Origin of the sequence: Luteibacter sp. UNCMF366Tsu5.1 (assembly GCF_900119235.1) — a bacterium.
Lineage (GTDB): Bacteria > Pseudomonadota > Gammaproteobacteria > Xanthomonadales > Rhodanobacteraceae > Luteibacter > Luteibacter flocculans.
The window spans coordinates 456,915-514,585 of the sequence record NZ_FPIS01000001.1 but is presented as its reverse complement, the minus strand read 5'-3'; the positions used below and the strand labels follow the sequence as shown (position 1 = coordinate 514,585).

Here is a 57,671-nt window from a genome sequence, read left to right as displayed (position 1 = left end):
ATGGCGCCGCAGTCTCTGGCGTCCATCCACGCTCTCTTCCCCGCTGCGGAGAAAAACCGCGCGCTGAGTCTGTACGGCGCCACGTTTGGTCTGGCGTCGGTGGGCGGGCAATTGCTGGGTGGTGTTCTGGTGTCGGCCAATGTCCTTGGCCTGGGCTGGCGCAGCGTGTTCCTGATCAATCTGCCTATCATCGTGTTGGCCGTGCCGGCAGCGTTGATCCTGCTTCGCGAAAGCCGAGGCGAACGATCCGCCAAACTCGATGTACCGGGCGCGTTGCTGCTGGCGACTGGGCTGCTGGCCCTGGTGATCCCCCTCATCGAGGGACGAGAGCAGCATTGGCCGTGGTGGTGTGTGGCGTTGCTGATGATGAGCGCGCCGCTGCTCGTGTTGTTCTGGCGCTTCGAGAGGCGACAGGAACAGCGGGGCAATACACCGCTGGTGTATCCCTCGCTGTTGAGAGCTCCCGGGCTGCAGCGAAGCCTGACAGCAACGTTTTTCTTTTACTGGCTCGCCCCGTTCTTTCTGATTTTCGCCGTCTACGAGCAGATTGGCTTGGGGCACGACGCGCTGGCTACCGGTTTCGCCATCCTGCCGCTGGGTGTGGGTTTCCTGCTGGGGCCACTTTGCAGCCCGCGACTGGCCATGCGCGTGGGCACACGCACGGCCGCGCTCGGCATGCTGTGTGAGGTACTGGGCGCGCTTATCGCGTGCATCCTTGCACTGACGCACGCGCCCGCGTGGCTTCCCGCACCGCTCTTCCTGATCGGACTAGGGCAAGGTATCGCCCTGCCGGCCCTGGTCCGCTTGAACGTGGATCAGGTCGATCCACGCTGGGCCGGCCTCGCCGCCGGCTTGGTCAGCGCCACGCTGCAGATCAGCGCCGCCGTGTCGACTGCACTGGTCGGTGGTCTGTTCTTCACGCTGGCGCCCGACGGGAGTGGTGCAAGGCTCGCCCAGTCGGGTTTCGCCCTTGCCACGTTGGTGATTGGCGCAGCGCTGGCCCTTGCCGCGGCACTCAGTTGGCGACAAGCACAAAGTCACGCCTGACCCGCGGCTGTTTCCCTCCCCAGAAGGTTCCCCACTCTTGAAGACACGTTCTCTCCAGCATGTGCTTGTCATGCTCGCTTGTGCAGGCATGCCATGCGCCATGGCAAGCCAGACCGATACCGTGACGCGGACCGAGACGGCATTCGACGCGTGGCGCATGGATGAAGTGAGCGCACTCCTACCAACGCTTCCGGATACGGCAGAAGGTGATTACGTGCGGGGTCTCGTCGCTAACCGCATGAACGACGTCGAAGCGTCGAAGCGCTTTCTTAGCCGTGCGCTTCCCGCATTGGAGCGACAGCATTCGCCGCGAGCGGTCAATGCCTTGTTGACCCTTTCCGACGATTACCAGAAGACCTCGTCGTATGCGGATCAGTCTGCGGTGCTACGCGAAGCAGCGAAGCATCATGCGAAAGACATAGGGCCCGATGCCATGCGGGGTGTGGAGGATGTCATTGCCCTTTCGAGCGCCCTCAGCGGTTCACCGCCCCAAACCGTAAGTTTTTCGGGGGCATCGCGCCTGCCCATCCGGCGCAATCCTCTCGGCACGCTGGATGTCGACGCGGTGGCGAATGGCATCGGCGGATCGTGGATGTTGGACTCCGGTGCCAATTACTCGGTCGTCAGCGAGAGTTTTGCCAAACGCCTGGGACTCTCGGTCAAGGGAACAGCCGGTGGCATCGGCTCCAGCACCGGGGCATCGGTCCAGAGCAAGGTCGCGATCGTCAAGGAAATTCATCTGGGTAGTGCCACACTCCACAACGTCGCTGTGCTGGTGGTCGCCGACGACCAGTTGCATATCAAACTGCCGAACAAGGAACACCAGATCACGGCAGCATTCGGTTTCCCCGTCTTCCAGGCACTCGGCCGAATCCGTTTTCATGGGGATACCGCCATCTCGATCGGGCCCGCGCCCATCCCTCTCGACGGTGGCGTCCCCATCTACATGGACGGTCTGACGCCGGTTGTCTTGGGTTTCACTGTGGGAGAGAGAGTGCCCCTCGTACTGGACACGGGTGCCAGCTCCACCAGCCTGTCCTCGGCATATTGGATGAAGGTCAAGGATGGCGCGAACAGCTGGCCACGGTCGCAGCAGCCTTCGGCAGGCCTGGGCGGCGCGCAGCGTTTCGACGTGGTCACCCAACCCGAGTGGAAACTCATCCTCGGCACGGACGAAACGACGCTCAAGAACGTGCGTATCGAAACGGTGAGCCGATCAGGCCCAGGCGGGCCGCCCATGTTCGGCACGGTCGGTCAGGACGCCTGGGCGAATGCGGCGGGGTTCACTGTGGATTTCCAATCCATGCGCTTCCGCATCGATCGGAATTGAGTCGATATCGACACCGGCCAGAAAGCTCGGAATCTCGCTAAAGTCGTTGCGACTCGGTCACATGTGTGTGCCTTCTTGTCTGGTCCTGGTGAGAACCCTACGATCGCTGTACGGCAAGGCCAAGCTCGGTATGACGCGCTCGCGAGACAACCTGACCAGGTTCCTGGTCTACTTGATCGATGACGCCAGCTTCATTCGAGCCGCTCCAGGCATTGCAGATCACTAAGTAAGGAACGTCGTCCATGCTTCAGATCGACCTCTATACGGACATCTCCTGTCCGTGGTGTTTCGTCGGCATCCATCGGCTCGATAAGGTGCTGCATGAGCACTTCAGCGGTGTTCCCGTGAATATCCGCCATCATCCGGTCCTGTTGGTGCCGGATGCACCCGCTGCGGGGGTCTACATCCCTGACCTGCTTCGTGCGCGCTATGGTGTGACCGATCCCAAGACAGCCTTTGCGCGCCCCGAGGGCGAGGCACGTGCCTCCGGTTTCGAACTCGATCTCAGCCGACAACTGTGGATGTTCCCAACCCAGCCGGCTCACGCACTCATCCACGCTGCGGGTGAGCGCGGAACCCAGCACTCACTCGCTGTCGCGATTACCGACACCTATTTCCTCGATGCGCGCAACACCGGAGATGCCGATGTTCTCGCGGACGTCGCGGTTCACCACGGCTTCGATCGGGAGGAAGCCCGTGCCATCGCGCTCGACCCGGCGGCGCATAGGAAGGTCGAAGCGGAAGTTGCCCGGGCATCGGCTGCGGGCATCCGTTCTGTACCTCACTTCGACTTTGGAGGTGGTGTCGCGATCACAGGGGGTCGAAGCGAGGTCGAGTTGGCAGCGGCCATTCGCGAGGCCATGCATCGAGTCGGCGAAGACTGACGCACACCAGCTGCGCTAATGCTGCGCTTCGCCCAAGGCCACCTCCATCGCCCTGTCGCGTTGCGCAGCGATATCGTCGATCGTGACCGGCACGGGTACGTCGGGTTCAAGGCCTGCGTCGGGCTGGGGTTCAAGCGGAAACTGGCCTACCAGCGGTACGTCCAGCTCGACCCCCGAATGCGGCAGCGTCAGAAAGAAGAACGCCCCGCCGTTGATGCCGCGTAGATTGCCGCCCGTGGTCTGACCGACCAGCGTAGCCAGACGAGAGTGGCGTACTCGCACGGCAAATTCGAACGTGGCCGAACTGTTGGTGGGCCCCACGAGCACCTTTACCTCGCCACCAAAAAACGGAGCGCGAGGCGTCTCGGCTGTCTCGGTATCGTTCGTGGCGGCGCGCCGATAGAACCGCGCGTCGAACGGCTGCGCGCGATCGCCCCAATCGAAAAACGCGTTGTCCCACGTGTCGAGATAGGGCCGAAGGGCCTGAGGCACACTGCGATAGCGCAGAAGGTCTCGATAGCCGGGAAAGCTGCGCGGGTCGCGCGTCAGGTGCGCGAGAATGTCGTCGCCCACATCTGAACCGCCACCATTGTCGCGAAGGTCGATCACCAAAAGACGGACGTGCCGGTCATTGAGCGAGCGGAATATCTCGTCCAGCCAGGCGTGCCAATCGCGTTTGCTCTTGTACATCACCCAACTCGGCATCGTCAGCACGGCTTTGCCCTCATCGAGGAAACGAACCGTCCACGCGGGATCGTCCGCTGCCTGTGTGGGCAGCGATGCCGCGCGCTGCGCGTCGGTGGCCGCTGCAAGCTGGACCGTAGCGACAGTCGCTTCACCAGGCCTCCGTATCCGCAGGCGGAACTGCCCGTCGCGGACGGGAAACACCAACGGGTAGAGCACGTCGAACGCCTCGTAGCGGTCACGTCCCAGAACGTTGAGCAGGTCGACGCGCTTGGCGTCGTTATGACCATCGGCAGACACGAGGGGCAAAAGGGCCTGCAGAACGCGTGCGCTGGATTGACCGTCGATCGTGAGCACCTCGGTTCCCCTGGGCAGACTCTCTAACGCCGATGCGGTCACGATCATCCTCCGGTCCACCCAACGGAACTGAAAAGGAACCCGGTTGGCCCCGGAGAACAACACTTCCGTCGTGGCCTTTGGCTGGTTCCAGTAATTGGGATAGGTATGGCCGCATCGAATGCTCGCCGCCAGTCGCGCGAAGGCGACGTAAGCGGTTGGAAGCGACGGATCAGCCGCCAGTTCGCGCCTTAGCTGCGCGAAGCGCTCGCGCATCTGGGCGGGCGTGTTGTATCGGTAAAGGCCCGGGTGCAGCGCCTCGTAGGTCTGTTCCAGCAGCCTGGCGTCAGCTTGTAAGCCCGCAATGTCCAGAGCGGGCGAAGTAGCCCTGACGGGAGCCCAACCGACCAACGACACCATGGCGAGAACGAAGGTCAGGGCGCGACGTAGAACAGGCGATGCCATGGCGGTTCCTCAGCAAGAGATGCCACAACATCGCCTCGACGGCGCATTCAGATCGTCTCAATTTCACCGTTCGCGGCGTATTTTTCGCCTTTGAGTCGTGCTCGGGCGTCCTCCCTCCATGTGGACGGCGTCGTGCCAAGGCATTGGCGGAACACTCGGTTGAACGTGGCCTTCGAGCCAAATCCCACGTCGAGAGCGATGGCCAGGACCGACCCGCCCTCTTCCAGCGCACGGCAGGCCGCGGCGACCCGAAGCCGATTCACGACCATGGTGAAGCTCTCGCCAAGCCCGTCGTTGAAAGCGCGCGAGAGGTAGGCCGTGTTGGTGCCCAGGCGACGTGCCAGCGTGGAGAGCGTCAGATCGGGCTCGCGGAACCATCCGGCAGCCTCCATCTGCTCAGCCCACTGGCGCCCGCGCGCGCGCCAATCGTCGGGCGGCGAGGATGTCCGCGGCCGCTGCTCGCGCCGGCTTTCAGTGACTCGCTTCCCCGTTCGACCGTGGGTCTGCCGCCAGCCCGCGATGCCCAAGGCGTAGGCCAATCCGGCAAACGCCAGATAGAGCCCGAAGGCATCGAAGTAGCTCAGCGGCCGGATCCAGAGATGCCACAGTCCGAAGCCCACGCCGCATGCGATCACTACGCCGATCAGTACGAGGATGGCCCTCACCCAACGCAACGCATCGGCGCGATCAGGTTCCTGGGCGACGGCCGTGCCATCTCGCCCCACCGCCACTCCCCAAGCCGGCAGCCAGTATGCGGTGACAGACAGGCACACCGCCGCCCAAAGCAGAGGCGAAACAATCCGGGCATGCCCGCCCAGGTACCAGGCGAACTTGACGTCCGTTGGCTGCAGAAACATGACCGTGTAATACGCGCCCTGCATGGCAGCCGGAACGAGGTGCCAGCGCCATCCCTTCGGCGGACCGCCGATGACGATCTGATGCACATAGATCCACAGCAGCGGCCCCAGCGCGAGTTGCCACGAGAACGGAGCGAACGTCAGCCAGGGCCATGCGTCGTAGCAGCCGGCATAGCCCAACGTATACGGCGTGATCGTCAGCACCACCACCACCAGCAACGCGGCCATGGCCCGGTTGGCGCCGCGACTCTCAGGCGCGCGCCACATCAGCACCGCCATGAGTAGTGCATGAAGGCTCGCCAGGCCCAACACCGTACTCCAAGCACCAACGTGCATGATGTCGCCTGCCTGTCATCGCCGCCCCGACCCAAGCGTAACGCTTTAGAGGATGGGGCGCGCCTCGACCCAGTGCCCGGTACGTGCGCCAGATAGGCAGGTACATCGTTATCGTTCACTGCTGCGGCCGCCGGTCATGGCGACCGCAGCGCGGAGGGGTCCTGGCTGTGCCGCTCAGCGAGTAACGGTCAACCGCGACTCCCCCAGCACCTGCGCCTGCACGAGCGGCAGGAAACGATGCGGGAACGGCGACGGGATGTCGCTTGCCTGATCGAGTCGGGCGATCTGCTCAGGCGACAGCGCTACCGACAGCGCGTCCAGGTTTTCCTCGAACTGGGCTGCGGTACGTGCACCGAGGATGGGAATCACGGACGGTGCGGACTTCGCAAGCAACCACGCCAGCGAAACCTGTGCCGGCGAGTGTCCCAGGTCGGATGCGATGGCCTTGACCACGTCCACGATGTCGAGATTGCGCTCGCTCAACGAGCCGACGCCAGCCGCCACGGCAGCACGACCACCGGTAAACATGTCGGCGCCCTTGTGCGCCTCGATGTCCGCACGCGTGTACTTGCCGGAAAGCACGCCATTCGCCAACGGCGACCACGCCACCACGCCCAGGCCCAGCTCATGGGCCATGGGAATCAGATCGTGCTCGACCGTGCGCTCCACCAGGCTGTGCTCGATCTGCAACGCAACGAAGGGCGACCAGCCACGCAGGTCCGCAAGCATCTGCATGCGCGACACCTGCCACGCAGGCGTATCGGAAATGCCTGCGTAGACGATCTTGCCCGAGCTGACCAGGTCGTCGAAGGCATGCATGATCTCTTCGACCGGGGTCGTGGCATCCCATACGTGCAGGTAATAGAGGTCGATGTAGTCGGTGCCGAGGCGCTTCAGGCTTTCTTCCACAGCGCGCACCATGTTGCGCCGATGGTTGCCGCCTGCATTGATGTTGGAGGGATCCACATTGAGCGAATACTTGGTCGCGACGACGACGCGGTCGCGGCGACCGCGGAGGAACTCGCCCAGCAGGCGCTCCGAAGTGCCGCCGGTGTAGAAGTTGGCGGTATCGATAAAGTTGCCCCCACGCTCCATGTAGATGTCGAGCATGCGCCGGGCGTCCTCTTCGGTGGCGCCCCAGCCCCAGTCCTTGCCGAAGGTCATCGTGCCTATGGATACGGGACTCACGCGCAAGCCCGAGCGGCCCAGGGTCACGTAGTCGTTGAGTTGCTTGCTCATGGCGTAGCTCCAGAAAGGGTTTCATGAATCTAGGAATCCCGGTCATCTGGATAAAGGTGATAAACGTGCATACGCTTTGAAGCTGAACTTCATAATGGCCTGACATATGTCGCCCGACCTTTTCCCCGCCATTGCCGCTTTTGCCTGCGTCGCCCGGCATGCCAGCTTTACGCGGGCAGCCGCGGAACTCGGGGTTTCCCCCTCGGCGCTGTCACAGACGGTGCGAACGCTGGAATCGCGCCTCGGGGCGCGGCTGCTGGACCGGTCCACACGGCGCGTGGGCCTTACGGAGGTCGGTCAGCGGTTCCTCGACGAAGCGCAGCCGGCGCTGAGCGGACTCACCGCGGCCATGGCCGCCGTCACGGAAACGCGCGATATGCCCTCCGGGCTGCTGCGCATCAACCTGCCTCGGGCCATTGCCGACATTCTGATCCTGCCTCACCTGGCCGACTTCCAGGCGCGGTACCCCGACGTCGTGGTCGAATTGCACTGCGACAACCGTTTCGTGGATCTGGTCGCGGCAGGCTTCGATGCCGGCTTCCGCATCGGCGAATCGTTGGGCAAGGACGTGGTGGCGCACCCGATCGGAAGCTCGCAACGTATCGCCACGTTCGTCGCACCCGCTTACGCGCGAGCCCATGGCATACCCGCCACGCCTACCGACCTGTTGCACCATCGCTGCGTGGGCATACGCCTGGAGCACGACCGCAGTCCCATGCGCTGGGACTACATGCTGGACGGCAGGCTCGTGGAAGTGGACACCCGTGGCTGCACGATCAGCAACGACGACAGCGTGCTCCTTGCTGCCGCACTCGCAGGCGTCGGCGTGTCATGCCATTTCGAAAGCATGGTGTCTCATCACCTGGCGTCCGGCGCACTGATTCCGGTATTGCAGGACTACTGGCCGACCTTCAGCCCCTTCCATGTGTATTACCCCAGTCGCATGCACATGCCGCGCAAGCTGCGGGTATTCATCGACTTCCTGCGTGAGAAGCACGCACCGCTCAGCCGCTGAGGGTCATCGCAACGAGCCGCCGCCCGTCTTCACGCCACCATGACGAAGCACAACATGCGACTGAATCGCTGCGCGTCGCGGACCTGTCCAAGCTATGTAACAGCCGTTTACGTCGATAGACTCGCTCGCACTCAAGCCACAGAGACCTACACATGAAGCAGTCTTTCGCTGTCTCCGCCCTCGCTCTCTCGTTGGTCGCACTACCCGCCTTCGCGCAATCCGATCGCGAAGTGGTGGAACAAATGGTCACGCGTTCCGCCAACGTCTGCCCAGGCCACAGCGCAGACCGCACCACGGCCACCGTTCGCGCAACGCCGGTTGGCGCACTTCGCGTCATGCTCGAGCGCGGTCTCGTCATGTGCCCCGATCGCCGCCTCGACGCCGATGCGCCGGCTGTCTTCTACGGGCGCGTCGGCGTGTTCGAATGGAACCCCGAAGTGAAGGGTAGCTCGGAGGCGATCGTTAAGAAAATCGACGCGATGACGCGCAAGGACGAATTCCCGCCGGACACCCTGGTGTGGAATGTCCAGGGCGAAGCGCTGAAGCAGCGCACGGTGCCAGCCTTCGAGCCCAAGCCTGGTGCGGCCGTGCTCTATCACGTGGAGTGAGGCGGTAATCGCTCCGGTCCCGTTGTGCTTTTGATTCGCTGCGTCGGCGCCGTATGGCGGGCGCAGCGAATCATTACCGTCAGATCAAGCGAGAACTGCTGAGGGCTGCCGGCGCATAGGCGTCGAAGCACATGGCGATGTTCCTCAGCAGCAGGCGTCCTTTGGCACAGACGTCGATGCGGTGCTCGGTCAGCGTCACCAGTCCATCGTCCGCAAGAGCTTGCATGTGCGTCAGCGCATCGCGGAAGTAACTGGCGAAATGGATGTGGTGGCGTTCCGCGAACGCGTCCATGTCCAGCGTGCCGTGGCACATCAGCTCACCAATGGCTTCGCGCCGCAGTTGATCGTCCGGGCTCAGGCGCAAGCCACGCGCCACCGGCAGTCGGCCTTCGTTGACCGTCGCCGCATACGTCACCAGATCCCGCTGGTTCTGACTGTAGGTATCGCCGATGCGGCTGATGGCGCTCGGGCCAAGGCCGATGATGTCGCAGTCGCCGCAGGTGGAATAACCCTGGAAATTGCGCTGCAAGCTCCCTGCCCTCTGCGCACGGACCAGGTCGTCGTCGGGTAGCGCAAAGTGATCCATGCCGACATAGACATACCCGGCCTCGGTCAGCCGGCGCAGGGCCATGCCAAACAGTTCCAGGCGCTCCGACGGTGATGGCAGCGCTTCGGCATCCAGACGCCGCTGCGCCTTGAACATCTTCGGCAGATGCGCGTAGCCGTAAACCGCGATGCGGTCAGGCTTGAGCTCGATCACCTTGTCCAAGGTACGACTGAAGCCGTCCATGGTCTGGCGAGGCAGCCCGTAGATGAGGTCCACGCTGATCGAGCGATACCCGGCGCGCTTTGCCGTGTCGATAACCACGCGCGTCTGTTCGACGGACTGTACGCGGTTCACCGCCTCCTGCACGGCCGGGTCGAAATCCTGGATGCCGATGGAGACGCGATTGAAGCCGAGCCTTGCGAGTCCGCGCACGTAGATCTCGTTGGCGTGGCGCGGATCGATCTCGATGCCCCATTCGCGCTGATCCACGGGTGCCGGCGTGAAATGCTGATGGATCGACGCGTTGAGCTGGCTCATCGCGTTGAGGCTCAGATAGTTCGGCGTGCCGCCACCGAGATGCAGTTGGCGCACGACGCGATCGGCGTCGACCAGCGCCCCCATCATCGCGATTTCATGGTCCAGCACGCGCAGGTAGTCGTCCGCTCGGCTGGTGTCGCGTGTGATCACGCGATTGCAGCCGCAGTAGAAGCACGGGCTCTCGCAGAACGGTACGTGGACGTAAAGCGAGAGTGGTGTCGGCACCAGGTCGTGGTTGGACGCTGTGATCGCTTCGCGTAGATCGGCTTCGCCGAACCGGTCGTGGAACTGGAGCGCGCTGGGGTAGCTCGTATAGCGCGGACCGTGGCCGTCGTAGCGGGCAATCAGGTCGGCGTCGAACTCGGGCATCGTGTGTGCGTTTTGCATGGGGATACTATCCCGTAGCTCCTTGCCTTCGTTCTTGATGCCGGTCAATTGGCATGCAAAAGATGTGGGAGCCGCCATGGCGGCTTCTATGGCGAGATGGCCGCGCCCGCGGGAAGCTTGGTGGGATCCGCTGCAGGGGCGTGGAGGTCATGACGCGCCACGATACGTCCGTGCTCCATCACGGCCACTTCGTCGACCAGTGCGGCGATGCCGCCCAGACGGTGAGTGATCAGCAAGACGCTGCGCCCGCGCGTTTCGTCGGCTAGCGCCTTGTACAACGCAGCCGCGGTGAGCGCGTCGAGGCCTTCGCTGGGCTCGTCCAGCACCAGCAGTGGCGCATCGACCAGAAGCGCCCGGGCGATCGCCAACCGTCGCATTTCGCCGCCCGAAAGGGTCACGCCGTTGGCGCCCACCCAGGTATCCAGGCCATGCGGAAGGTTGTGCAGGAACCCTTCCAGTTGCGCGACGGCGAGCACGCGCGCCAGTGCGGCGTCGTCTGCGTCAGGGGCGGCGATACGCAGGTTGTCGCGCAGGCTCGCGTCGAACAGATAAGGCGACTGTTCCACGATGGCGATGCGCGCTCGCACGTCGTCGGCGCACATGCGATCCAGATCCACGCCGCCCATCGTCACACTGCCCTGGTAGGGATAGAGCCGGCCCAGAAGATGCGCAAGCGTGCTCTTGCCGGCGCCCGATGGGCCGACCAGGGCGAGGCGCGTGCCGGCGGCGAGGTCCAGGTTGACCCCGCGCAATGCCCATTCGCCGTGCTCGGCATGGCGCATCCACACCTCGCGCAGGCGCAGATCGTTTTGCTTCGGCAGCGCCGCCGGCACCACGGGATCGGACACGGCCGGCGTACGATCGGCCAGCTCGAACACCCGCAATGCGGCCGCCTTGATCGCCGCCAGCCGCGACCACGCCAACGGCAACGGCAACAGCGGCTCGAACGCAGCGAGGGCGAGCATCGCCAGCATGGCGAGCCCCGGACCGTCGAGGGTACGTTGCTGCATGCCGAGCACGCCGATCAGCAAGGCGAGGCTCAAGGCGATGCCGCTGCACGCCGTCAATAGGGCATCGGCCCGCGCGAGACCGCGCTGCGCTCGCGCACGCGCGGCTTCACGCTGCGCGCTGAGTGTCTCCATCCGTGCGTCGAACGCGTCTTCCATCCCCCAGACCATCAACTCGGCGCGGCCCGCCAGCGCATCCGCCCAGGTGGCGCGCAGGTTTTCGGCATCGCGGTCGATCTGCGCCGCGTCGTCCGCATGACGAGCCTGCAGGCGCCACGGCAGCCATGCCCCCGCAAACAGCAGCACCGGCAGCAGAAGCAACGCAAACCAGCCGGACCAGAACAGGGACACGATCACCACGACGACGGTACTGCATGCCGCGACCGCGCTCGGCAGCAGAAGGCCCAGATACGCCTGTTCCAGCGTGTCGATGTCGGCCCGCAGGCGCGACAGCAACTGTGCGCCGCGCTGTTCCGCGAGTGCCGCCGGAGCGAGCGGTATCAAACGGCCGAAAAGCCAGCCGCGCAGTCGGGCGAGAATCGACAGCGTGGCATTGTGTCCAAAGAGCCGTTCCGCATAGCGGCCGCCCGTACGCAGGATCGCGAACAGGCGCACCAGCGCGGCTGGCGTGTAGTAATTGATCGCTGCTGCCCCCGCACCGACCAGCGCCATGCTGGCGATGAAGTGGCCGGATACCGCCATCAGGCCGATACCCGCCAAACTCGCGAGGAGACTCAAACCGAACGCCGCCAGCATGCGTCCGCGCTGCGGCTGTACCAGGTCGAACAGACGACGCTGCCAGTTCATGCGCGGAGATCCTCATTCAGCAGCGCCGAGAAAGCGGTGCCCGGTTGGCGCAACTGCGCCACCGTGCCCTGCTCCACGATCTTTCCATCGACCAGCACAGCCACCGTTTCCAGCGGCCCCAGATCCCGTACACGATGCGCTACCCGCAACACGGTGCGGCCACGCGCAAACTGATCCAGTTGCTGTTCGACTTGGGCGGCGGTGGCTGCATCCAGATGTTGGGTGGGTTCGTCCCAGAGCAGGACCGCTGCGTCGCGCAAGCACATGCGTGCGATCGCCAGCCGTTGCAGCTCGCCACCCGAGAGGCCCAGGCCGCGCTCGCCCAGCGGCGTGTCCAGCCCTTGCGGCAACTTCGCCACGACCTGGTCCAGCCCGGCCATGCGCAGTACGCGCGCCAGGCTCACCTCGTCCGCCTCGGGACGTGCGAGCAACAGGTTGTCGCGCAGGCTGCCATTGAACACGTGAGGCCGCTGCGGCAACCAGCCGACCTGCGTACGCCAGGCGTCCCAGTCGGGCGCCGTCAAGGTAAGACCATCGATCTCGATGCTGCCGCTTTCCAATGGAAGCAGGCCCATCACCGCGGCGAGCAGGCTGGATTTACCGCCACCGCTCGGGCCGACCAGCGTGAGACGGGTGCCTGCGGGCACCACCAGATCGATACCGCGCAACACGTCCGCGTGGTCGCCCTGGTTAGCGTGGACGTTGCGCAAAGTCACGCTCGGCGCCGACGTCTCGAAGGCAACGCACACCGGCCCGCTGACCGTTGGCGCGACCGGCACGGCCAGCACCTCGACCAGGCCTTCCGCTGCCGCCGCCGCTTCCATGCGGGCATGCCGCTGCGTGCCCATGGCCCGCAAAGGCAGGAAGAACTCGGGTGCCAGCAGCAGCGCGAACATGCCAGGCGCAAAAGCGAGGTGCCCGGACATGAGCCGAAAACCAACCACGACGGCCACGATCGCAATGCTGCACGTGGCAAAGAATTCCATCACCAGGGCGGACAGAAACGCGACCCGCAACACCGCCATGGTGTCCTGCCGATAAGCCTCGCCAGCGGCCAGCACGCGCTCATGCTCACGCTCGGCGGCGCGATAAAGACGCAGGGTGCTCAAGCCGGCCACCGCATCCATGAAACGCGCGCCCAGTCGGCGCAAGCGCAGCCAGCGCCGCGTACTCGCATCGGCAGCAGCGCGCCCGGCCAGAATCAGGAACACCGGCAACAGCGGTGCACACAACAGCAGGACCAGGGCCGACCACGGCTCGCGCAGGCCCACAGCCAGCAGCACTACCATCGGGATCAAGCCGGCCAGCGCGGCCTGCGGCAGATAGCCCGCGTAGTACGGCGCCAGGGTGTCCACCCCATCGACCAGCCGCGTCACCAGGTCGCCTGCCGACTGCCGTGCAGACCAGGCCGGCCCCAACTCGCGGAGTCGCTGCCGCAAGGCCCGCTGCACGTTCTGCGTCACCGCGCGGCCGGCGGCGTCGCTGCACATCCGCTGCCGATAGAGCAACACGGCGCGGAGTATGGCGATCGCGGCAATCGCCAGGATCGACCAGCGCAGGTCGGCCAAACCAACGTGCTCGAAGATAGCCAGCGCCAGTACCTGCGCTACCAGCCATGCCATCGCGCACAACAATAGGGACTGCGTCGCACCATACCCGATGGCGGCGCGCAGCAAGCCGCGGACTGGCTGCGCCTGTTGGCGCAGCCAGTCGTTGGCAACAGCATGCTCAGTGCTGGCCATGTTCCCGCTCGGTGGCCGACGCCATGGCGCGTTCGTCCTGCGCATCGAGCAAGGCACCGCCGGCCGCAGCGATGAGGACGATCATCACCGTGCCGATGAGCCAGGCGAAGTACCACGCACCGCGATCGCCGAGGATCACTGCCAGCACGATGGCCAACGTGGCAATCAACATGAAGATCGAGAACTGGATAAAGGTTTTCATTGCCAAGCCTCCCTTTAGTAGGCGTGTTCGTCAGTGGCAACCTGATCGGGATCGACCTTGCCACGCATCACATAGAAGGCCCAACTCGTGTACCACAGGATCAGAGGCACGAAGACCGCGGCGAAGCCAAGCATCCAGCCCAGGGTCACGCGGCTCGAGCTCGAGTTCCACACCGTGAGGCTCTGCTGAGGATCGCTGACCGAAGGCAGCAGGAACGGGAACAGCGCGCAACCCACCGTACCGATCACACCGATCCAGGCCGCCGCACCCATCCACCAGGCCAGCAGCGGACGGTTGCTGCTTGCGCTGAACAGGCTGCCCAGCATGCCGACGAAACCCAGGGCCGGCACCAACCACAGGATGTTGTGCGCGTGGAAGTTGTTCAACCATGCGCCATCCGCACGCGTCACCACCTGCTGCAGCGGGGTCTGCGCGACGCCTGCACCCGGGAACTGCGCGAGGACGTAGCCCTGCAGATGCGATACCCAAAGACCACCGACCGCGAAGAGCACGATCGCCAGCGTCCATGCCACACGCGTGACCGTACGGCTACGTTGCGCAATGGCACCGTGCGCGCCGCCCATCACCGTCACGCCACCCATGGCTGCCGACATGCACGCCGACAGTACGCCACAGAGGATCGCGAACGGGTTGAGCAAGGCAAGGAAACTGCCGGTGTAGAACGACGTCAGGGTCCAGTCGAAGTGGAACGGCACGCCCTGGAACAGGTTGCCGATCGCCGCGCCGAACACCACCATCGGCACGAAGCCGCTGACAAACAGCGCCCAGTCCCAGGCACTGCGCCACGTCGCCGACGGCATCTTGCTGCGGTATTCGAAACCGACCGGACGAATGATCATCGTCCACAGCAGCAACAGCATCACCACGTAGAAGCCGGAGAACGCGGTGGCGTAGATCAGCGGAAACGCCGCGAAGATCGCGCCGCCACCGAGGATGAACCACACCTGGTTACCGTCCCAGTGAGGGCCGATGACGTTCAATGCCACACGGCGTTCCAGGTCGGTACGCCCGATGTAGCGCAGGATCGCTCCCACGCCCATGTCCATGCCGACCATCACGGCCAGACCGATCAGCAGTATGCCGAGCAGCAGCCACCAGACCACTTGCAGGCTTGCGTAGATATCCATGATTAAGCCTCTACCAACGTCTTGTGGGAAACCGGCAGCGAGAGTTCGTCGTCGCCGCCGTCGCTGGGGCCAGTGCGGATCGCACGCACCATCAGGTACATCTCGATCACGATGAACACGGTATAGACCGCCACGAAGCCGATCAGCGAGAACACCATGTAGCCGACGCTATGCGTGGATGCGGACATCCAGGTCGGCAACAGGCCGTACACAGTCCAGGGCTGGCGCCCCAGTTCGGCCACCATCCAGCCCGCCTCGCAGGCAAGGAACGGTGCGGGGATCATCCACACGGCGAACTTCAGGAACCCACGCTGGTGCTGCACCGTGTTGCGCAGCGTGTAGAGCAGGCCGAGCACGAAGAAGGCCAGCATGCCCAGACCCAGCAGCACCATCACACGGAACGACCAGAACATGGTGGCCACGTGCGGGATCGAGTCCTTGGCCGCCTGGGCGATCTGTGCGTCGGTCGCCGTGTTCACGTCGTCGGCATAGCGCTTCACCAGGAAGCCATAGCCAAGATCCTTCTCGTGCGCCTTGAACTGATCCAGCGCGCTGGCATCGCCCGGGTTGGCCGAGAGCATCTTGAGTGAGGCAACCGCCGGAATACCGGCACGGATGCGGTCCTGCGCACGCTGCTCCAGCACGTCCACGCCCGGCACCGTGCCCGTCAGCGAATGCGTGACCAGGATCGACAGCACGTACGGCACCTTCACCTCACCGTAGTTGGTCTGCTTCTCCTGCGACGGGAACGCCATCAGGTTGAACGGCATGGGTGCGCTCTCGGTCTTCCACAGACCTTCCATCGCCGCCAGCTTGGTCGGCTGTGCTTCCGCACCGACAAAGCCCAGCGCGTCGCCCAGCGTGATCACCCCGGCCGTGGACAGCACACCGAACAGCACCGACATGCGGAACGAGCGACGGGCCAGTTCCATGTGACGGTTCTTCAGCATGTACCAGGCGCTGATGCCGGCCACGAAGACGGCCGCCGTGACATAGCCGGCGATCGACGTATGCACGAACTTGGCCTGCGCATCCGGGCTGAAGATCAACGCGGCGAAGTCGTTCAACTCCATGCGCATCGTGGTCGGGTTGAAGTGCGCACCGACCGGGTCCTGCATGAAGGCGTTGGCCACCAGGATCCACAGGGCCGACAGGTTCGAGCCCAGTGCCACCAGGTAGGTCACCGCCAGATGCTGGCCGGGCTTGAGCCGATGCCAGCCAAACACCATCAGGCCGACAAAGGTCGATTCAAGAAAGAACGCCATCAGGCCTTCGATGGCCAGTGGCGCGCCGAAAATATCTCCGACGAAACTTGAGTAGAAAGACCAGTTCGTGCCGAACTGGAACTCCATGGTGAGGCCGGTGGCCACACCAAGCGCAAAGTTGATGAGAAAGAGCTTGCCCCAGAACTGGGTGATTTGTTTGTAGATCACCTTACCGGTGACCACGTAGACAGTCTCCATCGCCGCCAGCATGAAGGTCATGCCCAGCGTAAGTGGTACGAACAGGAAGTGATAAAGCGCCGTGGCCGCGAATTGCAGCCGCGACAGGTCTACGACGGTGATGTCATGCATGGCGTGACGTCCCTAGGTGGAGTGGCACGCGCCGTCACGCGGCGCGCTTCGGTGCCTCGCCACCAGGCGGTGCACCGTGAGGGCAAGTTTCGTTGCTGCGATGCACCGCCTTTTTGACTTCGATCAACCCGCAGGCATATCGGCTGCGCAGGCCCGCCCATGGCGCTGCGGCAGGACGTCGCAGGCGTCCAAAACGTAGACCTGTAACTGATCTGGATCAATCCGGCGGCGTGCGTGATTTCGAGAATGAGCCTGCACTCCAAACAAAGCTCGCATTCCACACAAAGGACGTCACCATGAAATCCCTGCTTCCTTGGCTCGCACTCAGCGCCGCCGCCCTGACCACCCTGCCCGCCGTCGCTGCCGACACCGTGAATGGCAACGACCAGTGGGTGCTGCGTTTCGGCGCCGCCACGGTGCATCCGGATAGCGATACGGGTCACCTCGCCGGAATGAAGGCGAAGGTCGACAGCAGCACCCGTCCCAGCATCGACCTCGAATACCTGCTGACCCCGAACTGGGGCATCGACGTGCTCGGCGCGCTGCCGTTCCGCCACGAAGTGCGCCTGAACGGCACCAAGGCCGCCACCACCAAGCAGTTGCCGCCGACCGTCGGCATCAACTACCACTTCATGCCCAACGAGCAGGTCTCCCCGTTCGTCGGTGCAGGCATCAACTTCACCCACTTCTACGACAGCCGCGGCGAAGGCCTGCTTAAGGGCGCCCACGTGACCATCGACGACAGCTGGGGTGTGGCCGCACGCGCCGGTGTGGACTTCAAGCTCAACGACAGCTGGCTGATCACGGCCGACCTGCGCTGGATCCGCATCCGCTCGGATGTGAAGGTCGGCGGTACCAAGGTGGGCGAAGCGCGTATCGATCCGATCGTCTACGGGTTCAGCGTGGGCTACCGGTTCTAAGGACGCAGACGACGTCTGATCGATCCGGCCCACTGCCTGTCCTGGCGGCCCCTTCTCCCCGCGGGAGAGGGGGCCGCTGCATTTGGGCGTCTTGCACTCGCTTGATGGGTGTCAGTTTCCTGCCCGACAGGTGCCGGGGAAACGCCACGGCCTCGGCTTATCGTCCGGAAACCTCCTTCTGGACGGACGCAGACCATGAACCTTGCTCGATGGATCGGCATCGCCGCCATGCTCGTCTCCACCCTGGCCTCCGCCACGACAGGCAGCGAGCCATTGCAGAACGTGCAGCACCGCCCATGGCGACCCAATGCCCCCGGCGTCGAAGTACCCCTGTGGCCGAAGGACCTGGCGATCGCCCAACCGCCGTATCCGGCTCCTGAGGTCTTCGGAGCCGCCAACGGCACCATCGCAGGAAAACCGATCCAGATCGTGGAGCACGTCACGCGGCCCACGATGGCGATCTATCCCGCAAAGGGCGTAAACACGGGCGCCGCCTTGCTCGTGTTCCCAGGAGGCGGCTATCGCATACTCGCCATAGACCTTGAAGGGACGGAGATCTGCGACTGGGCGACGTCGAAAGGCATCACTTGCGCCGTGCTGAAGTACCGCGTCCCAGGCTCGGGACCGTATTGGAACGAGGAGTGCAACTGCCGCCGCGCTCCCAAGGAACCCATGGCGTTGCAGGATGCCCAGCGCGCGATGGGGCTCCTGCGCCAACGCGCCGCGGAGTTCCACTTCGATTCCCATAAGGTCGGCGTGGTCGGCTTCTCCGCGGGCGGCCGCATGGTCGCCGACATCAGCAATCACTCCGCACGCGCCTATAAGCCCATTGACGAAGCCGACCGCCTGCCCAGTCGGCCTGACTTCGCCATGGCGCTCTACCCCGGGCACTTGTGGAGCGGCAAAGGCGCGGCAATCCCCCTCACCAAAGAGGTCACCATCGATCCCCATGGCCCGCCCACGTTCATCGCCCAGGCCGGCAACGACGGCACGGACGACACCCGCGAGTCACTTACCTATTACCTCGCCTTGCAGCAGGCCAAGGTACCCGCAGAGCTACACCTCTATGCCGAGGGCGGCCATGCATTCGGCGTACGCGAGACCGATAAGCCGATCACCCACTGGACGACACTCGCCGAGGCGTGGATGTGTGGGCTTGGCGTGCTTCCCAGTGAGTCGGCCAGCTGTAAGGGCGGACTCTACGCAGGTCACCAGTCTTCTTAGCGTTGTTCGGTGCTTCTGCCGCGACGAGCGATCGCCCTACTTGCGCATTCGCAGCATCACAACCAAGCCCTTTACCGTGATGTCGTGGCCTTCATCACATCACCCTGTCCAATGGACTCGGCTTGTCTTGACCTTTTGAAGAAGATGGAACGTCCATGACTTTGAGCACGGCTTCGGCAACCGTCCAACCACGTACATCAAACTCAGCTCTCCAACCCCGAGCCTCGACCACAAGCAAAGCTTTCCTCCTGACCGCATTGCGTAATGTAGAAAGGGCGGCAAAATTGCGTGGTGTGAAAACACGTGCATCGCCGACGCAAGCGGAATCGAAGACCAGCCACGATCCGCTTACCCGAAAACGTTGCGTCAAATGGCTCCGTTGGCAAGGCGTGAAGAGTTCTCCGTCGGTGAATCCATAGACAGGCTCCGCCGGGTTGCGCGCCGTAGACCATGCCGCAAGACGCAGCTGACCACGGTTACGCGCGGCCAATGAAACGATTTGACCGACAGTCGTCCAACGCGACGATTCCGGATCATTGCCGTGATAGGTCGTGACTTGGTCGAGATGAGCGAAAGCATCGGCTCGTCAGATGCAATGACTGGGGAAGTTGCCAAGGTCAACATGGCGATCGGAAACACCCATCTTCTTATCATCGTCTGACTTTGCCACTTAACGTGGCTAAGAGTATCGCCCATCCACAGTTCAGCCGGTTTCTCTGAGCGGGTGTGTGCCTCCAACCGAATGCCCGAGAAGGACCGGACATTCAAAGCCAAGCTTTTAACGAGCAGAGTGGCACCGACCAGGTTTCCACCTCGCCTTGTCAAGGTAGCCGATCGCCTCCCGGCCGTGGCCTTGACGGTGGGAGCCAGCCTGCTGGCGATCCAGGTCTGGCGGAGTCGGATGGATGGCGCCCGGCTCGGTGGGCGCCGTCGTACCGGCCGGACAGGTTTCGAAGACGCGCTGCTTCTCTCGCCGCTGCGGCAGCTCCTACCTCCGTCTCGGTCGCTATTATCCCCATCGCCAGCAGGCTGGCTCCCACCGCAAACACCGCCTACACATGCGCCGGGGCCTGAGCGATCGTGGCTTCCACGATCGCCGCGGCCGCGGCGATCACGTGCTCGAAGGCATTACTCATGTGCTGCGCGGTTCCGCCATCGAGCACCTCTTCCAGAAATGCGATGGACGCCACGGCAAGCGACATCTGGCCCGTATCGCGCGCGTAGGTGAGCAGCATGGTGGCTCGGAATGTCATTTCCTCCATATCGCGAGCGGCGAATGCCTCGACGAGTGCCAGGGCCTCCTCGGCAATCATCGACGGGGAAATCGGCGCACCCGCGCAGGTAGAAGGCATAGCCGACGGGCGCGTCATGTCAGAACTCCTTCCACACGGCACCATCGCCTGCCGTCGCCATGGCGGGAGCGGACCGGAACGACGAAGCCATGGTCGGCACCGGTGCCTCTTGCCGCGTTACGGTCCGAGCAGGCTTGGCAACGACATCCTGTTCCTTGCCTTCCACCGAGAAGAAGGCCACCTTGCGCAGAAGCTCCTGCGACAGATCGGAAGCATTCTTGCTCGCCGCACTGGCCTCTTCGACCAAGGCAGCGTTCTGCTGTGTGACGTCGTCCAGCGTCACGACCGCATTGTTGACCTGTTCGATACCGGCCGCCTGCTCCTGCGACGCCGCAGCGATTTCGTCGACGATCGAGCTGACGGTACGCACGCCCTTTGCAATCTCCTCGAGCGCCGAGCCGGTACGTGCCACCAGCGACGCGCCCGCGTCGACGCGCTCGACCGTCGAATTCACTAGGCTCTTGATGTCCTTGGCCGCGGCGGCGCTGCGCTGAGCCAGGTTGCGGACCTCGGATGCCACGACGGCAAAGCCCCTGCCCTGGTCGCCGGCACGCGCTGCCTCTACGGCTGCGTTAAGGGCCAGCAGGTTCGTCTGGAAAGCGATTTCATCGATGAGCGTGACGATGGCACCGATCTGCTTGCTGGCCTGCGTGATCTGGCCCATGGCTTCGGCTGCCTCGGCCGAGACCTGACTGCCGGACTCGGCATCGCCACGCACGCGCATGGCGAGCTGACGAGCCTGTTCGGCGCCATCTGCGTTCTGCTTCACCGCAGCCGCCAATTGTTCCATCGACGCTGCGGTCTCTTCGAGCGAGCTCGCCTGCTCCTGAGTGCGCTGGGAGAGATCGTCATTGCCCTGAGCGATGTCACCGGCCGACGACGACACCTGCTGAGAGATGTAGCGAACGTCGGTCACGATGTCCGCCAGCCGCTTGTCCATCGTATCCAGAGCCCGGAGCGTGTCGGTGAACTCGTCGTTGCCCGTCACCTGCGTCGCATTGTTGAGGTGCCCACCTTCGATAGCCTGCGCCAGGGTGCGCGCCTTGTTCAACGGAACCAGAACCATGCGTGCAAGAAGGACAGCGACCGCCAGGAGTGAGATCACGCTGACCACGAGGGCGCCGATGGATAGATAACGCGTATCGGCGTAGCGTTCCTCCGCCTGTTTCGCAGCGTCATTGGCCTGCTCAGTGTTTACACGCACCAGTTCATCGGCATAGCTGGACAGTCGACCGATCGCAGGTCCGACCACATCGACCTGCATCCTCTGGATCTCTTCCGTCGGCCGCCCCTCTTCGAGCATGGCCAGTTCCTTGTCGATCAGCGGATAGGTCTTGGCGCGCTCGGCAATATAAGCCTCGGCAAGCTTGCGCTCCTCGTCCGAGCTGATATTCGCGGAATGAAAACGTGTCCATGCGGCAGACTCGTTGGCAAAATCGTCTTTCAGCCGTTTACCTGTTTCCTTGAGGTTGGGATCCAGAATACGACGCAATAGCGCGACACGCAGATCCACAACGGACTTCTGCGCCGTCGTGAGGTCCAATATCGCGAGAACGTTGGACTTATAAATCTCCTCGACGAGGGAGTAGGTCTTCTTGACGCCTACTACTCCGCTCACTCCGAGGAAACAAATCAATGCCAGGGCAACTGCCATGGCCGAAAAGATCTTTGCGCGTACTGTGAACCTCATACATTGTCCCCTTGGCAGCCGGGCACCCGCCCGCATCAATGGATGAAATAGGAATGATTCAATGAGACGGTGCCGACCGGCACGGAATCGTGTTTATGAGACGCCGCTCGATCATGTCCCCGATAAGGTCTGCGCACGCGTGCTTTACCTGCATGGCGTCGCAGCATTCGTAAGTGACGGGCGCGTTTTCGAGCGCCTCGGCAGCATCGCGCGTGGTGCGAAGTTCCCGGTCTTGCGCCAGGTCCGCCAGCCTCGATGCATGCGCCAAGGCAGCGTCGACGTCGTTCGATCCGATGGCGGAGAAAAGCCTCATGGCTTGATGCGACATTGCGTAATGGCTTCCCGACGCAGCGATCTCGCCGAGCCGGCCTATCCAATCGGTGCCCGCACCCTCGGGGTCGAACCGACTGATGTCGTATTCGAATGAGTCCAGCGGTGTATTCGGCTTCATGGCATGACTTCTCCCAAGATCGTCGTGCCATGTATTGCATTGTCCGTGCCATCGTGGAACGGTCGTTTGACTCGATCGAAATGCTCATTTCGTCAATTCGTGACAATTTTATGAATTGAGCCCGACGGCATGACGGCCAATTTTTGTCAGTGACTAAGGAAATCCGAAGGAGCGTCTAGTTACACATCGGAAAAATGGCGATGGACAAAGCTGTTTCGACTATCAGTTCATGTGAATGCGTCGCTTTGTATTAACTGGCGTCCCACTGCCAACTCATAATCGGCAACGATTAATGAATTAATGCGCCCGGCCGATAAGGGTGGCGAGATATTTCTTGTAGCCGCGAGGCACCGTCCCCTCGCCGCCATGGCGGCTCCCACAACACGGCGGGAGAGACCGCAGCGCTGTGGGAATCAACCATAGCCGCGAGGGAAGCCGCAGCGTTTTGGGAGCCGCTAAAGCGGCGAGTGCCCGACGAAGCGGTGTAGCCCTGAGGCACATTTCCCAGGTGATTCGCAAAAAAGAAAAGCGCCCATAACGGGCGCTTCCCTCCCCCAAAACCTGACCGCACCTGATCAACCTCTGGTGCGACTTGCTCTATGAGCTATGGGAATACCCGCTACCAGCGGGTATTCCCACGCTCGGCCGCGTGGGCAGCCGGACAACCTTACGCCGCGAAATCGAGCACCACGCGGCCTTCGATCTTGCCCTCATGCATGCGCTTGAACACGTCGTTGATGTTGTCCAGGCGATCGGTGGTGACAGTGGCGGCCACCTTGCCGTCCTTCGCCATGTCCAGCGATTCCTGCAGATCCAGGCGGGTACCGACGATCGAGCCGCGAACCGTGATGCCGTTGAGCACCATGTCGAAGATCGACAGGTCGAAGGTGCCGGGAGGCAGGCCGTTGAGCGAAACGGTGCCGCCACGGCGCACCATGTTGAGCGCCTGGCTGAAGGCGCCCGGCGATACGGCCGTGACCAGCGCACCATGGGCACCGCCGATCTCCTTCTTCAGGAAAGCCGCCGGGTCGACGTGCTTCGCGTTGATCGTGAGCTCGGCACCAAGCCGGCGTGCGAGATCGAGCTTCGCATCGTCGATGTCGATTGCCGCCACCTTGAGCCCCATCGCCTTGGCGTATTGCACTGCCATGTGGCCCAGGCCGCCAATGCCGGAAATGGCGACCCACTGACCCGGTCGGGTATCGGTGACCTTCAGGCCCTTATAAACAGTGACGCCTGCGCACAGCACGGGCGCGATCTCGACGAAGCCCACGTTGTCCGGCAAATGACCCACATAGTCGGCAGCCGCAAGGGCGTATTCCGCAAAGCCGCCGTTGACCGAATAACCCGTGTTCTTCTGCGTCTCGCACAAGGTTTCCCAGCCACCGAGGCAGTGCTCGCAATGGCCGCAGGCCGAATACAGCCAGGGCACGCCCACACGATCGCCCTCTTTCAGATGCGTAACGCCCGGGCCGATCGCGACGACGTAACCGACGCCTTCGTGGCCTGGAATGAACGGCGGTGCCGGCTTCACCGGCCAGTCGCCGTCCACCGCATGCAGGTCGGTGTGGCATACGCCGCACGCCTCGATCTTTACCAGCACCTCACCCAGTCCCGGTGTCGGCACCGGCACTTCTTCGATCCTGAGCGGCGCGCCGAATTCACGGACGACCGCGGCTTTCATGGTCTTGTTCATGAGTACATTCCTCGTATCGATCTGTGGGGGTCAGTCAGTCGTTCAGAACGCGCCGTCGATGTCGGTCACGGCGATCAGTTTGTGGTTCACGAACTCCTTGATGCCGAAGCCCACCAGTTCGCGGCCATAACCGGAACGGCGCACGCCGCCAAACGGCAGGTCGGCCGCGACGCCCGTGGGATGGTTGATGTAGACCATGCCGGTGGAGATCTTCTGCGCGACCTCGACGCCGTGCTTGATGTTGGTGGTGAATACCGAACCGCCGAGCCCGAATGGCGAGTCGTTGGCGATTCGGATGGCGTCGGCCTCATCCTTGGCGCGAATCACCTGCGACACGGGACCGAAGAACTCCCAATAGCGCGCCGGGTTGTCCTCGGCGACGTTGCTGAGCAGCACCGGGCGGAAGAACGAGCCCTTGGTGGGCACATCCGCACCGATCGCCTCGACCTTGGCACCGTGCGCCACGGCTTTTTCGACCTGGGCCTTCAAATCGTCCACCGCGCCCTGCGACGACAGCGGTGCCAGCGTAGTGGTCGGGTCCATCGGATCGCCCGCCTTCAAGGTGGCGACACCCGCCTTGTACTTCGCCAGGAACGCGTCATAGATCGCGTCGAGCACGATGATGCGCTTGGACGAGCAGCACACCTGGCCGGCGTTCCAATGACGGCCGGTGACCGCCCATTGCACTGCCTTGTCCAGATCGGCGTCGGCCAGCACGACGAACGCGTCGGCGCCGCCAAGTTCCATCGTCGACTTCTTCAGTGCCTGGCCGGCCTGCGAGGCAACCACAGCGCCGGCACCTTCGGAACCGGTCAACGCCACGCCCTGCACGCGTGGGTCTTCGATGATCGTCTTGAGTTGATCGCGGGTGGCGTACACGTTGGTGAAGCCGCCCTCCGGAAGGCCCGCTTCACGGAACAGGCGCTCGAACGCAGCCGCGCACTGCGGCACGTTGGAGGCATGCTTGAGGATGATCACATTACCGGCCGCCAGCTGCGGCGCAGCGATGCGCACGATCTGGTAGTACGGAAAATTCCACGGCTCGACCGCAAGCAGAATGCCCTGCGGCACGAACTCGACCCACGAATCGGTATAGGAAGGGTGCTTGCTGGGCAGCTTTTCCGGCGCCAGAAGCTTCTCGGCGTTCTCGACGTAGTACTCGAGAATCTGCGCGGACAGATCGACTTCGCCTTCCGCCTCGCCGATCACCTTGCCCATTTCGAGCGTCAGAATCTTTGCGTACTCGGTGTGGTTCTTGCGCAGCAGATCCGCCGCCTTCTGCAGGACTTTCACACGATCGGCAACGCTGACGTCCTTCCAGGCGTCGAACATGGCGTGAGCCTTGTCCAGGGTCTGCGCGACCTCAGTGTCGGTGGCATTGGCGAACGTCTTGATGGTTTCGCCGGTGTAGGGGTTGGTGGTTGCGTAAGACATGTTTGGCCTCTTCTGAGTGCGTCCGTGTCATCGATCGCCCGACGGGCGGACAGGTGGTTGGGGGGACGGGGTGGCCTGCGTCGGGCTCAGCCGGCAGGAAGCTCCTTGACCGCTTGGACCATGCCCGTGAGCACCGCCAGCGCGTCGCCGTAGACCATGTTGCAGTTGTCGCCGTAGAACAGAAGGTTCTCCACGCCGGCATAGCCTTTGCCCTGCCCGCGCTTGATGACGTAGATCTGATGCGCCTTGTCGGCATTGAGGATGGGCATGCCGTAGATCGGTGAACTCTTGTCGGTACGCGCGGCGGGGTTCACCACGTCGTTGGCACCGATCACCAGCACCACGTCGGTGTTGGCAAAGCTGTCGTTGATGTCTTCCATGTCGTAGATGAGGTCATAGGGCACGCCGGCTTCGGCCAGCAGCACGTTCATGTGACCCGGCATGCGTCCGGCCACGGGGTGGATCGCGAACTTCACATCCACGCCACCGCTCTGCAGCAGTTTCACGAACTCGTAGAGCTTGGCCTGTGCCTGCGCCACCGCCAGTCCATAGCCGGGGATCACGATCACACTGCCGGCGTAACGCATGGTCACCGCTGCATCCGACGCATCGGTGGGCTTGAGCCGGCCGGCGACGTCGCCTTGCGCTTCCGCTGCTACCTCGCCGAAGCGGCTGAACAACACGTTCGCCAAGGAGCGGTTCATGGCCTTGGCCATCAGCAGGGTCAACAGCGTGCCGGCCGAACCGACCACCATGCCGGCGATCATCAATGCCGGATTCTGCAGCGCGTAGCCTTCCAGGCCGACTGCCAGACCGGTGAAAGCGTTGTACAGCGAGATCACCACCGGCATGTCGGCGCCGCCGATGGGCAACGTCATCAGTACGCCGAGGGCCAATGCGCCAAGGAAGAACAAGGCCAGCCAGGTCATCGGTGCGCCGATGCCGGCGAGGATCAGCCCGCCACAGACCAGGGTTGCCACCAGCACCAAGGCATTGAAGGCGCCCTGCCCCTTGAACCGCCATGCACTGCTCATGCGCCCGTCGAGCTTGGCCCACGCAATCAGCGAGCCGGTCAGGGACACCGAACCGATGAGCGCACCCACCGTGGTCACGCTCACCGAGAGCAGGCTGCCGTCATGCGGCCTCGTCAATTCCACCGCAGCCACCGCTGCCGCGGCGCCACCACCCATGCCGTTGTACAGCGCCACCATCTGCGGCATGGCCGTGATCTCGACCCGCTTGCCGCGATACCAGGCCCAACCCACGCCGATGCCAAGCGCGAGCAGCGCGAGTGCCACGTTGACCAAACGATGCTCTCGCGCCGGACCTTCCACGTCGGCCAGATAGCCGAAACTGGCGACCACCGCGACGAGCATGCCTACACCGGCCAGCACGATGCCATGCAACGCGGTCGTCGGCGAGGACATCCGCTTCAGGCCCAGAATGAACAACAGCGCGGCTGCAAACCCGCTGACTTCGACCAGCAACTGCCACATGGGCCTACTCCTTTCCGGCCGGTGCGGGGGCGCTCGGCTTGAACATCGCGAGCATGCGATCGGTCACCACATAACCACCGGCCGCGTTACCCGCGCCAAGCAGCACGCCGGCGAAGCCGATGATCTGACCGGTCACGGTGCTGGCATTGAACAGAGCGTGCAACGCACCGACCACGACGATGCCGTGAACGAAGTTGGACCCGGACATCAACGGCGTATGCAGGATGGATGGCACCCGGCTTATCACTTCGTAGCCGGTAAAGGCGGCCAGCATGAACACGTAGAGCGCGATCAGCCAGCTCATCGACAAGTCGATGCTCATGGTTGGATTCCTTGAATGGGATGTCAGGGCGTAACGTTTTCGACGAGGCGCCGGGCCGCCGGCTGGCGAATCTCACCGGCGTGGGTCAGCAGCGTGCCCGCCACCACTTCATCGCCAAGATCCAGCGACAGCGCACCGTCCTTGACGATCAGGTCGAGCAGGCTCAGCAGGTTCTTTGCATAAAGCTCGCTGGCATGCTGAGCAAGCAGCGACGGTACGTTGAGCGGCGCGAGGATGGTGGCCCGTCCGACGGTCGTGGTCTCGCCAGGTACCGTGCCCTCGCAGTTGCCACCGCTCTCCGCTGCCAGGTCGACGATGACCGAACCGGGCTTCATGCCCTCGATCTGCGCACGCGATATCAAGCGCGGCGCGGTGCGCCCCGGCACATTGGCCGTGGTAATCACCAGGTCGGCCTGCTGAATGTGCAGCGTCAATGCTTCCTGGGTGCGAGCCTGCTCTTCGGCCGTGAGTTCGCGCGCGTAACCCCCTTCGCCACGTCCATCCACACCCGTGTCGACGAACTTGGCGCCTACCGATTGCGCCTGCTCCTTCGTTTCGGGTCGCACGTCGTAGCCCTCGGTGATCGCACCCAGGCGGTGCGCGGTCGCCAACGCCTGCAACCCGGCCACGCCCAAGCCCATCACCAGCACGCGGGCAGCGCGCAGCGATCCGACGGCCGTGGTCATCATCGGCAGAATGCGTGGGAGGTGTACCGCGCCCAGCAGCGGTGCGTAATAGCCGGCCAAGGTCGCCTGGCTGGACAGCGCATCGAGCGCCTGGGCACGGCTGATGCGCGGTACGGTTTCCAGTGCGAAAGCGCTGACCTGGCGTTCGCACAGCGGTTCCAGCAGATCGGCGTGCTTCTGCGGATAGACGAAGCTGGCAAGTGCGGCACCGGGCTTCATCGCCGCGAGCACGGCTGCCGACGGCGCCTGTACCGCGAGGACGATGTCGGCATCGGCCACCACGCGCAGTGGATCGTCCACTGTCGTGGCGCCCACATAGTCCGCGTCGGCGAACCCAGCGGCGACGCCAGCTCCCGTCTGCAGGGCGAGGCTCGCCCCCAGCTTGGTGAGACGTTTGACCAGTACGGGCACCATCGCAACGCGACGTTCGTTGGAGCCCACTTCCTTCAGTACGGCAATCTTGAGCGACATCCGGCAGTCCTGTGTCTACTTCGTTGAAAGTCTGTCAGTTGCACGGATGAGACAGTTGATCTCAGTCAACTGAGGCGCTTTATACGAGCATGACGTTGCGTCCTATCGGCGCGTATCTGAGCATCGGTGGACCCAAGGCCCGTGTTCTGGCTACCATCCCCCCCATGACACGTCTCGTGCCCACGTTGCTTCAGCGCCTGCGCCGCCATAAGGGTGGCTGGGTGCTGTTGTTCGCGGCACTGATGATCAAGATCGCGGCGAGCACCGTCTGTGTGCTCGATGGTCCTGCGCTGGTCTCGGTTTCGCCGTCCAGCGGCCACACGCTTGCCGTGGCTGCCGTGCAGGCCGATGTCGCTTCATCCGGCGACACAGAGATCTGTCTCCTCGATGAAGGCAACGGCTGCCATTGCGCCTGTGCACACGGTGCGGCGTTGCCGATGGCGTGCCATGCGGTGGCGACCCTCATCCGTTTGCCTGAGGTCGTGAGCCACCTCCCCGAGGCGCCGCCTTACCCGGCCGCGTCTTCGCTGCTGCGCCCTCCGATCGCCTGAAACCCCTCGTGTCCGACGCATGACCGGCCTTGCCGGCGCGTCGATCGTTGATGGTTTCAGGAGATTCTTCTTATGTCGTTTTGGCGTACAGCGCCCTGGGGCGCCGTGTGCGTGTTGTTTGTCGCCACCGTTTCTGCCGTGCCCTATCAGGACGATGCCGCGGTCCTGCCGTCCCCGGCGGTCGAGACAGCGGTTCGCAACGTGTGGTCGAAAAGTCCGCGGTTGCAGGTGGCCGAAGCCGAGCTGCGTGCCGCGCAGGCACGTGCGCGTGCGGCCGACCAACCGATCTACAACCCTTCGGTGCAACTGGAGGGCGAAAACGCGGACGTCGATCGGCGGACCGCCGGTGCAAGCCTGGCGCTGGATCTATCCGGAAAGCGTCGGGCCCGCGTCGCGGAGAGCGATGCCGAGGTAAGAGCCAAGCAAGCTGCCCTGGCACTCGAACGCCGTGACATTGCCGCGGACTGGCTCAAGGCGTGGGTCGGTGCGACGCTCGCCCACAAGCAAAGCGAGCTGGGCCAACGCCGAGTCGCCTTGATGGCACGCTTCGACGAACTGGCGGCGCAGCGGCTGAAGGTGGGAGACATCAGCACCACCGAGCGCGATCTCGCCGGGTTGGCCCTGGGCGAGGCGCAGGTCCAGCAGGCATCGCTTGCGGGGCAGGAAGCGAGTTCCCTCGCTGTGCTCGCCGCCATCGACGGCGATAACCAGCGCAGCTTGCCGGCCATGCCGCAGGCCCTTCCACCGGAGGCCGATGCGATCGTGCCTGTGGCTGCGGCTGATCGGATTGAACGGATTCAGGCACAGGCCGAGCAGGATCGTGCCGAAGCCGGCGTCGTCGTGGCCGAGCGTGCCCGACGCCCCGATCCCACCCTGAGCGTGACGGGTGGCCGCGTTCGCAGCGGCACGCGCTCCGATGCCGTCATTGGTGTGAGCATTTCCATGCCGATCCCCGTGCGCGACACGGGGCGAGCCGCGATATCGGCGGCGCAGGCCGATGCGGATGCGGCGTTCGCGTCACGTCGTGCCGTCAGCTTGCGTACCGATGCGGCGCTCACGCAGGCACGGGCCAGCTATGTCGCGCTGCGAGCTGCCGCGGTGTCGTTTCGCCAGAGTCGTGCCAGCGCCTTCGACGAACGCGCAACGACACTCGAAAAACTGTGGCAGGCCGGTGAAATCGGCACCTCGGATTACCTCGTGCAACTCAAGCAAAGCCTCGACACCGCGCTATCCGGTATCACGCTGGAAAGCCAGACGTGGCAGGCCTGGTTCGACTATCTCGCCGCCGCCGGTCGTCTGACCGATGGGATCGATGGCACCTCCAAGGAATTCTCCCGATGATCGACCGTTTGCTCCGCTTCAATCGCCCATCTTTTTTTGCGCTCGCCTTGATGAGCGCATTGCCACTTGCCGTGAGCGCGGAAGAGACCAAGGCACCCGGCGCAGACAACCCGCTCGTGCTCGATGCCGCTGCGATCAAGACGGCCGGCATCGTCGTGGACACGGCGGCCGTGCGCACGGTCTCCGACCAGATCAAGGCACCCGGCGAGGTCAAGGTCGACGCCTACAACACGGTGCTGGTGGCTCCCCGCGTTGCCTCCCAGGTCGTCGCCCGTAAGGCCAAACTCGGCGACGTCGTGGCTGCCGGCACCCCACTGGTGGTGCTGTCCAGCGTCGAAGTGGCCGAAACGCAAGGTGCGCTTATCGTGGCAAGCCAGGATTGGCAGCGTGTCGCGTCGCTCGGCCCACAAGCGGTTTCCGCGCGGCGCTACAACGAAGCGCTCGTACAGCGCGACCAGGCCAAGGCCAAGCTCAAGGCCTACGGCCTGTCCGACGGGCAGATAAGCCAACTGCTCAAGCGTGGTTCGTCGGCAGCCGATGGAAGCTTCGAACTCATCGCGCCCAGCGCAGGACGCATCACCACCGATGCCTTCCTGGTCGGCGAGCGCATCGAGGCCGGACGCCCTCTGTTCACTCTGGTGACGGAGGCATCGGTATGGGTGGCAGCGCGCCTTGCACCGGCAGACGCCGAGCAGATCAAGGAAGGCGATGCCGTGACGGTCGTGGCGCACGGTACGGAGCTGCCTGGCAAGGTCATCCAGCGATCTCATCAGACCGATGAAAAGACCCGCACCGTGGACGTGCGCATCCAGGTCGGGAACGAGAAGGACATGCTGCATCCCGGCGAACTGGTGGAAGCACGTATCGCCGTGCGTTTGGCCACGCAGCAGCTCGCGGTACCCGCGGACGCCATCGTTCTCTTGCAGAACCAGACAACGGTGTTTGTCCGCGGGAAAGCGCCGGGCCAGTTCGAGCCGGTCGCCGTGGAGGTGGGCGACACGCGCAATGGGTGGACAGAGATCAAGCAGGGCTTGCGCGCCGGCACGTCCTACGTGCGCAAAGGTGCGTTCGCGCTCAAGGCGCGCATGCTGCGTTCGCAGTTGGGAGAAGACTGATGCTGGAACGTCTGGTCGAGCTTTCTCTCAAGTACAAGGTGCTCGTGTTGATCGTCTTCGTGGTGGTCGGATTCCTGGGCGTGCAGGCCGTGCGCACCGTGCCGATCGACGCCTTTCCGGACGTGACGCCGGTCCAGGTGAATGTGTACACCGAGGCATCCGGCCTGGCGGCCGAAGACGTCGAGCAGCTGCTTACCACGCCGGTGGAGTCCGCACTCGCCGGATTGCCCAAGGTCGAAGCGATCCGCTCCGTCAGTCTGTTTGGCCTGTCGTACGTCGCGGTGTATTTCGCGGACGACATGGACATCTACTTCGCGCGGCAGTTGGTCAACGAACGCTTGCAGCAAGTGGGCGACCGCTTGCCGGCAGGCTATGGCAAGCCGGAAATGGGGCCGAACACGTCCGGCCTGGGCCAGGTCTTCTGGTACACCGTGGAGCGCACGGACGAGGCATCGACGAGCGCGCCCTCCGATACCGATCTGCGCACGCTGCAGGACTGGACGGTGCGGTTGATCCTGCGCACGGCGCCCGGGGTGGACGACATCACCTCGTGGGGCGGTCAGGAGAAGCAGTATCAGGTGCAGGTCGATCCGCTGCGCCTCATCGCGCATGATCTCGGGCTCAAGGAGGTGATGCAGGCGATCGAAGACAACAATGCGCAGGTCGGTGGCAACTTCATCGACGTCGGTCGCGAGCAGTATCTCGTCCGCGGCCTGGGTCTGGTCAGGACGGCGGCCGACATCGGCAACATCGTCCTGAAGACGGAGGACGGCACGCCCGTCCACGTACGCGATGTGGCGACCGTTACCGAAGCTGGTGGGCCTCGCACGGGTGCGGTGACCCGCGATGGCAAGGAAGTTGTCATGGGCCAGGCGCTCGCTCGGATCGGTGAGAACGCGAAGAGCGTTGTGGATGCAGTAAAAGCCAAGCTGCAGACCGTCCAGCAGGCCCTGCCCGCTGGCGCGACGATCAAGCCGGTGTACGAGCGCACCGATCTCGTCAATGCTGCCGTTGGAACCGCCGTCCGCGCCTTGATCGAAGGCTCGATCCTGGTCGCGATCGTCCTCTTCCTGTTTCTGGGCGAATTGCGCAGTGCCCTGATCGTGGTGGTCACCCTGCCCCTGGCAATGCTGATCGCCTTCATCTGCATGGATAAAGCCGGGTTGTCGGCCAACCTCATGTCGTTGGCTGGCCTGGCGATCGGTATCGGCATGATGGTCGACGGCGCCGTCGTGATGGTCGAGAACGCCTACCGCATCATGGCCGAACGACGATCCCAAGGCGGCCCTGTGAATCGAACCGCTGCCGTGCTGCAAGCGGCACGCGAGGTCGCCAGCCCCATCGCCTTTGCGATCGGCATCATCATCGTGGTCTTCCTTCCCCTGTTCAGCCTGCAAGGCCTGGAAGGCAAGCTGTTCAAGCCGATGGCTTTCAACATCAGCTTCGCCATGGCGGCGTCGCTCGTGCTGGCGCTCACGCTGATTCCCGTGCTCGCCGCACTGCTGCTCAAACCCAAGGAAGAGAAGGACACCCGGCTGGTCGCCGTGCTCAAGCGCGGCTATGCCCGCCTGCTGGATCGCGCACTGCGTCACCGCAAAGCGGTCGTCGGCATGGCGGTGGTGGCGTTGCTCGCCAGCCTCGCGCTGTTTCCGTTCCTGGGCAAGGAGTTCATGCCGAACCTGCGCGAGGGCGCGATCATGTGGCGCATTACATCGATCCCCTCCGCTTCCCTTGCGGAATCGATCGACATCTCGAACCAGGTCGCGCAACGGATCAAGGCGACGGTGCCCGAAGTCGAGACGACGCTGGCGATGATCGGCCGCGCCGAGAAAGGCGAGACCGCCGACGTGAACTACATGGAGGTCTACACACCACTCAAGCCGAAGGAACAATGGCGCGATGGTGAAACCCTCGAGAGCCTCGAGCAGGCGATGCAGAACGAACTCACCGCCCTGCTGCCTACGGCGGTGGTGAGTTACACACAGCCCATTCAGATGCGCATCGAGGAACTCATTTCCGGCGTAAGAGCGACGCTCGCCTTGAAGCTCTACGGCGACGATCTTGCCGAACTGGATCGGCTCAGCGCGCGAATCAAGGACACGCTCGCCACCGTGCCGGGCGTGGCGGATCTCGGCCTGGAAGCCAACCTGGGCAAGCCGCAGATCCGCATCGAGGTCGATCGCGACGCCCTGGCCCGCTACGGCCTCAACGCGGACGACATCCTCGCCGTCGTGCGCAACGGCATCGGCGGCGAACCCGTCGGCTCGCTGCTGGACGGCGTAAAGCGCTTTGCGATCACCGTGCGCCTGGACGACGCCAGCAAGGCGTCGATCGCCGCCATCGAACGGATTCCGATCCGCAGCCCGTCGGGGGCACTGGTCGCCTTGTCGCAGGTCGCGAAGGTCGATACGGCCGAGGGCTACTCGTTCATCCGCCGCGAACAGTTGCAACGCTACGCGGTGATCCAGATGGACGTACGTGGTCGCGACATCGACGGATTCGTGAACGAGGCCAACGCTCGGCTCGCCCAGGCCGTGAAGCTGCCGCCCGGGTACTACACGGAGTGGGGTGGCGCGTTCGAGAACCAGCAGCGCGCATTGAAACGTCTGTCGCTCATCGTACCCGCGACGATCTTCTTCATCTTCGTGCTGCTCTATACCGCGTTCAACTCGGTTCGTCATGCCGGCCTGATTCTCGCCAACGTTCCCTTTGCGGTGATCGGTGGCATCGTCGGCCTGTTCGCCACGGGGCAATACCTGTCGGTGCCTTCGGCCATCGGTTTTATTGCCGTCTTCGGGGTGGCGATGTTGAACGGTATCGTGCTGGTGAGCTTTCTCAACGAGCAGCGGCACGCGGGCCTGAGTGTGCGCGATGCGGTGGTTCGCGGTACGGCATTGCGCTTGCGCCCGGTGCTGATGACCGCCAGTGTGGCGATCCTCGGCCTGGTCCCCATGCTGCTCTCGTCGGGTGTCGGTGCCGAGGTCCAGAGGCCACTGGCGACCGTGGTCGTCGGCGGTCTGATCACCTCGACCTTGCTTACACTCGTGCTGTTGCCTGTGCTGTACGACTGGATGGAACAGCGACTCGCGGCGAAGGCGCAAGCTGGCAGGGTCGGGCCAATGGGGTGACAGCTTCATCGCTCTGTTGGCTCCTCGCCGCCATGGCGGCTCCCACAGTCTTACGGCGGCAACGATGTCGTGCATGCTCGAGAACGATCGATAAGGCGTCGGCCATGCCCCATAAGAGTGTGTGTTCGTATGCGCGCCTGGGGCAGAATCGGAGGTCGTTCTTCACAAGCGCCCCGTCATGGCCTCACCTGATTCACCGTCCATCGTCATCGCCGGTGGTGGCATCGCCGGCCTCGCCGCAGCCCGTGCCCTGAAACAGCGCGGGATCGGCGCCCTCGTATTGGAACGAAGCGCGCAGGCCGCCGACGGCGGCCTCGCCATCAACCTGCCCGGCAATGCTATCGCGGCGCTTCGTCAACTCGGACTTGCAGCGGACATCGAGCGCGTCGGTTACCCGGTGCGCAAGCGCGAATACCGCACGCGCACCGATCGCTTGCTGGCAGCCATCGATGAAGACGCGTTCTGGGGTGAGGCGATGCGTCCGCGCGCCGTGCGCCGTGCAGATCTCACGGCCATGCTGGGCAAGGATTTGGATGACGGTGCGGTTCGCTTTGGCAGCACCGTCGCCGCTGTAGAACAGGACGCCGCCTCCGTGCAGGTCAGCTTGGCGGACGGCGACAAGATCGCCGGACGCTTGCTGGTTGCCGCCGATGGCGTCCGCTCCACCGTGCGAAGCCTGGTGATGACGGCCGCCGGAACCACGACCGCGCGCCTGGCTTCGGCAAGCTGGCGTTTCATGGCACCGAACCCCGGCGGCATCGACGGATGGACGTTATGGACCGGCGAGCACGGCATGATTCTGCTGCTCCCTGTCGATGACAACACGGTCTACGGCTGGGTCTCGGTGAATGCGGCGAACGCGCCGCGCGACGACCATCGACTCCTCATCGATGTCTTCGAGACCTTTCCTGACCGCGTGCGCAAGGCGGTGGATTGGGCCGTCACTCATCCGGAGTCCATCTACCACTCACCCATCGAGGAAGCACGGCTGACGAGCTGGTCGAACGGCCGCGTCGTCCTCATCGGCGATGCTGCGCATGCGACCGCGCCCGTATGGGCCGAGGGCGCCGCCTTGGCGATGGAAGATGCGGTCGCGCTGGCAGCGATCGTTGCCGACAGCGACGACGTTGCGCGCATCGGCCCGCGTTTTGAACAGGTACGTCGCGCACGCGTGGCGCATGTGCAGGCCATGACGGATCGCTTGTCGAAGGCCGCGCGCCTTCCGCACGCGGTGCGGACCCTGATCATGCCCTTTATCGCACCACGCAGCTATCGAGCGACGTACGAGCCACTGAAACAGCCCTGACGACACGCAGGCGGAGGGTCACCGCTCTCTCGGCGACGCCGCAGCGAGCGCGGTGGGGTCGGACTGCAAACCGATGCCGGCATGAATCGATGCCAGAGCCTGTTCCCATTCGGCTTGTTTCCGTCGGGTGGGCGCGCTGCCGTCGTCCTCGAACGGTCGCAGCAGACCAAGCAGATCCCGCGTCGTGGAACGCGACAGAGGCAGGGTCGTATCCGCCACCAGCTTGCCCATGACGTAGGTGGACTGGTGAGTCGATTGGCTGGCCGATTGCTTGATCGATGCCAGCGTCAGCTGACCCTTCTGATACGCGATCGCGGTCTCGGTGTCCGCGCTGTCGTCGATTTGAATGTATCGGTAGTTCTGCGACTTCGGGTCGTCGGTCAGCATCAGGTCGACGCCCGCGGAAAGCGCGGTGTGATAGCTCGCCGTCAACTGCGCATGCTGGCGTTGGGTCACGCTTCGATTGGACGCGTCGCGTCCACCGATCTGCGTCTGCTGAGATACCTGATAGGAAAAGCTGTCCTTTTCGTCGCCGCGTCTCGGATTGGAAGCCGACGGTGTCTGCGTGACGGAAGCTCGGAAATCGCCGAGGCCGGTCATCATGGCGTGATCGGTTGCCGAAAGCGACAGGGGCGGCGCCTTGGTCAAACCTGGCGCGTCAGACCCCTGCGGCGTATTCAACTGGGAGAACGCATCCTTGAACATCGCCGTGAGTGCGGGATTGCCGTGTCCGCGGGACGCCGCCTTGTCGAACTGCGCCAAGTAGTTGTCGACGGCTGCGGCGCGCTGCGTGGCATTGCCGAGGATGGCCGTCGAACCCATGTCGACCTGAACGTCGATCGTGCCGAGATCGCCCGTGGTCTTGACACTGCGAGACACACTATCGGCATGGAACGTCATGGTTTGCGGTCCCGCCCCCGCGACGCTGGCCTCGGCCTTGAGATCGATAGACGAAAGCGTGTTCGGATCGAACTGCGTCAGACCGGCAAGGTCAAGCTTCGGCGGTATGGCAACGAAGCCGTCGATCGCGTGCTGGAACGCATCCGCGAGCTTGGCAACGGCGGCGCGCTCGGCCTCGTTGAGCGACGCGCTGCTGCGCGAGGTAACCGCCAGGCCGTCTTCGTCGTTCTGCAGGCTCAGCGTTACCGTGCTGCCGCTTGCCGTTCGGACACTGAGCGTCATATCGGCACGACCGCCGCCTGCGAACAGCCCGGGTGCGCGTACCGTTTGAGAATAGTCACGCCCGTCGGTGGCAAAGCGATCGAGCGATACCTTGCCGAGCCCCGCCAGGCGACCCGCCAGCGAAGCCGCCCGATAGGTATTGGCCATGGCGGTGGTCACCGCATCGGTGCTGGCGTGGTCCCAACGAGGCGGCGTCGCGCGCAGCGCCGCATAGGTCGGATCGGCGTCCGTGACGCTGCCGTCGCTCAACGCCAGGATCACCGAGGGAGGCGCGCTCGACGATGGAGCGGCCGACTCATCCAGCGCAGGCGTAACAAGCGGGATCGGGGCGAGGTTCATCGCCGTTACCGCTGTTGAAACGCTCCCTATCACGATCGACGCTCCCCTGGCCGCGCTGTCTCCCTGGTCTTGCAGTTAGCGGCACGAGGCGAACAAACTTGAACGGTTAGCGGATGGGATGCAGAAGCAGCAGCACCGCAAGCGAGAGCATGAACACAGCGACGAACGTATCGAGCGCGCGCCAGGCCGCAGGCATCTTGAAGATCGGCAGCAAGAGGCGCGATCCGTAGCCAAGCACGGAAAACCAGATCACGCTGGCCATGCATGCGCCCGCGGCAAACGCCCACTGCACGCCGCCGACATAACGGGTGGACAGGCTACCCAGCAGGATCATCGTGTCCAGGTAAACGTGCGGATTGAGGAAGGTAAAGGCCAGGCAGGTCAGCAGCGCGAGCCATACGCTCTGCCCGCCTTCGTCGCCGGGGTCCAGGCCACCGACACCACACCATGCACGCCGGGCCGCCATGGCACCGTACGCCGTGAGGAAGACCGCGCCGCCATAGCGCAAGGCATCCAGAAGCACCGGCCATTGTCGGACCAGCGCGCCCACACCGGCCACACCGCAGGTGATCAACAGGATGTCACCCAGCGCGCAGGTCGCCACGACAAGTCCCACATGCTGCCGCAGCAGACCCTGCCTGAGCACGAAGGCATTCTGCGAACCGATGGCAACGATCAGGCCAGCGCCAGCGGTGAAGCCGGCGAGCGCCGCAGCGACATACATGGGATGAACTCCGGAAACGAATGCGCAACAGCATGCCGGGGGAACGCACTCAAGGCCATCTAAACATTCTGTGCCATCATTAGAAAAACTAATCCAGGCCGCACCGACCATGGATCTTCTTCACCCCCAACTCGCCGCATTCGCCGCCGTGATCGAAGAAGGTAGCTTCGATGGCGCTGCAAGACGTCTGTCCGTCACACCATCCGCCGTTTCGCAACGCATCAAGGCTCTGGAAGACCGGCTCGGACACGTTCTGGTCGTGCGCCAGGCCCCCTGCTGGCCGACGCCTGCGGGCGAACGGCTGCTGCGGCGACTGCGTCCCATGCAAGCTCTCGAAGCGGAGGCCTTGGCGGATTTTCTGCCCGCCGACGAGAACGTTCCACGCTCGGTCGCCATTGCTGTCAACGACGACTCGCTGCAGACCTGGTTCCTCGACGGCCTGGCCGAGTTGCATCACCGTCATGGTTATCTGTTCGACGTGCGCGTCGATGACCAGGACCACACCCTGGAGATGCTGCGCGATGGCTCCGTACTGGGCGCGGTCACCGCTGAGGCCAAGCCGGTGCAAGGCTGCAACGTACATGCGCTAGGCGCGATGCGTTACTACCCCATCGCGTCACCTGCGTTCGCCGCCGCACACTTTCGTCGCGGCTTGACTGCAGACGCTCTGGGCAAGGCGCCCCTGATCGTGTTCAACCGCAAGGACGAACTGCAATGGCGTTTCATTCGGGACATCACGCGTGCGCGATTGACCCCACCCGTGCATTACCTACCCACCTCGACGGGTTTCGTCGACGCGGCAGGGCTGGGGCTTGGATGGTGCCTGGCGCCCGAAACGCTGATCGCTCCGGCCGTGGACGCAGGACGCGTCGTGGTCTTAGGCAAAAAGCATTGGCTCGATGTGCCGCTGTACTGGCAGTTCGCGGCGGTACGTTCGGAAACCCTGGAACACATCGGACGCGCCTTGCGCGAAGCCGCAAAGAAGGCCTTGCGAACGCGCTAGGCGAGGCACCGCTACCAGGGCACGGTGCGGCCCTGGTAATCGAGGTATTCGAGCCCCGGACGATCGCGTTTCGCGAGAAGCACCTGGACGAGACGAGGGATGCTGTCCTCGATGGTGAGTGGTGCTGCTTCACCGCCAAGCTCGGTCCTCACCCAGCCCGGCGCCATGACGACCATAGGATGACGGGCGTTTGCCTCACGTGCGGCGAAACTGCGCATGTACATGTTCAACGCAGCTTTCGTGCCGCGATACAGCTCGCGCTGTCCGGCGGTGTTGTTGGTGATGCTGCCCTGTCCCGACGACATCACGCCGATCAGGCCATCCCGCGTGACATGACGCACCAATCGCTCCACCACTCGCATCGGACTCAGCGCATTGGTCACCATCACGTGGATGAATTCCTCGGTGCTGATTTCGCCGATGGTTTGCGTGGGATCGCGGTTGCTCACCCCGGCATTCACGAACAGGATGTCGAACGTTTCGCCGTCCAGGCGCGTGTCCAGCGCAGCGAGCTGATCGGTGTCGTTCATGTCGAGCCGTTCGATCGCCACCTTGCCCGGGTGTCGGCGGGAAAGATCGTCGAGGCCGTCGCGTGGGCTGCTTTCGCGCACCGTAGCGGTCACGGCCCAGCCGTGCGACAGAAACTCGGCCACCATGGCCAGACCGAGCCCACGCGAGGCACCGACGATAAGAATGCGGGGTGTTCCGTTCGATGTCATGAGTGCGCTGCCATCGTTTGAAACGCCGTATGGTGAGGTCGCACGGTGAGCGGCGCAAGGCGCCGACCAGCGCAGGTTCTTGCGTAAGCAGAGCGACCGCATGCGCGCGGCCACGCTGCGGGTGAAGGAACACCTGCGGAAGTCAGGAACACGATGACGGTACGAGCCCGCCCGTCAGGCCGCGACAGGCGCTAGCTTGCGCATCCCCACGTTGACGATGCCGGCAAACACGGAAGGATCGCCATGTGCACGCGCCGCCAGCATGGCGCCGTAGACGAGGGCCATGAAGGCTTCCGCCTCCTGGCGCGCGGAACCCTCGAACGCGAAGCGTCCCATATGCGCTCCCTTGGTCAGCACGATCTCCAGCCAGTGCGAGAGGTCGCGGAAGTGCGCGCGGACATCGGTGGCGAGGTCGTCAGGCAGCGTGGTGAGTTCGGCCGCAAGCATGCCGGCCACACAGAAAGGAGCCGATGCGTCGGCGATGCAACGTTCCCAATACGCCGTGTACATGCGCAGTTGTTCGTCGGGGTCGAACGCACCGCCGGCAAGCGTCGCCGTCTGCGCCACGATGTGCCCACGCGATTCTTCGACCACGGCTCGGGCGAGGTCCGATTTGGCCGGGAAGTGGTGATGGATGCTGGCCTTGCGCACCTGCACCTGCTCGGCCACATCGGCGTAGCTGAAGCCGTTGTAGCCCCGGGTCTGGATGAAATGCCGGGCCGAATCGATGAGCTTTTGTCGCGTGCTGGTCATGGCGCCATCCTATCACCGGGTAGGTAGTGCGCCCACGAGTTTGACGCGCGACCTACCTTCTAGTAGGTTTGCACGCACTTCCTTTTCCTGGACCGCCATGAACACGCTTCGGAACTTCTATTTTCTTCGTGCCGGGGTCGCCCTGGTCTGGGTGGTGCTGGCGCTGCTATCGGCCGCCGCGCCGAGCCCCGTCGTGGGCCTTTTGTTGGTGCTTTACCCAGCATGGGACGCCTTCGCAAATGTGCTCGACGCGCGCCGCAGCGGGGGCTTGGCCGCGAATCCGGGGCAGCGCTTCAACGCGATCACCAGCGGCATGACGGCGATCGTCATGGCCGTGGCGTACAGCCTTTACGCCGCCAAGGGAGGCGTGCTCGTCTTTGGCGTCTGGGCCCTGTTGGCCGGTCTGTTCCAGCTCGCGGTCGGCATCCGCCGCCGCAAACTCGGCGGCCAGGTGTTCATGATGATCAGCGGCGCGCAGTCGGCGCTGGCCGGCATCGTGTTCTGTGTGCAGGCCTTCAAGGCGGTGCCGGGTATCGCCCAGTTGGCCCCGTATGCGGCCTTTGGCGCCTTCTATTTTCTGCTCTCCGCGCTCTGGCTGACGTTCAAACGGGGTCGTGCCAAGCCCGCTTCCTGATGACCTCGCCTGGCTCGCTTTCGCCGCGTATGTCGAGCCTTGAAACATCCAACTGGTAGGTATCTTCGGCGTCGGATCGACCATAATCGGCCCTTAGTACACCTGATTCGGAGGTGCGCTACGCACGTTGGCTCGATGCATGCGGGGTGACCTCGCTCGGTGAGATGGCGCGTGGTGGGCGCAATCACTTCGACCGCGCCGTCCATTTCGCGTATGGCGTGCCGCTGGCGGCCGATGTTTATCGCCAGAGATGCATCTGCGCCGCCGGGTTGATCCTGATCAACGCGATGTGTGATAGGACACCGACCATGAAGGCCTCGCCACGAGCACGCCGATGACGCCTGACACGCCAAGCCTCCGCCCGTATCGCAACTCGCCGTCCGCGATGCCGGGCGCGTGATGGGCACGCCGACCGACGTCGTTGCACTGGCCACGGGGCTCGGCGTCGCGTTGGGCATCGGCTTGCTCATCGGCCTGGAGCGCGAGCGTTCAAAGCGCGCGAAGCATCCCGGCGGCGCAACGGGTCAAGCGGGCGTGCGGACCTTCGCCTTGCTTGCACTGGGTGGTGCGCTCGCTGCGCTGCTTGGAAGCGCCGCCGTCTACGTGGCCGGTTTCTTCGTGGCCTGCCTTGGTGTGGCGAGCTATCGCGCCACGGCACGCAGCGACCCCAGCCTCACGACCGAGGTCGCGATGCTGGTCACGCTGCTGCTGGGCATGTTGGCCTTGTCGTCGCCCGCCGTCGCGGGCGGCGCAGGTGTGGTCGTGGCAACGGTGCTCGCCAACCGGCGGCGCCTGCATCGGCTTTCGCGGCAGTGGTTGTCCGAACGGGAACTACACGATCTTTTGACCCTGGCTGCCGCGGCGTTCGTGGTCATGCCCCTGCTTCCCGATCACGCGATCGATCCGTGGGGCGCGCTCAACCCGCGTCGCGTGTGGATGCTGGTCGTGGCCGTCATGGCTATAGGCTCCCTGGGCTATCTCTCGCTCAGGGCCTTCGGTCTGCGCTTCGGCTTGCCCATCGCCGGGCTCGCAGGCGGCTTCGCGTCCAGCACCGCTACCGTGGCAGCGATGGGAGAGCGCGCGAGAAGCGCACCCGCACTGGTCGGCGCGTCGGCCAGTGCGGCGCTGCTTTCCAACGTCGGCACGGTCGTCCAGTTGGCCGTGGTGATGGGCGCGCTGTCGCCTGCCTTGCTCTCGTATCTGGCGATACCGCTGGTCGCGAGCGGCAGTGTCGCCGTCGTGGTGGCGATCGGCATGGGCTGGCGCGCGTTTTCCGCGTCAAACGATCGGGTGACGATCGGTACGGGTCGACCGTTCGAGGTGATGACGGCCCTGCGTTTCGGCGCGCTACTGGCGGGCATCATGCTGCTGGCGGCCATGCTTCGGGCACGCTGGGGGCCGGAGAGCCTTCCGTGGGTGATGGCGATTTCCGGCGTTGCCGACGTCCACGCCGCGGCGGCCTCCGTCGCGCAGGCCGTGACGACGGGCGGCGTCGACATGGCGACGGCTGCGATCGGCGTCTTCGCCGCGCTGGTCACCAACTCGTGCCTGAAATGTGCCGCCGCCCTCGTCAAGGGCGGTCGCAGCTACGCGCTGCGCGTGATCCCGGGCATTGCGGCCATCGCGATCGCATTTGGCCTGGCACTTACCTGGGCATGATCCGCGCCCACGCCCGTCAAGGCACCAGTACCGCCGCCCCGGTGAGTCGCCCGGCGCGGAGGTCGTCCAGCGCCTGGTTGGCGGCATCCAGTGGATAGCGATGCGTGGTCGTGGTGACTCGTGCGCAGGCGGGGTCGGCAAAGAAACTGCGTGCGTCGTCGCGCGTCAGGTTGGCGATGGAGACGATCTCCCGCTCCTCCCAAAGCCATGCGTAGGGAAAGCCGGGTATGTCGGACATATGGATGCCAGCGCACACCACGCGTCCGCCTTTCTTCACCTGGCGCAACGCCTGCGGAACCAGCGCCCCGTCCGGGGCGAAGAGAATGGCGGCATCCAGCGGCGCCGGTGCATCGTCGAGCGAGGAGCCGGCCCAACGCGCACCAAGCGATCGGGCGAAGGCCTGCGCTGCCACGTCGCCGGGCCGCGTAAACGCCGATACCTCCCTGCCCTGGGCGATCGCGATCTGCGCCACGATGTGTGCCGATGCGCCGAATCCGTATAGGCCAACATGACGGCCGTTGCCTGCGTGACGCAATGAGCGCCAGCCGATCAACCCCGCGCAGAGCAACGGTGCGAGTGCTACCGCATCGGCCTCGTTCGGCAGCGGCACGCAATAGGCAGCGCGGGCCGTCACGTGGGTGGCGAACCCGCCCGCACGGGTGTATCCGGTGAACTCGGGCGTGTCGCAGAGATTCTCCCGTCCATCGAGACAAAACTCGCAGGCTTGGCAGGTACCCCCCAACCAAGGCACGCCAACGCGCTCGCCCGACACGGGCCAGGTCACGCCGGCACCCACGGCCTCGACGCGGCCCACGATTTCGTGCCCAGGGACAACGGGCGTTTCCACATGGGGAAGCTCGCCATCGACCACGTGCAGGTCGGTACGGCAGACACCGCATGCCTCGATGCGAATACGAACCTCGCCGGCTCCCGGCGGTGCGAGCGTCAGGGGCTCGGAACGAAGATCGGCGCCTGTCTCGTGCAGGACCATCGCATGGGGCGCAACAGAGTCAGTCAATAGCGTAGTCATGAGGTTGTCCAGATTCATGGGTGGCGCCGGACGTGCGGCGTTTACGCGCATCACATCGTTTCGTTCGGACCCGAAGCCGCTCCGCCCGTCTACATTTTGCTATGGTGACAGCGATGCGCGTGCCCCAGCGGCATTGCACGGCGGCCCCTCCGCCACTGACACAGATATTCCAAGGGTGATGGAATGCTTTCGACCCAGCGCCAAGGCGATCGGCTGTTGATCGTCGACGACGAAGCCGACGTCCGGAGCTTGCTCTCGCGCTACTTCACTGCGCAAGGTTTCGACACCGTGCTCGCTTCCGATGGCGAGGAAATGCGCCAGCGGCTGGCCGAAGGGCACATCGATCTCGTCCTGCTGGACCTCGGCCTGCCCGGCGAGGACGGCCTGGCGATCACCCATTACCTGCGTGAGACCTGGCGTGGTCCGGTCGTGATCGTCACCGGACGCGGGGACGCGGGCGACCGCGTGGTGGGCCTGGAACTCGGCGCCGACGACTACGTCACCAAGCCGTTCGACCTCCGTGAACTGCTTGCACGCGTGCGCAGCGTGCTTCGCCGGGCGCGAGGCACGACCGCGCCCCCGGCACCGACGCCGATGAAACCGGAGAACCACATCCTGAGCTTCGAGGGCTTTGCGCTGGATACGCGAGCACGGGTGCTCAACGACCCCCACGGGCAACCGGTCGACCTCACCTCGGGCGAGTACGCCCTGCTCCGGGTGCTGGTCGATCACGCCAACGAGGTCCTGTCGCGGGACCAGCTCATGTCGCATCTGTACGGTCGCGAGGCCGGTCCGTTCGACCGGGCGATCGATGTCCAGATCGGCCGGCTGCGACGCAAGATAGAGCCCGACGCGCTGCACCCGCGCGTCATCAAGTCGGTGCGCGGCGCCGGCTACATCTTCACCCCGAAGGTAGTCGCGCCATGAACGACCACGAGACCTCGCTGCACGCCGGGCTGTTCCACGCGCTGTTCCGTACGGCACCCGACGCGATGATCGTGGTGGATCGCGGCGGCGCGATCGTGCTGGCGAACCCCCAGGCGGACCGACTCTTCGGCTATCCGGAAGGTGCCTTGCACGGCCGCCTCATCGAGGAGTTGCTGCCGCAGGCCGTGCGCGAGGTCCATGTCGCGCATCGCACCTCGTACATGGACCATCCGCGTGTCCGGCCGATGGGGGCCGGCTACGAACTCACCGGCGTACGTGCGGACGGTACGGTGTTCCCGGTGGAGATCGGCCTGAGCCCGGTGTCGACCGGCGAGGTACCGTTGTTCGCCGCGTCGATCCGCGATATTTCCGAGACGCAGCGTGCACGTCAGGCGCTTGCGCGCGCTCATTACGACGCCAGCCTTGCCGACATCAGCCGGCGCATTCTGCTCGCCGCGAGTCACGAAGCGGCCATGCGCGACATTCCCGCGCTGGTCGCCGAAACCTTGCGCGTTCCGGTAACGGCCGTGCTTCTGCCCGACGCGTATGGACGGGGTTTCCACATTCCTGCCGCCATCGGCGTGGACGAATCGCTGCGTCTCGCCCTGGCGTCCGGCGACTGGTTGCCGGATCTGTTGCCGTCGCCGCAGGCGCTGGCGGACGAGGAGGCGACTACGCGGGGAACGTTCCCGATGTTGCTTGCGGACGCCGACGGCATGACCTACCCCGCCGATGCGGTGGTCGCTGCGCTGCCGGATCGTGACGCCGCGGCGGGATACATCGTGGTCTTGCTGAAACGGAACGACGGTTTCGACCGGGACCGCCAGCACTTCCTGCGCTCGGTGGCGAACATGCTGGCGGCGGCGATCCAGCGCGGACGCAGCGAGGAACAGCTCGCGCACTCGCAACGGCTCGATGCGCTGGGCCAGCTCACCGGCGGCATCGCCCACGACTTCAACAACCTGCTGACCATCGTCTCGGGCAACCTCCAGTTGCTGGAACTGGAACTGCCCGAAGATCCGTCGGTGCGGGAGACGATCACCAGTGCGTCGCGCGCGGTGGACCGCGGCTCGGCGCTCACCCGCAAGCTGCTGGCGTTCTCGCGCCGCCAGCGCCTGCATCCCCAGGCCATGCGCTGCGAGGTGCTGCTGGCCGACCTCAACGACATGCTTGGCCGGACGCTGGGTGAACGCATCACTGTCGCCGCCGAGTGTGCGGACGGCCTGCCACCGGTCTTCGCCGACCCGGGCGAGTTGGAGGCCGCCATCGTCAATCTCGCGTTGAACGCGCGCGACGCGATGCCACGCGGCGGCAGGCTGACCATCGCTGCGCGAATACACGAGGAAACCACCGGCACCGACGATCTGTCGCGAGGAATCTACGTGGTCTTTTCCGTGGTGGATACCGGAGAAGGCATGCATCCGGACGTCTTGGCACGCGCGCTCGAACCCTTCTTCACGACCAAGGGTTCCGGCAAGGGAAGCGGCCTCGGCCTCAGCATGGTCTACGGTTTCGTCAAGCAGTCCAACGGTCGCCTCGCCATCCAGAGCACACCGGGCGTGGGGACACGTGCAGAGCTGTATCTTCCGGCCGCGCAACACAACGACGCGCAATCCTTGCCCTATCCGGAGGCATTGCGAGGGCGCGAGACCGTACTGGTGGTCGAGGACGAAACGGAAGTCCGGCGTATTGCGGTGGCCTTCCTGAAAGGACTCGGCTATCAGGTCGTCGAGGCGGAAGACGTGGCGACCGCCAGGGTCGTTTTCGCGCGCCATCCCGAGATCGACGCGGTTTTCAGCGACGTCGCGCTGGGCGATGGCGAAACAGGCTTCGATCTGGCGGAAGAGCTGCTTACGCTGCGACCTTCGCTGAAGGTGCTGCTCACGTCCGGCTACGAATACGGTGCCCACGAGGACGACCTTCGCCGGGTCGGCGCGCAGGAACTGCTGCGCAAGCCCTACCGACGCGAACAACTGGGCGACGCGATGCGTCGCATGCTGGATGGTGCGGCTTAGGGCCTGTTTACCTCAGGCCGCCTGCGCGCAGGCCATGGCGCGCAGCCCTTCCACATCGAGCAGATGCACTTCGCGGCGCTTCACTTCGATGTAGTGCATGTCGACGAGGCGGCTCAGCACGCGGCTAACCGTTTCATGCTTCAGCGCGAGGAAGCTCGCCATGTCCAGTCGGCTCATGCGCAGGATGAAATGCTTGGCGCTGTAACCCAGCCGCGCATGACGTGCCGCGAGGTCGATGAGCAGTGCGGCAACCCGCGGTTCTGCGGCAAGTGTGCCCAGCAGCAGCATCCACGAGCGGTCGCAGCGGATTTCGGCAGCCAGCGCGGCGTGGATCTGTTCCTGCAGGCCAGGCATGGTCGCGGCGGCCTTCATCACCGCCGGATACGGCATCTCCCAGGTTTCGCTGTCTTCCAGTGCCACCGCGTCGCAGGCATAGGTGCCGAGACCGATCGACTCGACGCCAAGCAGTTCGCCCTTCATCTTGAACGCGGTGACCTTTTCCCGTCCGTCGTCCGCCAGGTCGCAGATCTTGTACGAACCGACATGGACCAGGTGGATCGCCCGGAAGGCCTGGCCGGCACGGTAGAGGTGCTGACCGGCAGCATGCTTGTGTCGGACGATCGGCAGGATGTCCTTCAAGGCTTCGATGTCCACCTTCGGCAGTGCAACGGTAGGCGGCGTCATGGCCGGGTGCGAGCAAGCGTTGGTGAACATATTCCCCTCTCCGATCAGATCGAACGCGATGGGGAGAGCTTACGCAGCGAGCGGCCCGGGACGGCAACACGACGGTGACGCTTTGTAACGGTGTGTAACAGGGCGGGCCTCCGCTTGATCCTCGTCAAGCCGGCACCGCCGCGAACAGGGCTGTATGAGGGCGTTTCAAACTCCACGGAAGCGCCTTGTTCCATCACTTGCTCATCGTCATCGACGACCGCGCCAAGGCGTTCCGCGCCGTGCTGGTGGGGCTGCGCCTGGCCCGCTGCCTTGCGGCTTGCGTCACGGTCGTCTTCGTCGTGCCTGCGCTGCCCGGTGCGCGCGAAGCCAGGGGCGGCTCCTCACGCGACACGGTGACGCGCGGCCGGGCCGTCTTCGAACGGGTCAGGCGGGTGGCGTCCGCGCTCGGCGTCACGTGCACCTGTCGGTTCGCATTCGGCAGGGACCTCGACGCCACCACGGCCGAGGTCATCGAGCGCAATGCCTGCGATCTGGTGATCGTCTCGACGGACGGGCTCCGACCGGTACGCACGAAGGCGGCATGGCGATAGGAACCAGCCACACTGCCACACCGCTTCGTTGGCTTTTCGCCACCAGGGTGGCTCCCACCTGTCTCCACCATCGGAATCTGTTGGTGGGAGCCATCCTGATGGCGATGGCAGCCTGCCACACCGCGACACCGCTTCGTTGGCTTTCCGCCACTAGGGTGGCTGCTACCCGTATCAGTGCGAGAAAAACACCGGCACAGGCGAGGAGAGGAACAGTTCCCGTGTGACGCCGCCGAAGGCCCATTCGCGCATCCGCCCGTGACCATAGCCGCCAGCGACGATCAACTGGGCGTCGGAGTCGCACGCACGCTGCATGATGAGATCGGCAACGGCCGCGTCGTCCGCCTGCCGGGACACCGCGTGGGCTGCGACGCCGTGCCGGGCGAGGTGACGCGTGAATGCCTCGACACCCGCGTCGTCCGCCGGTGCGGCGCTATCGGTACGAATGGCGAGCACGTCGACCGAGGTGCATCCCCGCAGCAACCCCAGGGCATCGTGCGCGGCACGCGTTGCCTCGGGTGTATCCGCCCACGCCACCACGGCGCGATGAGGTGGCAGCGATGCCGGCGCGTTCGACGGAACGACCAGCACAGGCACACCGGCGTCGAACAGCAGGCTGGCAAAGTAGGTATGCACCGTGGCAGTGTCGATCGGCTCGCGATACGGCATCGCCAGCACGATAAGGTCGGAGCAACGTGCGGCCAAAGTCGCCAGGTGGGCCGGCTCGACGTATTGCGTCTCCAGGGACTGCACCTCGCCCGGAACCTGCTGTGCCGCCAGATACTCGCGCCAGCGTTCGGCAGCCCGACGTCCCGCCTCGCGGATCTCGTCATAGGCCTGGGAGAAGCCCGCGTCAGGCACCAGCGACCACGCATCGACGAACGGTGTCGGCATCATCAGCAGTTGCAGGAGACGGACATGACCACCGCTGGCGCGTGCCAGATCGAGGGCGGCGTCCACGGCACAGACATCGCCGGCGGCACCCGTCAAAGCCACGGTGATCTCTCGATAGGTGCCCTGATACGTCGCAGAGCCGGCGGGCGCGTCGATGTGGGTCGCGGACATAGCGATGCCTCCTCTCTGGGGACTTCGTTATACGAGGCGCATCACCCCCGACTTTTGACCTGGATCAAGACGACGCCCCACCACGGCGGCAGCATGGAACCAACGACGCGGCGCGGTCGCCATGGGTATGACGACATGATGGGGATCCACGCAACATCGCCCCACCCCGACGACACCATGGGTCTCAGCGAGGCGGAGGCTTGCGAGCGGTTGCAGCGCGATGGCCCCAATGTCCTGATCGCAAGCGAGGGCTTCCGAAGCCTGCGCGTACTTCGCGAGCTGCTCCGCGAACCGATGCTGCTGATGCTTATCGCGGCGGCGGCCATCTACGGAGCGATCGGCAGTGCCGCCGAGGCCCTCTTTCTCGCCGCGTCCGTACTCATCGTGGTCGGCATCACCTTCGCCCAGGAATTTCGTGCCGAGGGCGCGCTCGCCGCGCTTCGCGAACTTGCGGCCCCGACCGCTCATGTCATCCGTGAAGCTGGGGAACGGGAGATTCCCGCCAGTGCGGTCGTGCTCGGCGACGTCGTACTTCTTCGCGAGGGAGACAAGGTGCCCGCCGATGGCATGCTTGTCGCCGGTACGATTCTCCTGGACGAATCGCTGCTGACCGGCGAGTCCGTGGCGGTGCAACGCTCGGCAGGCGATGCACAGGACCACGCGGTTCACGCGGCGACGCTGGTCGTCGGCGGGAACGGGCGCATGCACGTCACCGCCATCGGAGCCCGTACCGCCGTCGGACAGATCGGCGGCGCCCTGGCGGGTGCGCTGGCCGCGCCTTCCGCCTTGCAGAAGGCTGCGGCGCGGATCGTGCGGCTCTTCGCTGTGTTTGCGCTTGCCCTCGCGCTGGCGGTGGCGTGGGGCAGTTGGTGGTGGGCCGGATCGCCGCCATTGAATGCCGCGCTCGCCGGCATTGCGCTTGCCATGGCCGTATTGCCGGAAGAGGTGCCGGTGATACTGGCCGTGTTCTACGCGCTCGGTGCAAGGCGTATCGCCCACCACGGCGTGCTTACGCGCCGTCTGGCGGCCGTCGAGGCCATGGGCACGATTTCGCTGCTTGCCGTCGACAAGACCGGCACGCTGACCCAGAACCAGATGGAAGTGGCTTCGGTCACCGATGCCACCGGTGTGCTGCGCGATCTGGCGGGTCCGCTCGACGATGCTGACGTCGTTTTGCTCGGCGCCGCATCGGACGCCTGCCAGGCGCATTCTATGGACCCCACCGACCGCGCCATCGTCGCTTACGCGACGCATCGTCTCGACGATATCGTGCCGGCCGGGCCGCCCGGTGCATGTGTGTGGGAAACGCCGGTGAGCGAGGGGCGGCCATTCGTGTCGCGACTGCTGACGAAAGGCAGCGCTGGCTGGGTGCTGGCCACCAAGGGCGCGCCGGAGGCGATCCTCGCGCTATGCGACGTGGATGACGACACCCGATCGCGGCTTCGCGCCTGTGCCGCAGCGTTCGCGCAACGAGGCATGCGCGTGCTGGCGGTAGCGGTCGCTCACGGAACCGGCGTGCCGCCGACACGTGACGGCCCGGGCGTGCGTCAGCGGTTCCTAGGTCTGATGGCGCTCGCCGACCCGCTCAGGGAAGAGGTTCCGGCGGCCATCGGCGTATGCCGTGAAGCGGGCATTCGTGTGGTGATGTTGACCGGCGACCATCCCGCCACCGCTTCCTCGATTGGCGCGCAGGCCGGCCTGCGCGTCGAAAACGTTCTGACAGGCGCGGAGCTCGATGGCGTGAGCGAGCCGGAACTCGCTCGCCGCCTGGTCGACGTGGACGTCTACGCGCGAGTGCAGCCCACCCAGAAACTCCGTCTGGTGAAGGCGTTCCGCCGGGCCGGCTACGTGGTGGGCATGACCGGCGACGGTGTCAACGACGCCCCTGCCCTGCGCTCTGCGGACGTCGGGGTGGCGATGGGCGCCCGCGGAAGCGAGGTCGCCCGGGACTCGGCGGACCTCGTTCTCCTCGACGACCGCTTTTCCTCGCTGGTGACAGGCATCCGCCTGGGCAGGCGTGTCTACGACAACGTCAAGCGCTCCATGCGCTTCGTGTCGGCCGTCCACGTGCCGATCGTCTGCCTTGCGATCGTACCGGTCGTCCTGCGCTGGCCGCCCGTGTTGCTGCCTGTTCAGATCGCGTTGCTGGAAATGATCATCGACCCGGCCTGTTCGATCGTGTTCGAAGCCATGCCTGAGCGACCCGACGTGATGCGTCACGCACCCAGGCGCCCGAACGAATCCCCGTTCGCGGGCCGAAATATCGGCATCGGCATCGCGCAGGGTTTGGGCGCCGGCGCGATCCTGACGCTCGCGCACATGATCTCCTTGCACCTGGGCGCGAGCTACGAAGCGGCGTCCCTCGCGACCTTCCTGGGTCTGCTCGGTGCAGCGCTGATGCTCGCATTCGCGGGACGCGGCTCTCCGCGGGTGCAAGCCACGCCCTGGCTCATGGGGCTGGGTGCGCTGGTTCTGGCTGTCGGCCTGTCGACGAGCTATCTGCCCTGGTTGCGCGGCCTCCTGCATTTCGCCCCGCCCACTGCGATGACTTTGGCGACGCTCGCAGGTTCGCTCGTGGCGCTGCGGGTATGGCTCGTTGTTGTCGCTCTGCTGGAACGCCGACTCCTCGTCGCGCGCCGGCCAGCTTCCCTTGACGCCTCGCGCGCGTCACCTCATCACGCACCCACCAGGGAGATACCCCCATGAAGATCCTGATACCCGTCGATGGCAGTGCGCAAAGCAACCGGGCCGCTCGCTTCGTGATCCGGCAGTGGCTACAGCGCGGCGACTTGCCGGACCTGACCGTCGTGCACGTGGACCTCCCCTTGAGCGCACACATCGGCGGTTACCTCGGTGCGGAATCGGTGGCCCAGTTCCATGCACGCAACAGCGAGCTGGCCCTGCGGCCGGTCCGGCGGCTGCTCGCCAAGGCCGGGCATATCCACGAAGAGGTGATGTGCGTCGGCGACCCGGCGGAGGAGATCGTGCGTGTCGCCACCAAGGGACGCCATGAGCTGATTGCCATGGGTTCGCACGGTCGCGGCGCGGTCGGCAGCATGTTTCTCGGCTCGGTGGTGCTGAAGGTGCTGTCGCGCTCGAAGGTGCCGGTGGTCGTCGTGCGCTGAGCTGCGCTTGACCCAGGTCAATGCGCCCGGACCGTCAACTGCGACGATGGCCACCGTCAAGGGAGGTCACCCATGTTCAAGCACATTCTCGTGGCGACGGACGGTTCGCCCGTCGCCGCCGTCGCCACCCGCACCGCCGTCGAACTGGCGAAGGCGTGTGGCGCGGCGCTGACCGCCTTACACGTCATCGAACCGTTCCACGCCACGGCCTACGGTAAGTTCATGCTGCCGTCGAGCGAAGCGGTCTACCTCCATCACGCCCGCCTGGAGGCTGTCCGTTACCTTGGCGATGTCGAAGAAGCCGCCACTGTGGCGGGTGTGACCTGCACGACCTCGTATGAAGCCGGCGCCCCGGTTCACCAGGTGATCGAGGAGGCGGCACAAGAGCGCCACTGTGACCTGATCGTCGTGGGCTCGCACGGCCGCCGCGGGCTGCAACGGCTGTTGCTGGGCAGCGTGGCGCAGAAGCTGCTTCTGACGGCGACGTTGCCCGTACTCGTCTGCCGCGCGCCACACGGCACGTCCTGATCCCGGAGTCCGTCATGCCCAAGCCCCCCTTTACCTCGACGAGCGGCGACACCGGCGCCATGCAGACATGCCTGCCGACGGCTGGCGATGTGCTTGCCATCGTGGCCTCACCGCACGATGTCGCCTCGTACGTCGCCTGCCGTCTTGCGGCACGTGCCCATGGTTCGGTCACCGGCTGTGCGATGTCGACCGCTTTCCTCGGCGGTCATGCCTTCAGCCACGAAGCCACCGTGCTGTCGCTATTGGATGCCCCACCGTCGACCGTGCACGCGCACGACATGGAACCCGGCGGCAACGGCGACGCGTTCGTGCATCTCGCCCGCCATGCGGGTGTGCACTCGGCGTCGTGGGCCGTCATCGAGACGGATGTCGCTGCGCGTCTGTCCGCATTGGCATCGTGGCATGACCTGATCGTGGTCCAGCGTCCGGGCGATACCGGCGCCGATCCGATCGACGGCCTCAACCAGTTGCTGTTGCGCACAGGCCTGCCATGCCTGGTCCTGCCGGTCGTCTGCACGCCCAGCAGCGTGTTCGATCGCGTCGTACTGGCGTGGGACGGCAGCCGCGCCGCCACCAAGGCTCTTCGCGCCGCGCTGCCACTGCTCATGGCCGCAAAGGACGTGTTGCTGCTCGACGGCGCTACGGAGCCGCCATCCAGCAACGTACCGCAGTTCGATCCCATGGCTTTTCTGGCGAGACATGGCGTGGAAGCGACACGCACGCGGCTCGACGTCGCCCCGTCGGCGGCTGGCCCGGCCTTGCTGGAACGAAGCCGGCGTTTCGAAGCCGACCTGCTGGTGATGGGCGCCTATGGGCATGCGCCTCTGCGCGAACGCATTTTCGGTGGCGCCACACGCCACGTCTTCGGCCACGGCGACATCGCCGCCTTCCTTCACCATTGATGCAGAAGCCCTGCTGCTCCGCTCACGCGAGGCGGCAAGGCACATCGAACTCGGGACAGACGACGGCCATGCCTCGCGTCCGCAGCGTGTCGCGTATCGCGGCCATACCTCTGTCCGGCTCACCGTGGACGAGGAAGACCCGTTGCCGCGGCTCATCGCCCAGCCACTGAATGAGTTCGGGAGCATCGGCGTGCGCCGAGAAGCCGTTGATCGTCCAGATGCGCGCGCGCACGGAGATGTCCTGGCGGCCGATGCGGATGACCTTGCGACCGTCGATGATCTCGCGGGCAGGCGTGCCTTCTGCGGCGTACCCCACGAAGATCACGGACGACCGCGCGCGACCGAGATTGTGCCGGAGGTGATGGCGTACGCGTCCGCCCGTGCACATGCCTGAGCCGGCAAGGATGATCGCGCCGCCTTCGATGGCGTTGATGGCCATCGATTCTTCGACGCTCCGCGTGTAGTGCAAGCGTGGCATGCCAAAGGGATCGTCCTTTCGCAGCGCCTCGAGGAAGTCGTCGCCGAAACATTCGGGGTGGCGACGGAACACCGCGGTCGCGGAGATCGCCATGGGTGAATCGAGAAACACCGAGACGCTCGCCGGTATCGCGCCCTGGCGAATGCCCTGGTGCAGGCAGTACAGGATTTCCTGCGCACGTTCGAGCGCGAAAGTCGGAATCACGACGTTCCCATGCCCGGCCAGTGTCTGCCCCACGGCCGAGAGGAATTCCTCCCGCGTCGCATCGAACGATCGGTGCGGCCGATCGCCGTAGGTCGTTTCCATGACCACGAAATCCGCCGGCGGCGCTGGACGCGGCGGGCGCAGCACACCGGAGCCATGGTGTCCGAGATCGCCGGAAAAGACCATGCGCCGTTGCGAAACGCCATCGTTCAAGGTCAGCAGGATGGAGGCCGAACCGAGAATATGGCCGGCATCGAGAAATGTCGCCTGGATGCCTGGCGCCACGTCCACCGTGACGTCGTAATCCACCACACGCCGGTCCAAGGCTTCCAACGCATGGAAGGCATCGTCGAGATCGGAAACGACCACGACGGGACGGCCGTGCTCGCGAGCCCGCTTCGCTTCCTCTTCCTGTAGCGAGGCCGCGTCGAGCAACACGATGCGCGCGAGATCGCGCGTCGCCGCGGTGGCGAGGATCGGCCCGGCAAAGCCGTCGCGCACAAGCTTGGGCAGGCGTCCGCAATGATCCAGGTGCGCGTGCGTCAGCAGCACGGCGTCGATGGTCCGTGGATCGAAGGCGAAATCGTGCGCATTGGCGTCTGCGGCGTCGCGGCCGCCCTGGAACAGGCCGCAGTCCACGAGGATGCGGCTTTCACCACATTCGATGAGGTGGCAGGAACCCGTGACGCCCCGCGCTGCACCGTGACACGTGTAGACGATCATGCGACCGCTCCTTCTTTGTGATCGAGCCGGACGAGATCCGACTGTACGGCGGCATATCCCGCGGCGCTTTCGATCGATCCCATGGACGGACCGTGCAGTTCGAGCAGGGGCTGCCCCGGCTCGACGCGATCGCCCGGGCGGACGCGAAGCCGGACGCCCGCTTCAGGAAATTCCGGCGCGCCGGCCAGCCTTGCCAGGCGCGCGAGCATGCGGCAATCGAAACCGCGTACCAGTGCATTCGAGGTCGCGTGCACCACCTGCACGCAGCGTGCGCGCGGTGGCTCCCGCATACCGCCCTGCGCGAGACATATCCCCTCGAAGCGAGCCCTCGCCATGCCGCTGGTCAGGGCATGATCCGCCGCTTCACGCGCGGCAATTTCACTGGTGTATCGGCCCGACAGCATCAGCACCGCAGCAGCGACCTGTACCGAACGTTCGCGCAGATCGGCCGGTGCCTCGGCGTCGCCATGCAGCACGGCGAGCACGTCGCGCGCCTCGAGCGCCGGGCCAATGCCACAGCCGACCGGATGCGTACCGTCGGTGACTAGCGTGCGCACCGCGAGCCCCACGTCATCCGCGACCTGGGCGAACAGGTCCACCAGCACCTCGGCTTCTTCGCGCGTTCGCACTTTTGCCGTCGGACCGACGGGAATATCGATGAGGACGCTCGATGCGCCGCACGCCACTTTCTTCGCCAGCACCGAAGCCACGATGTGCGCAGGCGCATTGACGTCCAGCTCTCGCTGTGCGCGAACCAGGCGATCGTCGGCAGGGGCGAACCCTAGGCCGCCGCTCCACACCACGCAACCGTTCTCCTGCTCCACCACGCGACGCATGCGCGCCGCGTCCATGACCACGGGCGCCATGGTCTCCATCACGTCCGCGGTCCCCGCCGCGGACGTGATCGCGCGCGACGAGGCCTTTGGCATCGTGACGCCAAGCGACGCGGCGATGGCTACGACGATCGGCGTGGTCCGATTGCCCGGCAGACCGCCGATGCAGTGCTTGTCGATTGCGTGACGTCCCGGCCACGCCAGTCGAAAACCACTTTCGATTAGCGCATGTGTCAACGCAGCGACTTCGCGGGAGGCAAGATTGCCGTGCGCGGAAGCAGCGACGAAGGCGGCCGTCTCGATCGGCGAGTAACGCCGCGCGGCGATGTCGCCCACCACTTCCCGCATGGCCTCTGCCGGCAGTGCGTGGCCGAGCATCGTGGCCCTTACCCATGCCATCGATGCCGGAGGCGGCGTACGCTTCACCATCGCCCACTCACCTGCCCGCGGCGCCAGTGCATGCCATAGCGACTCCGACACACCGATGCCGGCGGCACCGCCGCAACGCCCGACGTATACCGTGGCATACGCCTCTCGAGGGCACGCGGTGCCCTGCCCCACGCAGATACGCACGCGCGTTCTAGCGGGCAAGCCCGGCGATCCGTCGCCATCGGGCAAGAAGACGATGAACTCGTCGCCACTGTCGATACCTTCACGCTGCAAGGGGCCCGCGACTTCGCCTTTCGTCCCATCCATGGTCGCGTCCCGTCAAAGGGATAGCGTATGGATGACGAGTGTCGGGTCGTCGGGGTCGAGTGCCCGCGTAAAACCCAGTTCGCGCGCCAGTTCCTCCATGCCGCGATCCTCCGCGAGATCGATCGAGAACATGTGCTTGAAGCCGTTGCGACGGGCGACGACGATCAGGTGGCGCATCAACGTGGCGGCGAGGCCTTGATGGCGCCAGTCGTCGGCGACGGTGACGGCGCACTCGCAGCGCCAGGGTTCATTCGTCGCGCTATAACGGCTGACGCCCACTTCGCGCAATTCACCGTCGTCGTGGGCTAGTGCGATGAAGGCCAGCGAATGGACACCATCGACGTCCATCAGGTCGTCGATCACGCTTTCGGACGCCTCGCGTATCTCACCCAGAAAGCGGCAGCGCCGCGATTCGGCCGACAGGCGGCGAATGAATGCCTGTTCGCGAAGCCGGTCCTCGGCCTTCAAGGGCCGAATCAGTACGCGCCTGCCGTCGGCCAGGGTCTCGATCCAATGCTCACCGGTCACGGCGGGAAAGGCGGCGGTGTCCGGCGAAGGGCTGGCGGCATGGCTCGACATGGCGTTCTCCAATAGGGATGACGTGAACATGGTGATGTCGTTTCGCAGGGCATCGTTTGACCTGGGTCAACGGATGCGCCGTCAGTGCGAGAAAAGGACGGGAATCGGCGAGTCGAGGAACAGCCCGCGCGTGGTTCCTCCGATGACCCATTCGCGCATGCGGCTGTGACCGTAACCACCCGCCACGATGAGCTGGGCGCGAGCCCTACTCGCGCGATCGAGGATGACCCGACTGATCGGACGTCCGCGGGACTTATCGACGATCACGCGCGGTGTCACGCCGTGCCGCCCCAGATGCGCGGATAGCGCTGCGCCGAACGTGGCCGCGTTCTCGATGGCATTCTCCACGGGATCGA

The 57,671-nt window shown here is 64.7% G+C and carries 50 protein-coding genes (2 of these 50 cut by a window edge); 22 read left to right on the top strand and 28 right to left on the bottom strand.

Features of this window, described 5'->3' with window-relative positions:
- The 3 genes from BT115_RS02195 to BT115_RS02185 all read left to right on the top strand — a co-directional run.
- Positions 1–1,047, top strand: partial view of an MFS transporter gene (locus BT115_RS02195; RefSeq protein WP_255369378.1) — the 3' portion only. It extends 303 nt beyond the left edge of the window; the window shows 1,047 of its 1,350 coding nt (coding positions 304–1,350); its start codon lies off the left edge, out of view; the stop codon is at positions 1,045–1,047.
- Positions 986–2,377: a retropepsin-like aspartic protease family protein gene (locus BT115_RS02190; RefSeq protein ID WP_143144436.1), complete on the top strand. Its 1,392-nt coding sequence runs from the start codon at positions 986–988 to the stop codon at positions 2,375–2,377. Before BT115_RS02195 ends, BT115_RS02190 begins: the two co-directional genes overlap by 62 nt.
- 242 nt (positions 2,378–2,619) lie before the next feature.
- Positions 2,620–3,261 carry a DsbA family oxidoreductase gene (locus BT115_RS02185; RefSeq protein ID WP_072320906.1) on the top strand — a complete coding sequence of 214 codons (642 nt, stop codon included), beginning with the start codon at positions 2,620–2,622 and terminating at the stop codon, positions 3,259–3,261.
- Between the two features lie 15 nt (positions 3,262–3,276).
- Here the strand turns inward: BT115_RS02185 and BT115_RS02180 are convergent, their stop codons facing one another.
- The 3 genes from BT115_RS02180 to BT115_RS02170 all read right to left on the bottom strand — a co-directional run bounded on the left by BT115_RS02180 (position 3,277) and on the right by BT115_RS02170 (position 7,178).
- A complete protein-coding gene (locus BT115_RS02180; RefSeq protein WP_072320905.1) occupies positions 3,277–4,746 on the bottom strand; it encodes a S41 family peptidase in 1,470 nt (489 codons plus the stop codon).
- Between the two features lie 47 nt (positions 4,747–4,793).
- Complete coding sequence (locus BT115_RS02175; protein WP_072320904.1) at positions 4,794–5,939, bottom strand: helix-turn-helix domain-containing protein; 1,146 nt, start codon at positions 5,937–5,939, stop codon at positions 4,794–4,796.
- Positions 5,940–6,113: 174 nt separating this feature from the next.
- Positions 6,114–7,178, bottom strand: coding sequence for an aldo/keto reductase (locus tag BT115_RS02170; RefSeq protein WP_072320903.1), 1,065 nt, complete (start codon positions 7,176–7,178; stop codon positions 6,114–6,116).
- A gap of 106 nt (positions 7,179–7,284) precedes the next feature.
- Between BT115_RS02170 and BT115_RS02165 the strand changes: the two genes are divergently transcribed.
- Both BT115_RS02165 and BT115_RS02160 read left to right on the top strand, forming a co-directional pair.
- Positions 7,285–8,193, top strand: coding sequence for a LysR family transcriptional regulator (locus BT115_RS02165; protein ID WP_072320902.1), 909 nt, complete (start codon positions 7,285–7,287; stop codon positions 8,191–8,193).
- A 152-nt stretch (positions 8,194–8,345) separates the two neighbouring features.
- Positions 8,346–8,801 (top strand): hypothetical protein, encoded by a 456-nt coding sequence (locus tag BT115_RS02160; RefSeq protein ID WP_072320901.1) that lies wholly within the window; start codon positions 8,346–8,348, stop codon positions 8,799–8,801.
- A 79-nt stretch (positions 8,802–8,880) separates the two neighbouring features.
- Here the strand turns inward: BT115_RS02160 and hemN are convergent, their stop codons facing one another.
- The 6 genes from hemN to BT115_RS02130 all read right to left on the bottom strand — a co-directional run bounded on the left by hemN (position 8,881) and on the right by BT115_RS02130 (position 16,752).
- Positions 8,881–10,272 carry an oxygen-independent coproporphyrinogen III oxidase gene (hemN, locus tag BT115_RS02155; RefSeq protein WP_072320900.1) on the bottom strand — a complete coding sequence of 464 codons (1,392 nt, stop codon included), beginning with the start codon at positions 10,270–10,272 and terminating at the stop codon, positions 8,881–8,883.
- An 86-nt stretch (positions 10,273–10,358) separates the two neighbouring features.
- Positions 10,359–12,086, bottom strand: a complete 1,728-nt coding sequence (cydC, locus tag BT115_RS02150; protein WP_072320899.1) for a thiol reductant ABC exporter subunit CydC — start codon at positions 12,084–12,086, stop codon at positions 10,359–10,361.
- On the bottom strand, positions 12,083–13,828 hold the full coding sequence (cydD, locus tag BT115_RS02145) for a thiol reductant ABC exporter subunit CydD (protein WP_072320898.1): 1,746 nt from the start codon (positions 13,826–13,828) through the stop codon (positions 12,083–12,085). Before cydD ends, cydC begins: the two co-directional genes overlap by 4 nt.
- Positions 13,815–14,030 carry a hypothetical protein gene (locus BT115_RS02140; protein ID WP_072320897.1) on the bottom strand — a complete coding sequence of 72 codons (216 nt, stop codon included), beginning with the start codon at positions 14,028–14,030 and terminating at the stop codon, positions 13,815–13,817. The genes cydD and BT115_RS02140 overlap by 14 nt, the downstream gene beginning before the upstream one ends.
- 14 nt (positions 14,031–14,044) lie before the next feature.
- Positions 14,045–15,178 carry a cytochrome d ubiquinol oxidase subunit II gene (cydB, locus tag BT115_RS02135; protein WP_072320896.1) on the bottom strand — a complete coding sequence of 378 codons (1,134 nt, stop codon included), beginning with the start codon at positions 15,176–15,178 and terminating at the stop codon, positions 14,045–14,047.
- A gap of 2 nt (positions 15,179–15,180) precedes the next feature.
- A complete protein-coding gene (locus tag BT115_RS02130; RefSeq protein WP_072320895.1) occupies positions 15,181–16,752 on the bottom strand; it encodes a cytochrome ubiquinol oxidase subunit I in 1,572 nt (523 codons plus the stop codon).
- Between the two features lie 296 nt (positions 16,753–17,048).
- On the opposite strand from BT115_RS02130, the gene BT115_RS02125 reads away from it, so the two are divergent.
- The gene (locus BT115_RS02125) at positions 17,049–17,672 is read left to right on the top strand and encodes an OmpW/AlkL family protein (RefSeq protein WP_072320894.1); all 624 of its coding nucleotides are present in this window, start codon (positions 17,049–17,051) and stop codon (positions 17,670–17,672) included.
- A 195-nt stretch (positions 17,673–17,867) separates the two neighbouring features.
- Positions 17,868–18,896, top strand: a complete 1,029-nt coding sequence (locus BT115_RS02120; RefSeq protein ID WP_072320893.1) for an alpha/beta hydrolase — start codon at positions 17,868–17,870, stop codon at positions 18,894–18,896.
- A 1,052-nt stretch (positions 18,897–19,948) separates the two neighbouring features.
- Here the strand turns inward: BT115_RS02120 and BT115_RS02115 are convergent.
- From BT115_RS02115 to BT115_RS02080, 8 genes are all read right to left on the bottom strand, one after another.
- A complete protein-coding gene (locus tag BT115_RS02115; RefSeq protein WP_072320892.1) occupies positions 19,949–20,266 on the bottom strand; it encodes a hypothetical protein in 318 nt (105 codons plus the stop codon).
- Position 20,267: 1 nt separating this feature from the next.
- On the bottom strand, positions 20,268–21,938 hold the full coding sequence (locus tag BT115_RS02110; protein ID WP_072320891.1) for a methyl-accepting chemotaxis protein: 1,671 nt from the start codon (positions 21,936–21,938) through the stop codon (positions 20,268–20,270).
- A 58-nt stretch (positions 21,939–21,996) separates the two neighbouring features.
- Positions 21,997–22,389 (bottom strand): hypothetical protein, encoded by a 393-nt coding sequence (locus BT115_RS02105; RefSeq protein WP_072320890.1) that lies wholly within the window; start codon positions 22,387–22,389, stop codon positions 21,997–21,999.
- 667 nt (positions 22,390–23,056) lie between these two features.
- On the bottom strand, positions 23,057–24,085 hold the full coding sequence (gene adhP, locus BT115_RS02100; protein WP_072320889.1) for an alcohol dehydrogenase AdhP: 1,029 nt from the start codon (positions 24,083–24,085) through the stop codon (positions 23,057–23,059).
- Positions 24,086–24,127: 42 nt separating this feature from the next.
- Positions 24,128–25,519 (bottom strand): NAD-dependent succinate-semialdehyde dehydrogenase, encoded by a 1,392-nt coding sequence (locus tag BT115_RS02095; protein WP_072320888.1) that lies wholly within the window; start codon positions 25,517–25,519, stop codon positions 24,128–24,130.
- Positions 25,520–25,605: 86 nt separating this feature from the next.
- Positions 25,606–27,015 carry an NAD(P)(+) transhydrogenase (Re/Si-specific) subunit beta gene (locus tag BT115_RS02090; RefSeq protein WP_072320887.1) on the bottom strand — a complete coding sequence of 470 codons (1,410 nt, stop codon included), beginning with the start codon at positions 27,013–27,015 and terminating at the stop codon, positions 25,606–25,608.
- 4 nt (positions 27,016–27,019) lie between these two features.
- On the bottom strand, positions 27,020–27,337 hold the full coding sequence (locus tag BT115_RS02085) for an NAD(P) transhydrogenase subunit alpha (RefSeq protein ID WP_072320886.1): 318 nt from the start codon (positions 27,335–27,337) through the stop codon (positions 27,020–27,022).
- A 23-nt stretch (positions 27,338–27,360) separates the two neighbouring features.
- Positions 27,361–28,494 (bottom strand): NAD(P) transhydrogenase subunit alpha, encoded by a 1,134-nt coding sequence (locus BT115_RS02080; RefSeq protein WP_072320885.1) that lies wholly within the window; start codon positions 28,492–28,494, stop codon positions 27,361–27,363.
- A gap of 164 nt (positions 28,495–28,658) precedes the next feature.
- On the opposite strand from BT115_RS02080, the gene BT115_RS02075 reads away from it, so the two are divergent.
- From BT115_RS02075 to BT115_RS02055, 5 genes are all read left to right on the top strand, one after another.
- Entirely contained in the window at positions 28,659–29,045 is a 387-nt protein-coding gene (locus tag BT115_RS02075; RefSeq protein WP_072322204.1) for a hypothetical protein, read from the top strand.
- A gap of 72 nt (positions 29,046–29,117) precedes the next feature.
- Positions 29,118–30,386, top strand: coding sequence for a TolC family protein (locus BT115_RS02070; RefSeq protein ID WP_083527251.1), 1,269 nt, complete (start codon positions 29,118–29,120; stop codon positions 30,384–30,386).
- Positions 30,383–31,501 carry an efflux RND transporter periplasmic adaptor subunit gene (locus BT115_RS02065; RefSeq protein ID WP_083527250.1) on the top strand — a complete coding sequence of 373 codons (1,119 nt, stop codon included), beginning with the start codon at positions 30,383–30,385 and terminating at the stop codon, positions 31,499–31,501. The genes BT115_RS02070 and BT115_RS02065 overlap by 4 nt, the downstream gene beginning before the upstream one ends.
- Entirely contained in the window at positions 31,501–34,629 is a 3,129-nt protein-coding gene (locus tag BT115_RS02060; protein ID WP_072320884.1) for an efflux RND transporter permease subunit, read from the top strand. Before BT115_RS02065 ends, BT115_RS02060 begins: the two co-directional genes overlap by 1 nt.
- Positions 34,630–34,807: 178 nt before the next feature.
- A complete protein-coding gene (locus tag BT115_RS02055; protein WP_072320883.1) occupies positions 34,808–35,935 on the top strand; it encodes an FAD-dependent monooxygenase in 1,128 nt (375 codons plus the stop codon).
- An 18-nt stretch (positions 35,936–35,953) separates the two neighbouring features.
- On the opposite strand, the gene BT115_RS02050 is transcribed toward BT115_RS02055, so the two are convergent.
- A complete protein-coding gene (locus BT115_RS02050) occupies positions 35,954–37,456 on the bottom strand; it encodes a hypothetical protein (RefSeq protein ID WP_072320882.1) in 1,503 nt (500 codons plus the stop codon).
- 106 nt (positions 37,457–37,562) lie between these two features.
- Entirely contained in the window at positions 37,563–38,180 is a 618-nt protein-coding gene (locus BT115_RS02045) for a LysE/ArgO family amino acid transporter (protein ID WP_072320881.1), read from the bottom strand.
- A 109-nt stretch (positions 38,181–38,289) separates the two neighbouring features.
- On the opposite strand from BT115_RS02045, the gene BT115_RS02040 reads away from it, so the two are divergent.
- A complete protein-coding gene (locus BT115_RS02040) occupies positions 38,290–39,183 on the top strand; it encodes a LysR family transcriptional regulator ArgP (protein WP_072320880.1) in 894 nt (297 codons plus the stop codon).
- Between the two features lie 11 nt (positions 39,184–39,194).
- Here the strand turns inward: BT115_RS02040 and BT115_RS02035 are convergent, their stop codons facing one another.
- Positions 39,195–39,902: an SDR family NAD(P)-dependent oxidoreductase gene (locus BT115_RS02035; protein ID WP_072320879.1), complete on the bottom strand. Its 708-nt coding sequence runs from the start codon at positions 39,900–39,902 to the stop codon at positions 39,195–39,197.
- A 174-nt stretch (positions 39,903–40,076) separates the two neighbouring features.
- A complete protein-coding gene (locus BT115_RS02030; RefSeq protein WP_072320878.1) occupies positions 40,077–40,655 on the bottom strand; it encodes a TetR/AcrR family transcriptional regulator in 579 nt (192 codons plus the stop codon).
- Between the two features lie 97 nt (positions 40,656–40,752).
- Between BT115_RS02030 and BT115_RS02025 the strand changes: the two genes are divergently transcribed.
- Entirely contained in the window at positions 40,753–41,289 is a 537-nt protein-coding gene (locus BT115_RS02025) for a DUF308 domain-containing protein (protein ID WP_072320877.1), read from the top strand.
- Between the two features lie 399 nt (positions 41,290–41,688).
- Positions 41,689–42,948: an MgtC/SapB family protein gene (locus tag BT115_RS02020; protein WP_072320876.1), complete on the top strand. Its 1,260-nt coding sequence runs from the start codon at positions 41,689–41,691 to the stop codon at positions 42,946–42,948.
- Between the two features lie 16 nt (positions 42,949–42,964).
- Here the strand turns inward: BT115_RS02020 and BT115_RS02015 are convergent, their stop codons facing one another.
- A complete protein-coding gene (locus tag BT115_RS02015) occupies positions 42,965–43,996 on the bottom strand; it encodes a zinc-dependent alcohol dehydrogenase family protein (protein WP_255369340.1) in 1,032 nt (343 codons plus the stop codon).
- 165 nt (positions 43,997–44,161) lie between these two features.
- On the opposite strand from BT115_RS02015, the gene BT115_RS02010 reads away from it, so the two are divergent.
- The gene (locus BT115_RS02010; RefSeq protein ID WP_072320875.1) at positions 44,162–44,905 is read left to right on the top strand and encodes a response regulator; all 744 of its coding nucleotides are present in this window, start codon (positions 44,162–44,164) and stop codon (positions 44,903–44,905) included.
- Complete coding sequence (locus BT115_RS02005) at positions 44,902–46,920, top strand: PAS domain S-box protein (protein ID WP_072320874.1); 2,019 nt, start codon at positions 44,902–44,904, stop codon at positions 46,918–46,920. Before BT115_RS02010 ends, BT115_RS02005 begins: the two co-directional genes overlap by 4 nt.
- Before the next feature lie 12 nt (positions 46,921–46,932).
- Here BT115_RS02005 and BT115_RS02000 read toward each other — a convergent pair whose 3' ends face one another.
- Complete coding sequence (locus BT115_RS02000) at positions 46,933–47,634, bottom strand: Crp/Fnr family transcriptional regulator (protein WP_083527249.1); 702 nt, start codon at positions 47,632–47,634, stop codon at positions 46,933–46,935.
- Between the two features lie 185 nt (positions 47,635–47,819).
- Between BT115_RS02000 and BT115_RS01995 the strand changes: the two genes are divergently transcribed.
- Positions 47,820–48,185, top strand: coding sequence for a universal stress protein (locus tag BT115_RS01995; RefSeq protein ID WP_072320873.1), 366 nt, complete (start codon positions 47,820–47,822; stop codon positions 48,183–48,185).
- A 171-nt stretch (positions 48,186–48,356) separates the two neighbouring features.
- On the opposite strand, the gene BT115_RS01990 is transcribed toward BT115_RS01995, so the two are convergent.
- A complete protein-coding gene (locus BT115_RS01990) occupies positions 48,357–49,247 on the bottom strand; it encodes a universal stress protein (RefSeq protein WP_072320872.1) in 891 nt (296 codons plus the stop codon).
- Positions 49,248–49,382: 135 nt separating this feature from the next.
- On the opposite strand from BT115_RS01990, the gene BT115_RS01985 reads away from it, so the two are divergent.
- The 4 genes from BT115_RS01985 (at position 49,383) to BT115_RS01970 (ending at position 53,802) form a co-directional block, all read left to right on the top strand.
- Positions 49,383–51,953, top strand: coding sequence for a cation-translocating P-type ATPase (locus BT115_RS01985; RefSeq protein ID WP_072320871.1), 2,571 nt, complete (start codon positions 49,383–49,385; stop codon positions 51,951–51,953).
- Positions 51,950–52,372: a universal stress protein gene (locus tag BT115_RS01980; protein ID WP_072320870.1), complete on the top strand. Its 423-nt coding sequence runs from the start codon at positions 51,950–51,952 to the stop codon at positions 52,370–52,372. Before BT115_RS01985 ends, BT115_RS01980 begins: the two co-directional genes overlap by 4 nt.
- A gap of 72 nt (positions 52,373–52,444) precedes the next feature.
- On the top strand, positions 52,445–52,900 hold the full coding sequence (locus tag BT115_RS01975) for a universal stress protein (protein WP_072320869.1): 456 nt from the start codon (positions 52,445–52,447) through the stop codon (positions 52,898–52,900).
- Between the two features lie 14 nt (positions 52,901–52,914).
- Positions 52,915–53,802, top strand: coding sequence for a universal stress protein (locus tag BT115_RS01970; protein ID WP_072320868.1), 888 nt, complete (start codon positions 52,915–52,917; stop codon positions 53,800–53,802).
- Between the two features lie 22 nt (positions 53,803–53,824).
- Here the strand turns inward: BT115_RS01970 and BT115_RS01965 are convergent, their stop codons facing one another.
- The 4 genes in view from BT115_RS01965 to BT115_RS01950 are tightly spaced (at most 51 nt apart) and all read right to left on the bottom strand, a layout consistent with a single transcriptional unit that may run on beyond the window.
- A complete protein-coding gene (locus BT115_RS01965) occupies positions 53,825–55,207 on the bottom strand; it encodes an MBL fold metallo-hydrolase (RefSeq protein WP_072320867.1) in 1,383 nt (460 codons plus the stop codon).
- Positions 55,204–56,736, bottom strand: a complete 1,533-nt coding sequence (locus tag BT115_RS01960) for a thymidine phosphorylase (RefSeq protein WP_072320866.1) — start codon at positions 56,734–56,736, stop codon at positions 55,204–55,206. Before BT115_RS01960 ends, BT115_RS01965 begins: the two co-directional genes overlap by 4 nt.
- 12 nt (positions 56,737–56,748) lie before the next feature.
- The gene (locus BT115_RS01955; protein WP_343124036.1) at positions 56,749–57,345 is read right to left on the bottom strand and encodes a GNAT family N-acetyltransferase; all 597 of its coding nucleotides are present in this window, start codon (positions 57,343–57,345) and stop codon (positions 56,749–56,751) included.
- Between the two features lie 51 nt (positions 57,346–57,396).
- On the bottom strand, positions 57,397–57,671 hold the end of the coding sequence (locus BT115_RS01950) for a universal stress protein (RefSeq protein ID WP_072320864.1). Its footprint extends 625 nt past the window's final position; the window shows 275 of its 900 coding nt (coding positions 626–900); the start codon falls outside the window, past its right edge — the gene reads right to left on this strand; the stop codon is at positions 57,397–57,399.

Bases quoted from the DNA above. Each gene is read 5' to 3' on its own strand.
- BT115_RS02085 (WP_072320886.1), bottom strand. From the start codon at position 27,337: ATGAGCATCGACTTGTCGATGAGCTGGCTGATCGCGCTCTACGTGTTC.
- BT115_RS02160 (WP_072320901.1), top strand. From the start codon at position 8,346: ATGAAGCAGTCTTTCGCTGTCTCCGCCCTCGCTCTCTCGTTGGTCGCA.
- BT115_RS02170 (WP_072320903.1), bottom strand. From the start codon at position 7,178: ATGAGCAAGCAACTCAACGACTACGTGACCCTGGGCCGCTCGGGCTTG.
- BT115_RS02080 (WP_072320885.1), bottom strand. From the start codon at position 28,494: ATGTCGCTCAAGATTGCCGTACTGAAGGAAGTGGGCTCCAACGAACGT.
- BT115_RS02090 (WP_072320887.1), bottom strand. From the start codon at position 27,015: ATGTGGCAGTTGCTGGTCGAAGTCAGCGGGTTTGCAGCCGCGCTGTTG.
- BT115_RS02020 (WP_072320876.1), top strand. From the start codon at position 41,689: ATGGGCACGCCGACCGACGTCGTTGCACTGGCCACGGGGCTCGGCGTC.
- BT115_RS01980 (WP_072320870.1), top strand. From the start codon at position 51,950: ATGAAGATCCTGATACCCGTCGATGGCAGTGCGCAAAGCAACCGGGCC.
- BT115_RS02000 (WP_083527249.1), bottom strand. From the start codon at position 47,634: ATGTTCACCAACGCTTGCTCGCACCCGGCCATGACGCCGCCTACCGTT.
- cydC (WP_072320899.1), bottom strand. From the start codon at position 12,086: ATGAACTGGCAGCGTCGTCTGTTCGACCTGGTACAGCCGCAGCGCGGA.
- BT115_RS02010 (WP_072320875.1), top strand. From the start codon at position 44,162: ATGCTTTCGACCCAGCGCCAAGGCGATCGGCTGTTGATCGTCGACGAC.
- BT115_RS02070 (WP_083527251.1), top strand. From the start codon at position 29,118: ATGTCGTTTTGGCGTACAGCGCCCTGGGGCGCCGTGTGCGTGTTGTTT.
- BT115_RS02180 (WP_072320905.1), bottom strand. From the start codon at position 4,746: ATGGCATCGCCTGTTCTACGTCGCGCCCTGACCTTCGTTCTCGCCATG.
- BT115_RS02175 (WP_072320904.1), bottom strand. From the start codon at position 5,939: ATGCACGTTGGTGCTTGGAGTACGGTGTTGGGCCTGGCGAGCCTTCAT.
- BT115_RS02030 (WP_072320878.1), bottom strand. From the start codon at position 40,655: ATGACCAGCACGCGACAAAAGCTCATCGATTCGGCCCGGCATTTCATC.
- BT115_RS02185 (WP_072320906.1), top strand. From the start codon at position 2,620: ATGCTTCAGATCGACCTCTATACGGACATCTCCTGTCCGTGGTGTTTC.
- BT115_RS02165 (WP_072320902.1), top strand. From the start codon at position 7,285: ATGTCGCCCGACCTTTTCCCCGCCATTGCCGCTTTTGCCTGCGTCGCC.
- BT115_RS01970 (WP_072320868.1), top strand. From the start codon at position 52,915: ATGCCCAAGCCCCCCTTTACCTCGACGAGCGGCGACACCGGCGCCATG.
- BT115_RS01955 (WP_343124036.1), bottom strand. From the start codon at position 57,345: ATGTTCACGTCATCCCTATTGGAGAACGCCATGTCGAGCCATGCCGCC.
- BT115_RS02040 (WP_072320880.1), top strand. From the start codon at position 38,290: ATGGATCTTCTTCACCCCCAACTCGCCGCATTCGCCGCCGTGATCGAA.
- cydD (WP_072320898.1), bottom strand. From the start codon at position 13,828: ATGGCCAGCACTGAGCATGCTGTTGCCAACGACTGGCTGCGCCAACAG.
- BT115_RS01990 (WP_072320872.1), bottom strand. From the start codon at position 49,247: ATGTCCGCGACCCACATCGACGCGCCCGCCGGCTCTGCGACGTATCAG.
- BT115_RS02120 (WP_072320893.1), top strand. From the start codon at position 17,868: ATGAACCTTGCTCGATGGATCGGCATCGCCGCCATGCTCGTCTCCACC.
- BT115_RS02060 (WP_072320884.1), top strand. From the start codon at position 31,501: ATGCTGGAACGTCTGGTCGAGCTTTCTCTCAAGTACAAGGTGCTCGTG.
- BT115_RS02050 (WP_072320882.1), bottom strand. From the start codon at position 37,456: ATGAACCTCGCCCCGATCCCGCTTGTTACGCCTGCGCTGGATGAGTCG.
- hemN (WP_072320900.1), bottom strand. From the start codon at position 10,272: ATGCAAAACGCACACACGATGCCCGAGTTCGACGCCGACCTGATTGCC.
- BT115_RS02075 (WP_072322204.1), top strand. From the start codon at position 28,659: ATGACACGTCTCGTGCCCACGTTGCTTCAGCGCCTGCGCCGCCATAAG.
- cydB (WP_072320896.1), bottom strand. From the start codon at position 15,178: ATGGATATCTACGCAAGCCTGCAAGTGGTCTGGTGGCTGCTGCTCGGC.
- BT115_RS02045 (WP_072320881.1), bottom strand. From the start codon at position 38,180: ATGTATGTCGCTGCGGCGCTCGCCGGCTTCACCGCTGGCGCTGGCCTG.
- BT115_RS02140 (WP_072320897.1), bottom strand. From the start codon at position 14,030: ATGAAAACCTTTATCCAGTTCTCGATCTTCATGTTGATTGCCACGTTG.
- adhP (WP_072320889.1), bottom strand. From the start codon at position 24,085: ATGAACAAGACCATGAAAGCCGCGGTCGTCCGTGAATTCGGCGCGCCG.
- BT115_RS02005 (WP_072320874.1), top strand. From the start codon at position 44,902: ATGAACGACCACGAGACCTCGCTGCACGCCGGGCTGTTCCACGCGCTG.
- BT115_RS02110 (WP_072320891.1), bottom strand. From the start codon at position 21,938: ATGAGGTTCACAGTACGCGCAAAGATCTTTTCGGCCATGGCAGTTGCC.
- BT115_RS02125 (WP_072320894.1), top strand. From the start codon at position 17,049: ATGAAATCCCTGCTTCCTTGGCTCGCACTCAGCGCCGCCGCCCTGACC.
- BT115_RS02035 (WP_072320879.1), bottom strand. From the start codon at position 39,902: ATGACATCGAACGGAACACCCCGCATTCTTATCGTCGGTGCCTCGCGT.
- BT115_RS01965 (WP_072320867.1), bottom strand. From the start codon at position 55,207: ATGATCGTCTACACGTGTCACGGTGCAGCGCGGGGCGTCACGGGTTCC.
- BT115_RS02115 (WP_072320892.1), bottom strand. From the start codon at position 20,266: ATGACGCGCCCGTCGGCTATGCCTTCTACCTGCGCGGGTGCGCCGATT.
- BT115_RS02015 (WP_255369340.1), bottom strand. From the start codon at position 43,996: ATGAATCTGGACAACCTCATGACTACGCTATTGACTGACTCTGTTGCG.
- BT115_RS02130 (WP_072320895.1), bottom strand. From the start codon at position 16,752: ATGCATGACATCACCGTCGTAGACCTGTCGCGGCTGCAATTCGCGGCC.
- BT115_RS02095 (WP_072320888.1), bottom strand. From the start codon at position 25,519: ATGTCTTACGCAACCACCAACCCCTACACCGGCGAAACCATCAAGACG.
- BT115_RS01960 (WP_072320866.1), bottom strand. From the start codon at position 56,736: ATGGATGGGACGAAAGGCGAAGTCGCGGGCCCCTTGCAGCGTGAAGGT.
- BT115_RS02065 (WP_083527250.1), top strand. From the start codon at position 30,383: ATGATCGACCGTTTGCTCCGCTTCAATCGCCCATCTTTTTTTGCGCTC.
- BT115_RS02105 (WP_072320890.1), bottom strand. From the start codon at position 22,389: ATGAAGCCGAATACACCGCTGGACTCATTCGAATACGACATCAGTCGG.
- BT115_RS02055 (WP_072320883.1), top strand. From the start codon at position 34,808: ATGGCCTCACCTGATTCACCGTCCATCGTCATCGCCGGTGGTGGCATC.
- BT115_RS01985 (WP_072320871.1), top strand. From the start codon at position 49,383: ATGATGGGGATCCACGCAACATCGCCCCACCCCGACGACACCATGGGT.
- BT115_RS01975 (WP_072320869.1), top strand. From the start codon at position 52,445: ATGTTCAAGCACATTCTCGTGGCGACGGACGGTTCGCCCGTCGCCGCC.
- BT115_RS02025 (WP_072320877.1), top strand. From the start codon at position 40,753: ATGAACACGCTTCGGAACTTCTATTTTCTTCGTGCCGGGGTCGCCCTG.